Origin of the sequence: uncultured Dokdonia sp. (assembly GCF_947492815.1) — a bacterium.
GTDB lineage: Bacteria > Bacteroidota > Bacteroidia > Flavobacteriales > Flavobacteriaceae > Dokdonia.
In genome coordinates this window covers 57,672-115,342 of record NZ_CANLOB010000011.1, presented here as the reverse complement: position 1 = coordinate 115,342, position 57,671 = coordinate 57,672, and the positions used below count along the sequence as shown (strand labels likewise).

General features: G+C 34.9%; 48 protein-coding genes (2 of these 48 cut by a window edge). 34 read left to right on the top strand and 14 right to left on the bottom strand.

What is annotated here, in order from left to right:
- The 4 genes from uvrB to Q1A01_RS12205 all read left to right on the top strand — a co-directional run.
- A protein-coding gene (uvrB, locus tag Q1A01_RS12220) for an excinuclease ABC subunit UvrB (protein WP_299681001.1) crosses the window boundary here: on the top strand, positions 1-1,814 show its 3' portion. The gene continues 187 nt to the left of window position 1, outside the view; only the last 1,814 of its 2,001 coding nucleotides appear in the window; its start codon lies off the left edge, out of view; the stop codon is at positions 1,812-1,814.
- Positions 1,815-1,907: 93 nt separating this feature from the next.
- On the top strand, positions 1,908-3,218 hold the full coding sequence (locus Q1A01_RS12215; protein WP_299680998.1) for a short-chain dehydrogenase: 1,311 nt from the start codon (positions 1,908-1,910) through the stop codon (positions 3,216-3,218).
- A gap of 202 nt (positions 3,219-3,420) precedes the next feature.
- Positions 3,421-3,573, top strand: a complete 153-nt coding sequence (locus tag Q1A01_RS12210) for a hypothetical protein (protein ID WP_299680995.1) — start codon at positions 3,421-3,423, stop codon at positions 3,571-3,573.
- A 103-nt stretch (positions 3,574-3,676) separates the two neighbouring features.
- The gene (locus tag Q1A01_RS12205; protein WP_299680992.1) at positions 3,677-6,310 is read left to right on the top strand and encodes a CHAT domain-containing tetratricopeptide repeat protein; all 2,634 of its coding nucleotides are present in this window, start codon (positions 3,677-3,679) and stop codon (positions 6,308-6,310) included.
- On the opposite strand, the gene Q1A01_RS12200 is transcribed toward Q1A01_RS12205, so the two are convergent.
- Both Q1A01_RS12200 and Q1A01_RS12195 read right to left on the bottom strand, forming a co-directional pair.
- Positions 6,290-7,000 (bottom strand): tetratricopeptide repeat protein, encoded by a 711-nt coding sequence (locus tag Q1A01_RS12200; protein WP_299680989.1) that lies wholly within the window; start codon positions 6,998-7,000, stop codon positions 6,290-6,292. The two genes, Q1A01_RS12205 and Q1A01_RS12200, sit on opposite strands and share 21 nt — an antisense overlap.
- The gene (locus Q1A01_RS12195; protein ID WP_299680986.1) at positions 6,993-7,553 is read right to left on the bottom strand and encodes a sigma-70 family RNA polymerase sigma factor; all 561 of its coding nucleotides are present in this window, start codon (positions 7,551-7,553) and stop codon (positions 6,993-6,995) included. Before Q1A01_RS12195 ends, Q1A01_RS12200 begins: the two co-directional genes overlap by 8 nt.
- A 214-nt stretch (positions 7,554-7,767) precedes the next feature.
- Between Q1A01_RS12195 and Q1A01_RS12190 the strand changes: the two genes are divergently transcribed.
- From Q1A01_RS12190 to Q1A01_RS12145, 10 genes are all read left to right on the top strand, one after another.
- The gene (locus Q1A01_RS12190) at positions 7,768-9,978 is read left to right on the top strand and encodes a tail fiber domain-containing protein (RefSeq protein ID WP_299680983.1); all 2,211 of its coding nucleotides are present in this window, start codon (positions 7,768-7,770) and stop codon (positions 9,976-9,978) included.
- The gene (locus tag Q1A01_RS12185) at positions 9,968-11,995 is read left to right on the top strand and encodes a tail fiber domain-containing protein (protein WP_299680980.1); all 2,028 of its coding nucleotides are present in this window, start codon (positions 9,968-9,970) and stop codon (positions 11,993-11,995) included. Before Q1A01_RS12190 ends, Q1A01_RS12185 begins: the two co-directional genes overlap by 11 nt.
- Entirely contained in the window at positions 11,992-12,867 is an 876-nt protein-coding gene (locus tag Q1A01_RS12180) for a hemagglutinin protein (protein ID WP_299680977.1), read from the top strand. The genes Q1A01_RS12185 and Q1A01_RS12180 overlap by 4 nt, the downstream gene beginning before the upstream one ends.
- Positions 12,868-12,889: 22 nt before the next feature.
- A complete protein-coding gene (locus tag Q1A01_RS12175; protein WP_299680974.1) occupies positions 12,890-15,283 on the top strand; it encodes a T9SS type A sorting domain-containing protein in 2,394 nt (797 codons plus the stop codon).
- Between the two features lie 250 nt (positions 15,284-15,533).
- Positions 15,534-19,520, top strand: a complete 3,987-nt coding sequence (locus tag Q1A01_RS12170) for a T9SS type A sorting domain-containing protein (protein WP_299680971.1) — start codon at positions 15,534-15,536, stop codon at positions 19,518-19,520.
- A 207-nt stretch (positions 19,521-19,727) separates the two neighbouring features.
- Entirely contained in the window at positions 19,728-20,216 is a 489-nt protein-coding gene (locus tag Q1A01_RS12165; protein WP_299680968.1) for an EF-hand domain-containing protein, read from the top strand.
- 11 nt (positions 20,217-20,227) lie between these two features.
- Positions 20,228-21,001, top strand: coding sequence for a YHYH protein (locus Q1A01_RS12160; RefSeq protein WP_299680966.1), 774 nt, complete (start codon positions 20,228-20,230; stop codon positions 20,999-21,001).
- Entirely contained in the window at positions 20,937-21,602 is a 666-nt protein-coding gene (locus tag Q1A01_RS12155) for a toxin-antitoxin system YwqK family antitoxin (RefSeq protein WP_299680963.1), read from the top strand. Before Q1A01_RS12160 ends, Q1A01_RS12155 begins: the two co-directional genes overlap by 65 nt.
- 7 nt (positions 21,603-21,609) lie before the next feature.
- The gene (locus Q1A01_RS12150; protein ID WP_299680960.1) at positions 21,610-22,239 is read left to right on the top strand and encodes an SCO family protein; all 630 of its coding nucleotides are present in this window, start codon (positions 21,610-21,612) and stop codon (positions 22,237-22,239) included.
- 590 nt (positions 22,240-22,829) lie between these two features.
- The gene (locus tag Q1A01_RS12145; protein WP_299680957.1) at positions 22,830-25,376 is read left to right on the top strand and encodes a TonB-dependent receptor; all 2,547 of its coding nucleotides are present in this window, start codon (positions 22,830-22,832) and stop codon (positions 25,374-25,376) included.
- 342 nt (positions 25,377-25,718) lie between these two features.
- Here the strand turns inward: Q1A01_RS12145 and Q1A01_RS12140 are convergent, their stop codons facing one another.
- Complete coding sequence (locus tag Q1A01_RS12140; RefSeq protein WP_299680954.1) at positions 25,719-27,398, bottom strand: T9SS type A sorting domain-containing protein; 1,680 nt, start codon at positions 27,396-27,398, stop codon at positions 25,719-25,721.
- Positions 27,399-27,681: 283 nt separating this feature from the next.
- Here Q1A01_RS12140 and Q1A01_RS12135 point away from each other — a divergent pair, with 283 nt between their 5' ends.
- Positions 27,682-32,355 carry a M14 family zinc carboxypeptidase gene (locus Q1A01_RS12135; RefSeq protein ID WP_299680951.1) on the top strand — a complete coding sequence of 1,558 codons (4,674 nt, stop codon included), beginning with the start codon at positions 27,682-27,684 and terminating at the stop codon, positions 32,353-32,355.
- Between the two features lies 1 nt (position 32,356).
- Here the strand turns inward: Q1A01_RS12135 and Q1A01_RS12130 are convergent, their stop codons facing one another.
- Complete coding sequence (locus Q1A01_RS12130; protein ID WP_299680950.1) at positions 32,357-32,752, bottom strand: TerB family tellurite resistance protein; 396 nt, start codon at positions 32,750-32,752, stop codon at positions 32,357-32,359.
- A 114-nt stretch (positions 32,753-32,866) separates the two neighbouring features.
- On the bottom strand, positions 32,867-33,061 hold the full coding sequence (locus tag Q1A01_RS12125; RefSeq protein WP_299680948.1) for a hypothetical protein: 195 nt from the start codon (positions 33,059-33,061) through the stop codon (positions 32,867-32,869).
- A gap of 266 nt (positions 33,062-33,327) precedes the next feature.
- Between Q1A01_RS12125 and Q1A01_RS12120 the strand changes: the two genes are divergently transcribed.
- Positions 33,328-33,900, top strand: coding sequence for a sulfotransferase family 2 domain-containing protein (locus Q1A01_RS12120; RefSeq protein WP_299680945.1), 573 nt, complete (start codon positions 33,328-33,330; stop codon positions 33,898-33,900).
- Between the two features lie 241 nt (positions 33,901-34,141).
- Here the strand turns inward: Q1A01_RS12120 and Q1A01_RS12115 are convergent, their stop codons facing one another.
- Entirely contained in the window at positions 34,142-35,377 is a 1,236-nt protein-coding gene (locus tag Q1A01_RS12115; protein ID WP_299681067.1) for an FtsX-like permease family protein, read from the bottom strand.
- A 46-nt stretch (positions 35,378-35,423) separates the two neighbouring features.
- Between Q1A01_RS12115 and Q1A01_RS12110 the strand changes: the two genes are divergently transcribed.
- The 7 genes from Q1A01_RS12110 to Q1A01_RS12080 all read left to right on the top strand — a co-directional run bounded on the left by Q1A01_RS12110 (position 35,424) and on the right by Q1A01_RS12080 (position 41,095).
- The gene (locus tag Q1A01_RS12110; RefSeq protein ID WP_299680942.1) at positions 35,424-36,719 is read left to right on the top strand and encodes a DUF1343 domain-containing protein; all 1,296 of its coding nucleotides are present in this window, start codon (positions 35,424-35,426) and stop codon (positions 36,717-36,719) included.
- Between the two features lie 17 nt (positions 36,720-36,736).
- Entirely contained in the window at positions 36,737-37,756 is a 1,020-nt protein-coding gene (locus Q1A01_RS12105) for a tetratricopeptide repeat protein (protein ID WP_299680939.1), read from the top strand.
- A 58-nt stretch (positions 37,757-37,814) separates the two neighbouring features.
- Complete coding sequence (locus Q1A01_RS12100; protein ID WP_299680936.1) at positions 37,815-39,230, top strand: S41 family peptidase; 1,416 nt, start codon at positions 37,815-37,817, stop codon at positions 39,228-39,230.
- Between the two features lie 115 nt (positions 39,231-39,345).
- Complete coding sequence (locus Q1A01_RS12095; RefSeq protein WP_299680933.1) at positions 39,346-39,681, top strand: hypothetical protein; 336 nt, start codon at positions 39,346-39,348, stop codon at positions 39,679-39,681.
- A gap of 27 nt (positions 39,682-39,708) precedes the next feature.
- Positions 39,709-40,041, top strand: coding sequence for a hypothetical protein (locus tag Q1A01_RS12090; RefSeq protein WP_299680930.1), 333 nt, complete (start codon positions 39,709-39,711; stop codon positions 40,039-40,041).
- A 36-nt stretch (positions 40,042-40,077) separates the two neighbouring features.
- The gene (locus Q1A01_RS12085) at positions 40,078-40,410 is read left to right on the top strand and encodes a hypothetical protein (protein ID WP_299680927.1); all 333 of its coding nucleotides are present in this window, start codon (positions 40,078-40,080) and stop codon (positions 40,408-40,410) included.
- A complete protein-coding gene (locus Q1A01_RS12080) occupies positions 40,400-41,095 on the top strand; it encodes a TauD/TfdA family dioxygenase (protein WP_299680923.1) in 696 nt (231 codons plus the stop codon). Before Q1A01_RS12085 ends, Q1A01_RS12080 begins: the two co-directional genes overlap by 11 nt.
- Before the next feature lie 137 nt (positions 41,096-41,232).
- Here Q1A01_RS12080 and Q1A01_RS12075 read toward each other — a convergent pair whose 3' ends face one another.
- Positions 41,233-42,327, bottom strand: coding sequence for a DUF5074 domain-containing protein (locus Q1A01_RS12075; protein WP_299680920.1), 1,095 nt, complete (start codon positions 42,325-42,327; stop codon positions 41,233-41,235).
- A gap of 304 nt (positions 42,328-42,631) precedes the next feature.
- On the opposite strand from Q1A01_RS12075, the gene Q1A01_RS12070 reads away from it, so the two are divergent.
- The 8 genes from Q1A01_RS12070 (at position 42,632) to Q1A01_RS12035 (ending at position 49,230) form a co-directional block, all read left to right on the top strand.
- The gene (locus Q1A01_RS12070; RefSeq protein WP_299680917.1) at positions 42,632-43,828 is read left to right on the top strand and encodes an ABC transporter substrate-binding protein; all 1,197 of its coding nucleotides are present in this window, start codon (positions 42,632-42,634) and stop codon (positions 43,826-43,828) included.
- Entirely contained in the window at positions 43,818-44,846 is a 1,029-nt protein-coding gene (locus Q1A01_RS12065; RefSeq protein WP_299680914.1) for an iron ABC transporter permease, read from the top strand. Before Q1A01_RS12070 ends, Q1A01_RS12065 begins: the two co-directional genes overlap by 11 nt.
- A gap of 98 nt (positions 44,847-44,944) precedes the next feature.
- Positions 44,945-45,499 carry a hypothetical protein gene (locus tag Q1A01_RS12060; protein ID WP_299680911.1) on the top strand — a complete coding sequence of 185 codons (555 nt, stop codon included), beginning with the start codon at positions 44,945-44,947 and terminating at the stop codon, positions 45,497-45,499.
- 11 nt (positions 45,500-45,510) lie between these two features.
- A complete protein-coding gene (locus Q1A01_RS12055; RefSeq protein WP_299680908.1) occupies positions 45,511-46,299 on the top strand; it encodes an ABC transporter ATP-binding protein in 789 nt (262 codons plus the stop codon).
- A 425-nt stretch (positions 46,300-46,724) separates the two neighbouring features.
- Positions 46,725-47,285: a hypothetical protein gene (locus Q1A01_RS12050; RefSeq protein WP_299680904.1), complete on the top strand. Its 561-nt coding sequence runs from the start codon at positions 46,725-46,727 to the stop codon at positions 47,283-47,285.
- A 201-nt stretch (positions 47,286-47,486) separates the two neighbouring features.
- Entirely contained in the window at positions 47,487-48,047 is a 561-nt protein-coding gene (locus Q1A01_RS12045) for a hypothetical protein (protein WP_299680901.1), read from the top strand.
- A gap of 41 nt (positions 48,048-48,088) precedes the next feature.
- Positions 48,089-48,580 (top strand): hypothetical protein, encoded by a 492-nt coding sequence (locus Q1A01_RS12040; protein ID WP_299680898.1) that lies wholly within the window; start codon positions 48,089-48,091, stop codon positions 48,578-48,580.
- A 65-nt stretch (positions 48,581-48,645) separates the two neighbouring features.
- Positions 48,646-49,230 (top strand): class I SAM-dependent methyltransferase, encoded by a 585-nt coding sequence (locus tag Q1A01_RS12035; protein ID WP_299680895.1) that lies wholly within the window; start codon positions 48,646-48,648, stop codon positions 49,228-49,230.
- A gap of 312 nt (positions 49,231-49,542) precedes the next feature.
- Here the strand turns inward: Q1A01_RS12035 and Q1A01_RS23905 are convergent, their stop codons facing one another.
- From Q1A01_RS23905 to Q1A01_RS12010, 6 genes are all read right to left on the bottom strand, one after another.
- A complete protein-coding gene (locus Q1A01_RS23905) occupies positions 49,543-49,749 on the bottom strand; it encodes a DCC1-like thiol-disulfide oxidoreductase family protein (RefSeq protein ID WP_366520096.1) in 207 nt (68 codons plus the stop codon).
- Between the two features lie 10 nt (positions 49,750-49,759).
- Complete coding sequence (locus tag Q1A01_RS12030) at positions 49,760-50,734, bottom strand: serine hydrolase (protein WP_299680890.1); 975 nt, start codon at positions 50,732-50,734, stop codon at positions 49,760-49,762.
- Between the two features lie 3 nt (positions 50,735-50,737).
- The gene (locus Q1A01_RS12025; RefSeq protein ID WP_299680887.1) at positions 50,738-51,571 is read right to left on the bottom strand and encodes a hypothetical protein; all 834 of its coding nucleotides are present in this window, start codon (positions 51,569-51,571) and stop codon (positions 50,738-50,740) included.
- 5 nt (positions 51,572-51,576) lie between these two features.
- Positions 51,577-52,098: a hypothetical protein gene (locus tag Q1A01_RS12020; RefSeq protein ID WP_299680884.1), complete on the bottom strand. Its 522-nt coding sequence runs from the start codon at positions 52,096-52,098 to the stop codon at positions 51,577-51,579.
- Between the two features lie 6 nt (positions 52,099-52,104).
- Entirely contained in the window at positions 52,105-52,455 is a 351-nt protein-coding gene (locus Q1A01_RS12015) for a hypothetical protein (RefSeq protein ID WP_299680881.1), read from the bottom strand.
- Between the two features lie 210 nt (positions 52,456-52,665).
- A complete protein-coding gene (locus Q1A01_RS12010; protein ID WP_299680878.1) occupies positions 52,666-53,061 on the bottom strand; it encodes a hypothetical protein in 396 nt (131 codons plus the stop codon).
- A gap of 179 nt (positions 53,062-53,240) precedes the next feature.
- Here Q1A01_RS12010 and Q1A01_RS12005 point away from each other — a divergent pair, with 179 nt between their 5' ends.
- Positions 53,241-53,984 (top strand): phosphodiester glycosidase family protein, encoded by a 744-nt coding sequence (locus Q1A01_RS12005; protein WP_299680875.1) that lies wholly within the window; start codon positions 53,241-53,243, stop codon positions 53,982-53,984.
- A 1,048-nt stretch (positions 53,985-55,032) separates the two neighbouring features.
- On the opposite strand, the gene Q1A01_RS12000 is transcribed toward Q1A01_RS12005, so the two are convergent.
- A complete protein-coding gene (locus Q1A01_RS12000) occupies positions 55,033-55,830 on the bottom strand; it encodes a carboxypeptidase-like regulatory domain-containing protein (RefSeq protein WP_299680872.1) in 798 nt (265 codons plus the stop codon).
- A 174-nt stretch (positions 55,831-56,004) separates the two neighbouring features.
- Between Q1A01_RS12000 and rmuC the strand changes: the two genes are divergently transcribed.
- Both rmuC and Q1A01_RS11990 read left to right on the top strand, forming a co-directional pair.
- Entirely contained in the window at positions 56,005-57,387 is a 1,383-nt protein-coding gene (gene rmuC, locus Q1A01_RS11995; protein WP_299680869.1) for a DNA recombination protein RmuC, read from the top strand.
- 27 nt (positions 57,388-57,414) lie between these two features.
- A protein-coding gene (locus Q1A01_RS11990) for a 6-phosphogluconate dehydrogenase (RefSeq protein WP_299680867.1) crosses the window boundary here: on the top strand, positions 57,415-57,671 show its 5' portion. The gene runs 112 nt beyond the window's last position; only the first 257 of its 369 coding nucleotides appear in the window; its start codon is at positions 57,415-57,417; its stop codon lies beyond the right edge, outside the window.

Below are 57,671 nucleotides of genomic sequence, written 5' to 3'. Positions count from 1 at the left end.
ATAACAAAACACTTGCTGCGCAGTTATATAGTGAGTTTAAAGCTTTTTTTCCAGAGAATGCAGTAGAGTATTTTGTCTCGTATTATGATTATTATCAGCCAGAAGCATTCATCCCGTCGTCTGGAGTGTACATAGAAAAAGACCTTTCTATTAACGAAGAAATTGAAAAAATGCGATTAAGCACCACCTCTTCCCTACTTTCTGGAAGACGCGATGTACTAGTCGTTGCCTCGGTTTCTTGTTTATACGGTATTGGAAATCCAGCCGAGTTTCAGAAAAATGTTATTGAGATCAAACGCGACCAGATTATTGCACGTACGATGTTATTAAAACAACTCGTACAAGGACTTTATAGTCGTACAGAAATGGAGTTTGGGCGTGGTAATTTTAGAATCAAAGGAGATATTGTCGAGATCTTTCCTGGTTATGCAGATATTGCATTTAGAGTACATTTTTTTGGAGATGAAATTGAAGAAATAGAAGCTTTTGATCCTAAGACTAGTGAGGTGATAGAAAAATACGAACAGCTTCGTATTTATCCTGCAAATATGTTTGTTACGTCTCCTGATGTTCTACAGGGAGCTATTAATCAAATAGGAGAAGATCTTGTCAAACAGGTTGATTATTTTAAAGATATAGGAAGACATCTAGAAGCCAAACGACTGGATGAACGAACCAACTTTGATTTGGAAATGATCAGAGAGTTAGGGTATTGCTCAGGAATTGAGAACTACTCTCGTTATCTAGATGGACGAGAACCCGGTACGCGTCCGTTCTGTTTATTGGATTATTTTCCTGAAGACTACCTGATGGTTGTGGATGAGAGTCACGTAACGGTTTCGCAAGTAAGCGCGATGTATGGTGGAGATAGAAGTCGTAAAGAAAACTTAGTAGAATATGGGTTTAGACTCCCTGCGGCTATGGATAATAGACCGTTAAAGTTTGAAGAATGGGAACTACTTCAAAATCAAGTAATTTATGTTTCTGCAACTCCTGCAGATTATGAATTGCAGAAATCGGAAGGTACGTATGTAGAACAAATCATTCGACCAACAGGGCTTTTAGATCCTATAGTAGAAGTACGTCCAAGTTTAAATCAAATAGATGATCTCATCGAAGAAATTAATAAAGTCATAGAACGAGATGAGCGTATATTAGTAACTACACTTACGAAACGTATGGCAGAGGAATTAACGAAGTACCTTGCCCGTATTGATATCCGTACTAGATATATTCACTCAGATGTAGATACCTTAGAACGTGTTGAGATTATGCAAGATCTTCGTAAAGGACTCTATGATGTACTAGTTGGTGTGAATTTATTACGTGAAGGATTAGATCTTCCTGAAGTTTCATTGGTGGCGATACTTGATGCAGATAAAGAAGGATTCTTACGTAGCAAGCGGTCGCTTACACAAACCATAGGACGTGCTGCGCGTAACGTAAATGGGAAAGCCATCATGTATGCAGATAAGATCACCAGAAGTATGCAAGAAACTATAGATGGTAGTGATTATCGCAGAACCAAGCAAATTGCATATAACGATGCTCACGGACTGAAACCGCAAGCAATTAAAAAGAGTTTGGATAATGCGCTTACGCGAAAAGCAACCTATACTGTAGAAGCACAAAACCTTATTGACCTCGCTGCCGAAGATGCCGCTACCTACCAAACCAAGCCAGAAATAGAAAAAAGCATCAGAGATACTCGAAAAGCTATGGAAGCTGCTGCCAAAGAACTGGACTTTATGCAAGCGGCTAAATTACGCGACCAGTTTAAAATGCTGCAAGAGAAATTGAAGGATTTAGCATAAGAAATTTTTAGTTGTATCCGCTTTCGCGAAAGCGCATAATTAAGTACTATCAAAAAAGCACCTTATATTATTATTTTAAAATCTGTCATCTTTATGAGAACCTGCCTTCTCTTTTTCTTTACTTTTATTCTTTCTATAAGCTGTTCTAACAAAGAAGAAACGGATATACAATTATTAGAAAAAGATAAAAAACAACTTGTAGAAAGTCTAGATGCATACAAAGTCTCTTCCTATAAATTTGGTAAAATTTTGATAAGAGCATCTATAGCAGAAGATACCATTTCTAAAGATTTTCAAGATTTTAAAACTAATTTTCAAGAGATTTTTGATATTCTCATGAAACATGATCATCTAGAAGAGAGCTCATTATCTATTTTAGATTACATAAAACTATATCGTGATTATAAAAAAGTAGAAGGCTTTATCATAGAAACTGATGAAGATATATTTCCTACTCTTACTGAAGTTTTTATGTATACTCACGGAGGCTCCACAACTCAACAACCTATCTATTTTGAAGAAGAAAAAAAGATCAATATCCAAAATACAGAACACGCTATTTTAAGTGCAATTGTTCTCTTAAGCAAAGATTTAGGAAAAGAAATTTCGTTATACGAATGCTCAAAAACAAACCCAGAATCATTGCCCGATTCTGAAATCAAAACGTTATTACAATACTATAGAGGGTTCTTATTTTTTGATAAAGAGTTGTATTACTTATCAGAAAATGAGATTACAAGAAACATACATTGGTTAAATAAAAACAAAGAGATAAACCTTCCATATACAAGAGCATTATTTCAATGGGGAAATCTAGATAATCAAAAAACACATACAGGACTTCATGCGTTAAATCATGTTTTTAGAGGTTTTGATAGGCTTCGAATGGATAGAGAAATTGATGAGAAACGGGCATTAGAAGATTTTGCAATATTTCTAGAAGATGCAAATCAAATAGGTTTAAATAACGAGATCACATGGTCTATAGAAACCTATCTGTATCTAAAAAATGAAGAGCATGAGAAAGCTATCTCTTCTCTAACAAAATTGAAAGCTAGTACTTTACTTTCATCTAAAGACAAAAATAATATAGATCAATCTATAGAATATCTTAAAAATAGAGAGTCAGGAAAAGTTTTGAACGGAGTATATGACAAGTATTTCCTAGGTAAAATTGCAACAAAATATATGTTCTCTATACTTTCACAAGTGGATTGGAAAAAATTTCTAGAAGAACAAGAAGTCCCGCATACTAATGAAATGTTTGAGACTATTGACCGTTTAAAAAAATTCCTTGAAGATTTTGACACCTATACTAGTGCTGAGCAATTAAAAGAAAGTGGTGAAAAATTAAGAAACAAAGGAGAAAACTTATGGGATAAGGCAAAAGGACTTGTTGAGTAATAAACTTAAATAATTACCTCAAGTATCCCAAGAGAAATTGAAGGATTTAGCATAAGAAATTTTTAGTTGTATCCGCTTTCGCGAAAGCGTGTATAACATATAAAAATCAAACCCAAAGTAAATCTTCTGAACATTTTAACATTCTATTAAGCTAAAAAAAATCTAATAATTACTTTCATATCATAACTTTAAAATAAAAAATATGATTTTTGAAAATTTAAAAAAGCATCAAATTATTAATCCTATAAAAGTGATGGGCGGAAATACTTCTACTGAAAACACGACTAACGAAGAACTTTTCACAAATGGTTCTAGACAATTTCCTACTCCAAGAACGTATACTTTAGGCGGATAAAATATATCTATTAAAGTTAAAGGAGTTAGTATAGTCTATCTAAGTTCTCTAGTAGTTTGTATATTAGTAACTAACTAGTAGAAACTAACCTCCTATCTTAAAAATGTATCTATCGTCCTTAAAGAGACGCATACTTTTTTCTTTTGTCTGTATACTAGGTTGTATCTGGAATGCAAACCTACTCGTTGCTCAGACAACACCTTCATCCCAAAATCGTGTAGATCGTGAAGCTGCTGACACGTATTTTGCGCAAGCAAAAACAGCATTACAAAATAGAGATACAGAAACAGCTTTACCGCTTATCCATAAAGCAGATTCTTTATATCAAAAATTAGCACTTCCTCAAGAAGTAATCGAGACAAAAATGCTGGAGTATCGATGCTTTAATTTCTCAAAACCAATATCTGAATGGAGTACACCTCTATATCAAGCATTATCTTTTGAAAAGAAGCTCGAAAAACCTAGTATGACCAAGGTAAAACTGTTTGCTGCATTAAGTACCAACGCAAATATTAATAACCAACCTACAGTTTCCTCCTATTATGGTTCAAAAGCATTAAGCTTACTTCAAGGAGAACATCTCATCAAAGCCCCAGAATATCAAGCTTTCTATATGTCCATTTTATATAGAATGGGAAAAGTAGAAGAGTTTCAGTACAATTATAAAAAGGCTGAAAACTTCTATAACCAATCATTAGAAAAAGCTAGAAAACATGAATTACCCTTTTATTTAAGTTATGGAGGTCTTTTTAAAACATATACGCTTACCAATCAGCATGAGAAGATTATTGAAATGGTAGAAGAGTTTGAAGCTGAGAACTATGCGCAGTCACAGCCCTCTTTCTTTGTTTATGATTTTTATTCCTATCATATAGATTATTTAATAAAAAATAGCCTCTATGATAAAGCCATGAAACAATCTTTGGCATTAAAAAAACTACGAAATACGGACAAATTCAAGGCACATTTTTCTGAATGGTTTTTAAGTGAGCGCATTGCCGATATTTATAGCTACCAAGGCAATCATCAGGAAGCCATAAATGAATTACTCAGCACAAAAGCATTACAAGAATCTCTAGAAATCAGAAATATAGAAAGAGCAGCACTCCTTATTAAATTAGCAAAATACTACCTGGATCTTAACGATTATAAAAATGCGCAATATTACAGTGAAGAGGCACTTACTGTAAATACTGGAATACAACGTAACACGACGACATTTCACATGCCTCTAGATCTAGAAAATATTGAAAAAGCACATAAAAATATATTACTAGACAATCTCTTATTTAAAGCACAACTCGCTCAAGAATTATATACAGAAACAAAAAATAACAACTATTTAAAAACGAAAAAACAATCCTATATAACTGCGCATGAATTAATTAAACGAATGGGTAAATTAAGCGATGAAGATGCATTTCTAAATGAAACGCAATTCAAAAATGTATATGGTAATTTGATGCAGTTATATCAACAAGAATGGCAAGCTAATAAAGACCAAAAAACTTTTGATAGCGCTTTACAATTACGTCTACAAAGTCAATATGTTACCATATTAAATGAACTTAAAGATGCGCAACAACATAAAGATATTGACTCCATTCCATTTATTAAAAATAGTAGAACTACATATGAAGGATACAATAAAGTATACTATTTCTGGGGACAAAAAGCAATCTATGTGTTACACGAAAATAACACGACACAACACTTTGATAACATTCTGCTCACTCCAGAATTAAAGGAAGCCATTGACATCGTAAGTGCTGAAGTCCGGAAAAAAGATACACCTAGAAATAACAAGGCGCATCAACTTATATATGAAAAACTCTTAAAGAAATACATACAATCTGATCCAAAAACAGCTGTATTATTAGATGATAAATTACATCTTATACCTATGTCTTCTCTATGGATAGCTGCAGAGAAACAGTATCTATTAGATAAAACTAGCATGATACATATCACCACAGCATTGCCCATAAAAGAGACATCACGATCTGAGAAGGCATTACTTATGGCTCCCTTTGCTACACAAGATGGTATTTTCAATAACCGTCTTGCTAAAAGTTTTGATGAGATAAATGCAATAGCGCCCTATTTTGATCATACAACCTATGTAGATCAACAAGCAACTAAAAATGTATTTCTAGATCAGCTTACTAATTCATCTATAATCCATTTGGCAACACACGCGATAGCAAATGCAGAAGATCCATTGCTAAGTACGATTCAATTTTATGAAGAAGAAGCTTTAGATCCTGCAAAAATAAGCTTGACATTACCCGAAATTTATGATTTAAATCTCAATGCAGATTTAGTAACGTTAAGTGCATGTGAAACGGGTATTGGGAAAGAAATTAAAGGAAAAGGAGTACAAAGTATGGCCAATGCTTTTACACATGCAGGTGCATCAAGTACCGTCATGAGTTTATGGAAAGTACCCGATACAGAAACTACCATGATTATGACTAGTTTTTATACGTACCTTCATGAAGGCATGTCTAAAGATGAAGCATTACGTAAAGCAAAACTAGCGTATCTAGATGCACAGAGATATTATCCAACTTTACAACATCCCTATTACTGGTCTGGGTTTATTATTTCTGGAAACCCTACAGCTATCAAACAACAAGATCAACCCTGGAAAAAATGGATATTCATTGCAATAGGCATCTTTTTACTTCTATTCTTATTGCTGTTCAGAAAACCTTTATTCCAACAATTTCAATAATTCTTGAGCTTCTTTATTTTTAAAAGGAGTCTCTGATTGAAGTAAGCTATTCAAATATCCTTTAGCTTTCTTTTTATCATTCAATTTTAAATAACTTAAAGCTAAATACCACTGAACTTCCCCATACATCGTATCTGTTTTTTTAATACGAGATTCTAAGATCAAAATAGCTGTTTCTGTGTCCCCTATTTGTAGTTGAGCATTTGCTTTGTAAAATTCAATCATAGGTTCTGGAGTGTCCTTTAATAAGTCGTCAAAGTACGCAATAGCCTCCTTATAATTTTGTTCATCATACGCTTTAAAGGCTCGTTCTTTTGTTGTCTTTACCGCTTCTCCCCTAACGATAGGTTGCACTATATTTTTATACGGTTCAAAGTACTGCGCATAAAGTGATTCTGTAGAGGAAATACTGTTTATATACCATACACTACTTAGCCCTATAAGAATCAAAAATGTAGCTGCTATAGACCATTTTCTCCATGAGGAGCGTTTTTCTTCTTTATAAAAAGAGTGTAATTGTGCTTTTGTCTGATTGTAGTCCGCTTTCGCGAAAGCGTAATTAAGCTCTTCATAAAAGAGTATAGCATCTGCAAAAGAAGCATCTTTCTCAAGATACTCCTGAAACAACGCCTCTTCTTCTTGGCGGAGCGTTCCTTGCAAATATTTCTGAATTAATAGTTCTTTATCCATAACTGGGGGATTTTACGAGTGCCTTTAAACTTTTAATACATCTCGATTTTTGACTTTTGGCTACATCCTTACTACTATATCCTAGGGTCTCTACAATTTCATCTAAACTGAAGCCACGATAATAAAACAAGTACAAGATTTCTCGGCACTTTCCTCCTAGCTGTTCTAATGCTAATTGCATTTGATGTTTTCGCTCTCCATCAGGAATCGTAGCTTCCACAATTTCTGACATAACTGTTTGCTCATTATACATTTCTGAGAAATCTTCTACTAGATGTACTTTTTTCTGTTTACGCAAATGCGCATAAATCAAATACTTCCCAATACTAAAAAGATAGGTTCTTAATTCGCTTTTTAAATTGTCGAGTTTCCCTTGACGGGCATTATCTCTTAAGATAATAATCGCATCTTGATACACATCTTCAGCCATCGATGCTGTGATAGGGTATTTTTTTGAATAACGCAAAAAAGCCTTGCGATGGGCAAGGTATATGTCGCGTAATGCTTCCGGTCGATCTTCTTTTAATCCAGTAATAAGGCGTTGCTTTTTCATATTAGTGTATTAAAACTATCGAGGTAAACATTTTATGTTATTAAAAATATAAAAAAGAAATGATGCCTGTAAAATGAGTACGATCACCTCAAGACCAGTCGCTTTCTAATCACTAATAAACAGGTAGTTATAAATAAAAGTTGAAAAATAGTACATCTTGATGTTTACTTTTTAAAAGCAATAACACCAATGAGTAAACTAATTACTATCATTTATGAAGGCTTTTCAAAAATTATTGCTTGTATGTTGTTGCATGCTTCCTTTCTATATAGGAATAGCACAATCACAGTCTATTAACTATAAAGCCATTATTAGAGATGATACAGGTACTATTTTAGCCAATGATCTTGTTATTATTCAGTTTACGATTCTAGAAGGCGCTACAAATGTATACTCTGAAAATCACACCCCTACTACAGATGCCAACGGACTTGTTATTCTAAACATTGGCGAAGGGGCAGTATTAAGTGGAGATTATACAACGATTGATTGGGCTACAACCGATCACTTTTTAAATGTACAAATCAATACTGGAGGCGGGCTTGTAGATATGGGCACCACTCAGTTTCTATCTGTCCCGTATGCATTACATGCACAAACCGCAGAAAACACCATGGGCTTGGAAGATATAGATGAAGGTAATGGTATTGGATGGCGATTAAAGGATCGTGATCCTGATAATTATGGAAATATTGGTGAAAATGCTATTGATTTAAGTATCACAACTTCTCCAAATACCAACCGAGGTGCTACAGGTAATAGAGCATTTGCAGTAGGAGTTTCAACCATAGCGTCTGGAGACACTTCTTTTGCTACAGGTTCTGCTACAGAGGCTTCTGGAGCTTTCTCCTTTGCTGCAGGAGGAGCAACTACAGCTTCAGGAACGGGTTCTGTTGTTTTTGGCAGTACCAGCGACGCTATAGGAGATGTATCCTTTGCTCAAGGAATAGGACTTCGTGCAGATGCTCTTCTTTCGGCAACTTTTGGTCGTAATAATATTGGAGGAGGAAGTGTAGGTTTATGGACTCCTAGTGATCCGCTTTTTGAAATAGGAAATGGTAGTAATAATTCAAGTGGAAGGAATAACGCTTTAACCATCTATAAAAATGGAAATATTACTATGGATAACTCTGTGGTGAGTGCTAATGGTACTACAGGAGAATTGGCCGTCGCTTTAGGGAATGAAACTACTTCTAATGGTGTATATAGTTTGTCTGCAGGAAGCGGCACTATTGCTAGTGGTCAAACTTCTGTTGCCTTTGGGTCTACGACAACAGCATCTGGCGCAGCTTCTTTTACTACTGGTCTAAGCACAACAGCAACACAAGCAGGAGCAGTAGCTATGGGCGCTTTTACGGAAGCTTCAGGAAGCTCATCTTTTGCTGCAGGAGCGAGTACCTCAGCTACTAGTACTAATGCTACTGCTTTTGGTAGTGGTACGACAGCTTCAGGATTTGCATCGTTTGCTACAGGTTCTTTGACAAGTGCTGGTGGTGCAAGATCTTTTTCCTTTGGATTGCAGAGTAATGCTGCTGGAAATCATGCAATGGCGGGTGGAGATAACAATCTTGCAAATGCAGAGAATTCGGTTGCTTTAGGTACTAATTCTCAATCTTTCGGAGATCATTCTTTTTCCATGGGGACTAGTGCCATTGCATTTTCAAATTCTGAATTTGTAATTGGACGTTATAATGACCTATACGCATCTTCTGCCTCTGGTATAGCAGGTACAGATCGACTATTTGTAGTGGGAAATGGCACAAGTGTTTCTGATCGAGATAACGCAATCACGGTCCTTAAAAATGGAAATACAGGTATAGGCACCTCCAATCCTCTGGAACGATTGCATGTTGCCAATGGTCGTTTGCGTATCGGCACCGAAACTGTTGAAGATACAGGGACTAATCGCTTAGAATGGAATTGCGGTCTCTTTCCAGATACCGATGATAGTTTTCAATTAGGCGGCTCTGCCTTACGATGGGAAGCGGTTTGGGCAACCGATGGAACCATAAATACCTCAGATCGTAGAGAGAAAAAAGATATTAAAGGATTAAACTATGGCTTACGCGAAATTTTAGACCTCAACCCGGTACGCTTTCGCTGGAAAGCAAAACCTGAACAAGGAGAGAAACTCGGACTGATTGCTCAAGATATATTAAAGATTATACCTGAAGTAGTCAAAACACATGAATATGTAACCACTGATGAAGGCGAACATACAACCCTCGAAAAAAAGGAGTTGGACAGACTAGGCGTATACTACACCGATTTGATTCCTGTACTCATCAAAGCTATCCAAGAACAACAAGAAATCATCCAATCTTATAAAAGCGAACAACAGCAAAACAAAGCTGCCATCGCAGATTTACAATCACAAATGAATCAGCTTACAGCGCTATTACAAAACAAAACTTATGAAAAATAATACACTCTTAGTATTCGTTATTTTTTTTGTTTGTCTGATAAGTCAAGCACAAAATAACATCAACTATAAAGCAGTCATTAATGACAATCAAGGGACGCCATTATCTAATCAACTAATTGTCATTCAATTCAGTATTCTAGAAGGAGATGATCAAACAGTGGTATATTCAGAAAACCATACTCCTACTACAGATACCAATGGATTGATCATACTCAATATTGGAGAAGGGACCATATTAAGTGGTGATTATACAGCTATTAATTGGGCTTCAGATACTCATTTCCTAAATGTCCAGGTGAATTCTGGTGGTGGATTAACGGATCTAGGGACCACTCAATTTCTAACAGTTCCCTACGCTATCAATGCACAAACTGCTCAAAACGTAAATGGCTTGGAATCTATTACTGAGGGTGGTTCAACAGGATGGCGCTTGGTAGGAAGGAATCCTGATTTTTATGGAGATATTGGCTCTGGCGCTGTTGACTTAAGTCAGTCGGATAGTAATGCAGCCGAATATGGAGCGATAGGCTTTAATGCTGTCGCTTTAGGTTTTAGAACACGGGCAGAGAGCTTTGCTATTGCTGGTGGTTTTGATACTACAGCTTCTGGGCTTGCTTCTGTCGCTTTTGGTAATGAATCAACAGCCAGCGGATTAAGTGCTGTAGCTATAGGTAGTAGTGCTACGGCAGAGGGAGAAGGTGCTGTGTCTTTAGGTTTACAAACATTTGCCAGTGGAGAACGATCTATGGCTATGGGTAATGTATCATCAGCAACAGGAAATCAATCAATCACATTAGGTTCTAATGTCAATGCACGTTCCTTTGCAGAAATTGCTCTAGGTAACTATAACTCAACAGCTGGATACACTCCTGCGTCTACCACCAACTTTAACGCTAGTGATCGTTTACTCGTAATTGGAAATGGTACCGCTTCCAATACTAGATCAAATGCACTCATTCTATATAAAAATGGCGCATTACAAGTAGGTCAAGGAAGTGAAGCATCAGGAGCGCAATCTTTTGCATCAGGAAGGTTTACACTAGCTTCTGGTAATTCGACAACCGCTATGGGTAATTTTTCACAAGCATTAGGGGACCTTTCTACTGCATTAGGATTTGAAACACAAGCTTCAGGGGTACAATCTACCGCTATTGGGACTTCATCTGTAGCAAGTGGCGAAAGAGCGATTACAATAGCCACTGTTTCAAATGCTTCTGGAGATAATTCAATGGCTTTTGGTTCAGGAACAGTAGCAGCTTCCTTTAGAGAAACTACTATGGGTTCGTACAATACAGAATACATCCCATTATCTACTTCAAATGCTGTCAGTCTTGATCGCCTTTTTGTTATTGGAAATGGAACAGGTTCGTTAAGCCGAAGTGATGCTTTCACCATTCTTAAAAACGGAAATACCGGTATAGGCACTTCAAATCCTCAAGAGCGCCTTCATATTGCTAATGGTCGTTTACGAATCGGTACTGAAACCGTAGAAGATACCGGATCTAATCGGTTGGAATGGAACTGTGGACTCTTCCCTGATACCGATGACAGTTTTCAATTAGGTGGCTCTGCATTGCGATGGGAAGCAGTTTGGGCAACAGATGGAACCATAAACACCTCAGATCGTAGAGAAAAAAGAGATATTCAACAATTACATTATGGCTTACGCGAAATTTTAGACCTCAATCCAGTTCGCTTTCGCTGGAAAGCAAAACCCGAACAAGGAGAAAAACTCGGGTTGATTGCTCAAGATGTATTAGAAATTATTCCTGAAGTAGTAAAAACACACGAATATATAACTACTGGCGATGACGAAGATGCAACCCGCAAAAAAAAGGAATTGGACAGATTAGGCGTCTATTATAGCGATTTAATTCCTGTACTCATCAAAGCTATTCAAGAGCAGCAACAACTCATTGATCAGCAAAACAAAAAAATAGATCTGCTATCACAACAAACGATGGCTATCGCACAATTACAAGAACGTATTGTACAACTTGAACAAAATAACCAATGAAAAAAGCATTCATTTTTATCTCATTAGTATTCATGAGCAATGTATTTGCTCAGACCATTGACCGTTTTAGTATTGATAATGGCGGTGCTAGCACCACTGTTGGAAATATCAGTATTTTATATACTATTGGAGAAGTACAAGTAGCAGAACGTAGTACTGCCATACTTTCTGTTTCTGAAGGTTTTATTGTGCCTCAACGTATACGTATACGTATACATCCTATTGTATTCTTACAAGGAGCCTATACAAATCCGAATACAGGAGAAGAATTATTGATGCGAGATGACTTACGTATTGCTAGTTCCATACTTATTCCAACAACAAGTCCGTATGACAGTACTACTTGTGATCCTTCCGTTTTTACTACGACAGGAGCAAATGCCATTGTAGATTGGATAGTCATTGAACTTAGAGATGAAAATGATGCTTCTAATGTTTTGGTATCGCAATCAGCTTTATTGCAACGTGATGGAGATATTGTTGCTACCGATGGCACTTCTCCAGTGGCAATAAATAGAGCATCAGGGAATTATTATGTAGCAGTTAGGCATCGTAATCATCTGGGTATTCTTACAGCAAGCACTGTTTCACTTTCAGAAACTGTAACAAATCTAGACCTCAGTACAGATATGAACGCTGTGACTGGAGGAGCGTTGGCCCTTAGAGATATGGGTAATGGCATTTTTGCGATGTATGCAGGTGATGTTAATGCAGATGGAAGCATCTTAAATACAGATATCGCTAATGCACTTTCTGTATCTGGAGGTATTAATGTGTACTCAGGTGCAGATGGAAATATGGATGGAAATATTCTCAACACAGATATCGCACTCATCATTCAACCCAATGCCGGACGTATTCAGCAATTTTAAAAATCTACTTAATCAATTATCAATGAAACAAATCACTCTACATATAGTTATGCTTCTAGGAGGTCTGACTATCAATGCTCAAAACATCGAGCTCTCTTTTGAAAATCCTCAAATCACTAATGATGGCATGAACGACTTCTATGAAATAGATGTCATGATCACAAGTGATATCACCTATTCGCAAGGATCAGGACAATTCTTCTTAGATTATAATACAACTGCCTTTGGAGAGCTCGTCAATGGCGCTGGAGCCATCACCTTTGAGCGACCAGAAACAACTATCTTAGGAGGTGTAACAACCGTAGAAGCTGCTCCTGGAGTCATCATCCCAATTGGCGCTCATTACAATTCTTTCTTTATCAATGATGCTACGAATTCTAAAGTATCCTTCATCTGGCAACAAAACGGAAGTGGTGGAATGATAGGTGATAATATCGTAGCAAATACGCCTACGGCATTAGTACACGTAAGAATGCAATTCTTAGATGATGCATCAGCCGTATCTCCTGATCTTTGTTTTGATGCTACCAATCCGTTTGATGATCAATTCTTCACTGCTTGTGGTCCTTTTGATCCATTGGTTGGCTTTACCTTCGTTAATGCCGATTGTATCAATGAAGCAGGAAGTCAAATCTTAAATTACACACCCGATTGTACTATTCCTGACTCTCCCCTATGTGCCGGATTACCTGTGACTACCTATAATGCTATGGGATGGGATAATGGAACGCCTGATGGATCTATGAATGCTGTCATCGATGCTGATTACGATACATCAGTTGTCATGGAAGATATTACAGCTTGTTCTTGTACTATTAACTCTGGTGCTACTGTAACGGTAACTGCTGGAAGATACTTACAAACTACAGGTGATCTTACCATTGATGGAACGCTAGATGTGGCTCACGAAGCAAGTGTGGTACAAACTGATGAAAGTGCCGTGACTATTAACAACGGATCGATTTCTGTAGCTAAGACCACTCCGACACTGGATGATCGTAATTTTGTGGCCATGAGTAGTCCTGTGACTGCTGAGGCTAGAGATAGAGCTTATGGAAATTCTAGAGCCGTATTTAGTATCATCTCAAGTAACTTTGTGCCTTTTGATATTGACTTTGGGACTTTCCCAGAGTTTGAATTTGCTGAAAACTTCCTTGATGACAATAATGATTATTTACTCCCTGTCACAGGAAGTACAGCTTTACCCGATGCAGGAATAGGACAACTCATATTCCCTCAACCAGCTCCTAATGTAGGTGATGGTGCCTATACCATTACCTATACACAAAATGCTATGAATCCAGGAACCTTAAACTCTGGAACCATTACCGTACCTATTAACTACAATGGCCCTGCAACAATTAATAACTATAACCTTCTTGGAAATCCATATGCTTCGGCGATTGATGTGGAAGCTTTTATCAATGCCAATGATGCCGTAAATGAAGTATACTATTGGGATCACTTAACCATCCCTACAGCTGACTTACCAGGATTTGGATCCAGTAACTTCTCTATGAATGATATCTCTGTTCGTAATGCGCTTCTTGGAATAGCTGCCGTGAATGGAGGTGCAGCACCTGAACAATTCATGGCTTCTGGACAAGGATTTGGAATCAAAGCTGATCAATTACAAGCAGGTGCTAATACCCCTGTGGTATTTACCAACAGTATTCGTGTCACTGGAAACAATGATGGGTTTAGAAATGCTGAAAATAGTGACATCGATAGACTTTGGTTAAACCTTACTACAGAAGCGTATGAAGAAGCAATTTCACAAACAGGAATTGGATTCACACCTAATGCAACACCAGGATTTGATCCTGGATATGATAGTCCGCGTTTAGGAACATTTATCTCTTTATTTACAACGCTAGAAACAGGAGAGCAACTATCCATTCAAGGAAGAGAAGCGTTTGATGCTGAAATAGAAATTAGCTTAGGATTTGCAACTTCGGTAGAAACTCAAGAAAGTTATGCGATTAGTATCGATCATTTGGAAGGAGTGGGTATTGAAAATGCAACGGTATATTTAATTGACAACCTTACCAATACCACAACCAATCTAAATGAAGGTAGATATTCATTTACAGCAACTAGCGGCATTCAGCCAGAACGTTTTACGGTGATATTCCAAAAACGTGATGTATTGAATACAGACGAATTTAGCTTTCGCGAAAGCGTAACCCTCTACCCTAACCCAGCGACTAATCAGGTAACGCTAAGATATGCAGGAGAAGCTCAGTTACAAAAACTAACCATTACAGACTTAAATGGAAAGCTTATAAAAACAGTGGCTTTAAGAAACTTTAATAATGTACAAACAATTCAAACAAGTGATTTGGCCAAAGGAATGTATTTCTTAAACATCCAATCTAACAAAGACACTATAGTACAAAAATTGATCATTGAATAGAAGTTTTAGTGAGATTCTATCCATGAAAAAAAGGAGGCCTAAAAGCCTCCTTTTTTAATGCGCTATTTTTAAAATAGTCGTATTGACTTGCATATGACTTTGTGTGAAAAACTATATGAATTCATAGATTTTTACTTGTATACAGAATTCATAGATAACATATAAAACATACTAGAATATATTGCAGTGTTATAACCTACTCCCCTTAAAACCATCAAACTAATAAAACCAATCGACAACTTATAACATTATGAAACAAATAGTACTCTTTTTAACATTGATTTTATGGGGATTTACAATCAATGCACAAGCACCTAATGATGAGTGTATAGATAGAGAAATCATCACAGTAACCACCAGCGATTTTTCAGAATATACGATAGACACTTCAACGGCTACAGAAAGTATCGATACTTCATGTGAATTTGTAGGTACTGACAATCTAGATGTGTGGTATGAATTTACTATGCCTGTAAATGGAAATGTACGTGTCACCAATATTCCATCATCTGTAAGTATTACATTATTTGATAGTTGTGGAGGAAGTGAACTTGGCTGTTTTTTTAATGATGGATTTCTTTATGATTTAGATGAAACAACCACATATATATTAAGAGTAAGTGAAATAGGAACTTCTGCTGGCATTGTGAATTTCAGAATACAAGCCTTTGAAACCGTTACCAATAATGAATGTATAGATAGAGAAACAATCACTGTAAATACAGCAGAAGCATTGGAATACACGACAAATACAGCTGCTGCAACAGAAAGCATCGATGCATCTTGCGAATTTACTACTACAGATAATCTAGATGTCTGGTATGAGTTTACTATGCCTGTAAACGGAAATGTACGTGTCACTAATATTCCATCATCCGTAGGGATGAGTATTTTTGATGCGTGTGGAGGTAATGAGTTAGGGTGTTTTTTTAATGATGGATTCTTTTATGACTTAAATGAGATGACAACCTACGTTCTTAGACTAAGTGAAGGCGCCTTTTCTTCTGGAGATGTGAGTTTCAATATACAAGCCTTTGAAAGAGCAGCAAATGATGCATGTTCAAGTAGAGAAACAATCACCGTAACTACAACAGAAGCATTAGAATATACAACTAACACAGCTGCTGCAACAGAAAGTCTTAATGCTTCTTGTGAATTTACTACTACAGATAATCTAGATGTTTGGTATGAATTTACCATGCCTGTAAATGGAAATGTACGTGTCACCAATATTCCATCATCCGTAGGGATGAGTATTTTTGATACGTGTGGAGGTAATGAGTTAGGGTGTTTCTTTAATGATGGGTTCTTTTATGACTTAAATGAGATGACAACCTACGTTCTTAGACTAAGTGAAGGTGCCTTTTCTTCTGGAGATGTGAGTTTCAATATACAAGCCTTTGAAAGAGCAACAAATGATGCATGTTCAAGCAGAGAAACAATTACCGTAACTACAACAGAGGCATTGGAATACACTAGCAATACGGCTACTGCAACAGAAAGCATTGATGCTTCTTGCGAATTTGCTACTACAGATAATTTAGATGTCTGGTATGAATTTACTATGCCTGTAAACGGAAATGTACGTGTCACTAATATTCCATCATCCGTAGGGATGAGTATTTTTGATACGTGTGGAGGTAATGAGTTGGGCTGTTTCTTTAACGATGGATTCTTTTATGACTTAAATGAGATGACAACCTACGTTCTTAGACTAAGTGAAGGCGCCTTTTCTTCTGGAGATGTGAGTTTCAATATACAAGCCTTTGAAAGAGCAGCAAATGATGCATGTTCAGACAGAGAAACAATTACCGTCAGTACAACAGAAGCTTTAGAATATACTACAAATACAGCTGCTGCAACAGAAAGTATTAATGCATCTTGTGAATTTACCACCACAGATAATTTAGATGTCTGGTATGAATTTACCATGCCTGTAAATGGAAATGTACGTATCACTAATATTGCATCATCAGTAGGAATGAGTATTTTTGATGCTTGCGGAGGAACAGAATTGGGTTGTTTTTTCAATGACGGGTATTTTTATAGCTTAAGCGAAATGACCACCTACATTTTAAGAGTAAGCGAAGGAGCTTTCTCCTCTGGAGATGTTAGTTTTACTATCCAAGCTTTTGAAGCTGCTACAAATGACGAATGTGACACACCTCAACCCATAGAAGTACTCCAAGAAACTACTACTGTTATTCCAGTAGATAATCGCGGTGCTACTGAAAGTATAGATGCATCTTGCGACACTGCAAGTGTAGATAATTTAGATTTATGGTATGCCTTCACAATGCCTGTAAATGGAACTGTTGAAATTTCTGCTGTAGCAAATTCTGAAGGGTTTACATTATATGAAGAATGTTCTGGAGAAGAAATAGATTGCTTTTATAATGATGGAAGCTTTTTTGAACTCATTAATGGGAATTCCTATCTCTTACGAGTAAATAAGAGCTCTTTTAATTCTAATGCATTTGACTTTACCATACAAGCTGTAGAGACAGCCCCACAACCTTGTTCTGACAGCACCATATGGGATGGAAATAGCTGGTCTAATGGTGTTCCAAACAACACAAAATCGGCATTATTTAATGGGAATTACAATACCACTTTTGATCCTGAAAGTATCAATGCCTGTAGCTGTACCATAGCTTCTGGCAGAACGGTAACAATAGGAGATGGTTTCTATTTACGATCTGTTTTTGATATTACTGTAGAAGGTATACTGAACGTTGCCAATGAAGGAAGTGTAATACAAGTTGCAGAAGATGCGGTTACTATTAATAATGGATCTATAAACGTCACAAAAACAACCCCTTCTATTCAGGCGCGTAATTTCATCGCATTGAGTAGTCCTATGAGTGATGAAAGTAGAGATCAAGTATATGGAAGTTCGCGTGCTGTTTTTGGGATCATTCCCGAAAATTTTGTTCCCTTCGCTATTGATTTTATGGAGTTCCCAGAATTTGAGTTTGCCGAAAACTTCTTAGATGACAACCTTGATTATTTAGATGAATACACAGGAACTAGAAATATACCAGATCCAGGTATTGGGCTACTCGTATTTCCATCTCCTGAAATAGATTCTCCTGAAGACACATACGATCTAACCTATAATGAAGGGACACTTCATTCAGGGACAATTACCGTTCCTATTAACTATAATGGTCCAGAAACAACCAATAATTATAACCTTCTAGGAAACCCATATGCATCTGCCATTGATGTAAATGCATTTATTACAACAAATGATGCCGTAAATGAAGTCTTTTATTGGGAGCATATCACAAACCCATCAGGAGATTTACCAGGATTTGGATCTAGTAACTTCTCTATGAATGATATTTCTGTACGTAATGCATTGGTAGGGATTTCAGCAGTAAATGGAGGAACAGCGCCAGGACAGTTTATGTCTTCAGGTCAAGGGTTTGCAATTAAAGCAGATCAATCACAGGCGATGAGTAATACGCCAGTGACATTTACAAATAGTATTCGCGTCATTGGCAACAACGATGATTTACGTACATCAGAAAATAACAGTACAGACCTACTATGGTTAAATTTAACAACCACTGCCTATGAAGATGCTACATCGCAAACAGCCGTTGGTTTTACCCCACAAGCTACACCTGGCTTTGACCCTGGGTATGATACCATTCGTTTAGGAACATTTATTTCTCTATTCACCACATTAGAAACAGGAGAACAACTGGCTATTCAAGGAAGGGAATCTTTCGATACGGCTATCGAACTTACCTTAGGATTTGCTACTTCGGTAGAAACAGAAGAAACCTATACCATTAGCATTGATAATTTTGAAGGAGTCAATATTACAAATGCGCCTGTGTTTTTAGTAGATCAAGTACTGAATGAAATCATCAATTTAAAAGAAAACGAGTATCAATTTACCGCACAAAGAGGCATTCAGCCAGAACGATTCCTGATTGTATTCCAAGAACGTGATGTATTGAATACTGAAGATATACGCTTTCGCGAAAGCGTACTCATCTACCCCAACCCTGCATCAAATCAGGTAACACTCACCTACGTAGGGCAAGCACCATTACAAGAACTGACCATCATAGACATGAATGGAAAAATACTTCGTAATCTCTCACTGGAGAATTTTGAAAATTCACAAACAATTGACACCAGTAACTTATCGAAAGGTATTTATTTCTTAAACATTCAATCTACAGAAAACACAAGTATACAAAAACTGATCATTAAATAAATCTTCTGGGGGAGAAGATTGAAGATCATGATCAAGGGAGGCCTAACGGCCTCCTTTTTTATGCATTATTCTCATTTTCTAAAAATGAGTTAGCCGTTAATAATACATACTCACTTAAAAAAGACAAGCATTCACTGAATACTCAACTATCGTGTCAAACCTTTTACTTCCTTTATAATCAAAGAAGCGAACAAAACAGTATTCAAAATGAAAAAAAATAGCAAAAAATATACAATCCTTATAGTAGTAGTTATAGGTATGATAAGTATGTCTTACGCACAACAAAGAGGTGGTCAAAGACAAGAAAGAGAACAAAGACCTGAACCGCCTTCTTTTGAAGAACTTCTAGAAAAAATGGATACAAATAACGATGGGAAATTAGCTAAAGATGAAGTAGCAGGTCCATTAGCTAGAGATTTTAAACGTATAGATACGAATGAAGATGGATTTATTTCTGAAGATGAACTTCCAAAAGGAAAACCTGATCGAAAAAGGAGAAAAACCAAAAATAAAGGTGGGCTAACACTCACAACTGTATTTAAAGATATGGATAATGATAAAGACAAAAAGATTGCAAAAACTGAAGCAAAAGGCGCTATTGCCAACCATTTTGATGAATTTGATCTTGATAATGATGGCTATATCTCAAAAATTGAAATGGGTAAAGCATTAAAAAAAATCAATAGTAACAACTAAAATTAAATGTTATGAAACAACTAATCACCAAGAATATCTTCTTTACTTCTCTTTTTTCAGGGCTTTTGGTCTTTGCTTTTATAGCGTGCGGAAACGATGATGGAGGGACAATTACAACAGACGATGATATCAATGTTACTGCCCAACTTCATGCTGCCTTTGCAGAATTTGACACAGATGAAACTGACATTTACCTAGATGGGGCTGAAGTAGTGATAGAAACCACAGGACTTCCTAACCATACTACAGTATACTGGGGAGAAGGAAATGATTTATACATTGAAGAAACAAACGTTGCATTAACCCCTTCTATCATTCCAAATTTTGACGCATCTACAACATTACGTGTCTCGGCTAGTCCAACTTTGGCAAGTTCATCTACCTCAACACAGTTAGGAGCTATTGGAATTGCAGTGAGCGGCGCAGCTATCTATAATGACCAAGAAGGCAATGGCCCCCTAGATCAAGCTGTTGCAAGTTTAGATTATACAGGTGGTCACATTGGTCCCTCGGTATATCACTACCATATAGAACCTAAAGCATTTTCAGATGACGATGACGCATTGGTAGGTGTAATGGCAGATGGTTTCTTTATTTATGGGAGAAAGTGCAACGCAACTGGCACTTACCCAACAGACCTTGATAGTTCTGGAGGGCATGTAGGAACAACGCAACATACCGACGAAGCAGAATATCATTATCATATCATCAATGAAGTATATGCAAATCAATATTATATCATCTTTGCAGGCGATTACCAAGGAAGTCCAAGCACCTTTAATTAAAAGAGGTTTACTCTTTCTGATTCTTTTACAGCTATACGCTTGCGCGAAAACAAACGAAGAAGCTATCGCAGTTTCTCAACAACAGATCGTATATAAAGAGATCAAAGAAGTAGAAATAGCTAAAGATGTGCTTACACTCCATCCTGAAAAAGGAATGTGGTATTATCAAGATAGCCCGTATAATGGATATGCAGTACGCTATTACATAAATGGAAACCTAGCAGAACGCATAGGATATTTTGAAGGTAAGAAAGAAGGTATTGCCCAAAAATGGTTTGAAAATGGACAACTTCAAAAAACTTCTCCCTACAGCGCAAATAGATTACACGGAGAAGAAAATATCTGGTGGTCTAATGGAACCATCGCTGCACAGTTAAACTATAGCAACGGTTATAAAAATGGCACACAACAAAGGTGGTATGCAAATGGTCAAATCTCTAGAAAGACCCATTATACCTTAGGAAAAGAAGAAGGAATACAACAAGCCTGGCTTGAAAACGGAAAAATATATGTCAATTATGAAGCTAAAAATGGACGCTCTTTTGGATTACGAAAAGCAAAATTATGTTATGCTTTGGAAGATGAAGTGGTACAGCGTTAATTACATCATGTTTGTAACACTTATACTTTTAACTTCATGTCAAAACAAAGAAAATACTAGTAGAGTCGCACAACTCCCCTACTACCAAGATGCGCTTTTCACCCCAGTTTGGCTCAAAAAAAATAGCCGAGAATTACAAGAATTTCATAAGATTCCTAATTTCAATCTAGTCAATCAAAATGGAGAGACTATCACTCAAAATACTTTTGCAGACAAATTCTATGTAGCCGATTTTATATTTACAAGTTGCCCAGGTATTTGCCCAAAGATGACAGAAAATATGACAGTCCTTCAAGAGGCATTTAAAACCGATACAGAGGTTATGTTATTATCACACTCGGTAACACCCAAAATAGACTCTGTCTCTGTTTTAAAATCCTATGCAACAACTAAAGGAGTCATAGATTCAAAATGGCATATTGTGACAGGTGATCGAAAACAAATCTATAACCTTGGAAGGAACTATTATTTTGCAGAACAAGACGTGGGATTAACTAAAGATGAAGATGATTTTTTACATACAGAAAACTTTGTCTTGATTGATAAAAACAGACACATACGTGGTATTTATAATGGATTAAACACACAAGCCATAGAACAACTTATAGTAGATATACATACACTTAAACTAGAATAAACTAGGGTTTACAAGCATATTTTAGCACCACAAAAGTATGTATACATTATGAGGCTATCTGAAAAGTAACTTTATACGTCATTCTGAATTCATTTCAGAATCTCATCAAAATAGTTAGCAATCTAATGAGAAACTGAAACAAGTTCAGTTTGACAAAATTACATCTTTTTAGACAGCCTCATTTATAAAAAATGATGAGATGATGAGTTAGCAGATTTGTTTTTTAGAAGAGAACTATTGATGATTGATGGTACATAGATAGTTCTTAAAGCCGAAGTAGATGTACTTCGGCTTTTTTATTTCCGTAATATCATACAATAAAAACACTCAACCAATGATGCCTTTTCATTTTTATAAAATCATACATAACAAATAGTTATTACATAGTTACAAACAACAACTATAAATTACTCCAATGCCTTAACTCTTAAAAAAAATAAAATTAAATGTTAAAGTCACAATTCTTCGTAACATTTAGGATACACTAGGCGTCTTGTTATCATAATTGTGACGTTGTGCGCAGTTATAGTATGTTATACAAAGTATTATGTTTAACATATAACATTCATCAATCAAAACTCAATCAAAAAATGAAACAACTCTTTTTAGCACTTGTGCTATTATTGGGTAGTATAAGCTACGCCAATGCAACCAATCCAGTAGACAAAATAGGAACCGTAAAAGGAAAAGTACTGGACAAACAATTACAAGAACCACTTCCTTTTGTTACAGTATCGATACTAAATACAACAGGTGAAATTATAACAGGAGGAATCACAGACGATAATGGTCTGTTTGAAATTAAAGGAATTCCAGAAGGAGAAAGCAAAGTAACTGTTCAATTTATAGGATATAAAACATACAGTGCTCCTATTAGCGTAAGTAGAAAAAATAGATCTATAGATTTAGGAACCATATCTCTTGAAGAAGAAGCTACTGGACTAGACGAAGTAACGGTAGTTGCAGAGCGTACTACCATTCAACAAAAGATAGATCGTAAGGTCATTACCGTAGGAAAAGATTTAACAACGTCTGGTCCTACTGCTGGAGATATCATGAACAATCTTCCTTCTGTAACCGTAGATCAACAATCTGGGAATTTATCGTTACGTGGAAATCAAAATGTACAGGTAATGATAGACGGAAAACTATCAAATGTTCCTGTAGCACAATTATTACGACAAATTCCTTCTACCTCTATTAAACAAATAGAATTAATTACAAATCCTTCTGCCAAATATAATCCCGAAGGAATGAGCGGACTCATCAACATCATTCTTCACAAGAATGCCAACCTAGGAACCAATGTAAATATCAATACAGGATTTACCTACCAAGATAATCCTAAATGGAATACGGGTATTGATGTGAACTACCGAAATGGGAAAGTCAATGTATTTGGAAGCTGGGGAGGTAACTATAATGAAAACGGCAACTTTGGTTTTGTAGATCGTGAGCAAGAACAAATTTTTCAAGATTTTGATTTTCTTGAAGACAGCAATTCTAATCTATTTAAAGTAGGATTAGATTATTATATCAATGATAAAAACACGATATCGGTTTTTACCAATCAGAATTTATTTAATGGTTTTGTCACCGGAACGACTATCGTAGATTTCCCTACAGATGCAAATGATGTAAGTCAAATATTTGACAACCGTAATGACAATACATCACAACAATATAATATTGATTACAAATTAGATCTTGCCAAAGAAGGAAGCTCTATAGAATTAGAAATAGATCATAATATTTTTGATGCAGACGAAAACGGACTCTTCCTTTTTGATGGTCAAAATGTAGCGCAAGATTTTGTAGACTTTATAGATACAGAGCGTAATAGAACAACAATTAATTTAGATTATGTAAACCCTATTTCGGAAACATTAAAATTAGAAGCTGGTGCACAGGCTCGTTTATTTGAATCTGAAATAGGTCGATCTACAGATCAATTTGTAATCAACCCATTTAACTTATCTACAGATCCAAATACGTTTATAAACGCACCTACTACTAACTTTGATTATGCGAGAGATATATACTCCTTATATGCATCGGTAAATAAGAAATGGGAAAAATGGTCGGCTCAATTTGGACTTCGTTTTGAGTCTGTAGATGTAACAGCAGATACAAGAGAAACGTTCCAAGAAGGTGTTGTTACAGATGATTTATCAAATTTTGATACAGATCCTTCTGTAAATGTATCTCGTGATGGAAATAGTGTATTACGTAATTTCGGAAATGATTACACACAGTTATACCCATCGGCATTTATTACGTATAATCCATCTGAAAAGAATCAGTATCAATTTAGTTATAGCCGTCGTGTAGACCGTCCAGGAATTGGACAAGTAAATCCAATTAGAGAGTTTAGCACACCGCTTATTTCTGCTTTTGGAAATCCGTCATTGATTCCTCAGTTTACAAATTCATTAGAAGTAAACTACACACGTAATCTTGAGAAAGGGTCTATTACTACTGGCGTATTTTATCGTTCTGTATCAGATTTAATTAACCAAGCATTACTATACAATCGTACAGATCCTAACTTAAACAGTTTGATTTTCACTAATGATAACTTTGATGACACCTCATCATATGGTTTGGAGATATCCGCAAACTATAAGCCCTTAAGCTGGTGGAGTTTTAATGCGAGTTTTGATGTGTTTTCTCAAACACAACAATCCTTTGCAGAAACAGTAGATCCTACCATAGAAAACCCTACAGTAACAGATATTGTAAGTAACAATTTTGAAATAGACAATGTAGTATGGAACTTTAGAGTATTCAACAACTTTAAGGCAACTAAAAAACTGACTTTCTCTGCCTTCATTTTATACCGTGGTGCTAATGAAAACATTCAGTTTGAAGTAGACCCAATGTTTATGACCAATATCGGGGCACGTTACAACTTCTGGAAAGGAAAGGCAACAGCTAGTTTAAACTACAATGATATCTTCAATACGATGAAGTTTCAAGGTACAGGAACACGTCCTTTTAATCAGAACATACAGTTTAACTGGGAAAGCAATACTATTAATGCCGCTTTATCACTTCGTTTAGGAAGTAATAAATACCGTGCAAAATCTAGAAAACGTCGTGATAACGATGAGAAAGAAGGAGGAGGAATCTTCTAGAATTTCATTCAACATATATAGTTCAGATAATGCGACGACCTAACTTCCAATGATTCCTTAGCATTATCTACTTGAAAACCGGAGTTTGATTACTTCGGTTTTCTTGTTATATACGCTTTCGCGAAATCGAACTTGTGAGATTCACGACCGAAGGGAGAGCAAAGCGTTAAAGCATATACAGTAACAATCTTCATATAGAAAAAGCTCCATAACCCATAAGCTATGGAACTTTATAATTTCCTTCAATCTGAATTTACCAGTGCTATTCTTGTTTTAGTATTTCAGAATCCTATTATATCTTTACATGAGAACTCTGAAACGAGTTCAGGTTGACCTATACTATTACTGTTTGATCACACGTATCACTTCACGTTGGTTTTCAGTAGTGATGGTAACAAAATAAATACCGTCAGTTACTTTTGTATCTTGCTCAGAAGTTCCATTCCATATGATTGATTGTTCTTCTATTGTTTCTTGATCAAAAAGTGTAGTTACTTGCCTACCCAATATATCATAGACTACAACAGACGTTTTTCCTTGATTTACAGCGTTAAATGATAAGGTAATAGCTTCTGTAAATGGATTTGGAAATCCAGAAATGGCTGTTGCAGTTGTCACTTCATCGACACGCAATACACTATCTGGTGTGATACGCGTATAGTACACATCCTGCCCTCCATTAATGGTATTTGCCCATGCAAGGTGTACTCCTTCATTATCTGAAACCATATCAAAATAGTCTCCCATTTTATTTTGTTGTGGATATCCTATCGTTGGATCAAAAGCATCTGACAATACTTCATTTTCAGACCAAGTTACTCCTTGATCGTCAGAAAAAGAATAATAGAGTTCAGAAAATAACGTACCTTCAGGAGCATTACGAGTATCTAACCAAGCCACATCAATACGACCATTAGGCGCTACTGCCATCGTACCTAACCATTGTACATTGGTTGTGCTATCATCTGTATTAATACGAACAGGATCTTCAAAGGTAATACCACCATCAATACTTCTTGAAAACATCACATCTCCTGGGTCACTATTTGAATTTCTTGTCACAGAAGCAGCCACATATACATTCCCTTCTCCAGGACCATTAGAGATATCGACATCAATCCATGTTTGCCCTAATAACCCTTGAGGATTTACAGCGACTCCCGCATTGAGTTGTCCATCTAAGTCTACCAGAGCTACATCTTCCCATTCAATGGTACTTCCAGTATCTTGTGCATTTAAGGAACGAAATACAACAAAATCAGTTCCATTAGTTCCTGCTAAATAAAGTATACTTTCTTTGTTAACAGCTAATGTTCCCCAAAAAGGATCTTGTGGTACATCTATACAGGTTTCAAAACTCTCACTTCCATCTGTTGATCTGATAAAAGAACCTTCACAAGAAGTAAACGATAGATTCCAATGTGCATAATTATTAGTTACCCCTGCATTATGATCTACACGCATCCATTGTTTATCACCTCCTCCTGCTGGGACAGGTGCTTCCCATTCTACACCGCCATCTCGTATCGCAAAGACATCACATTCAAAATTAGATGGCGAACCCAAAAGACTATTATAGAAAAAATTTCCCTCAGCATCAAAATCCAATACAGGGTCAGATCTAAACACTCCTGGATCTAATACGCCGGGAAAGGTCCATGAATTTCCTCCATCTAGTGAATATCCATATCCCGCCTGGCGAAAGTTATTTTCTACGGTATCAAATTGCCTCCACCCGATCACAATACGATCAGGATTGGTAGGGTCTACGGCAATAGAAGGTTCATTGGCAGCATCACCAACGATATTCATTCCGTTCTCATCTATGTTTACTTGAGCTGTAAAAAAGTTGCTACTTTGCACATTATAGGCTGGGCTTTTAGGCATACTAGCTCTGGAAACTGGTGCATAAGCATCTTCTTGAATTTCAACATGTTTTTCTCGTAATGGAACAGATGAATCTTGGGCTATTGCAGCAATAGAAATACATATACTTACGACAAAAAGGTAGTATTTTTTCATGATTGGTAGGATTTTAGAATGAATACGTATTCTCTTTAAAGATAAAAAATACTAGCGCACAATAAGATAATCCTTATAAAAATTTACTCCTGATTATCAGAAAGATATAAGAAGTTTACTAAGAATATCTAATGATATATCTTGTTTTATACGCTTTCGCGAAAGCGAACTTACGAGATTTACAACTGAAGAGAGCATGAAGCCATAAAGCGCACTCTGCCTAAAAAAACGTATTTTAACATAACCAATAGCCATTCCATTAACCAACCAAAACACATTTGTGATGAGAAAAGATATCCTAGTATCTAGCATCGTATGGGTATGTATTACCCTATTGATAATCGCCCCATCAAGTGCACAATCTAACCTACATTCTAAACGCATATTAATTAATGCGCCCACTAATGGACAGTTACAAAGCATTCAACAATCTGGTATAGATTTACATTGCGGAGCTCGATTTAAAGGAACAGATCTGGAGCTTGATTTAAGTGCAAACGAAATCACTCAATTAGAACAAATAGGCATATCCTACACGATAGTGATAGATGATTTAACCTCTTTTCTTGTTAATCGTGCTATGGAGATGAAACCACAAGCTGAAGCTGAATTACGCGCTATGAAAGAAGCTTCACTACAGCGTACAAATACGAGGACTTCTATAAGTAGCGGAGATGCTACAATACCTAGTTTTATACAAAGGGAAGCTTGTGATGAAATTGATTGGGTCTCTCAAAACTTTAGATTAGGTGGATTTAATGATCCTAATGCTATTCCTTTTGGTAGTTGCCTCACACTAGATGAAGTGATCATAGAATTGGATAGAATGCAATCCTTATATCCTAATCTTATTTCTATTCGTATGGATGCTTCTCCTTCTGGACAACAAACTTGGGGAAATACGACGGGTACTACTGATGATGAATTTGATCCACAAACTATTTGGTATGTGCGTATCTCTGACAATCCAAATACAGACGAGCTTAACGAACCTGAATCTCTTATCACTGGGATGACACATGCGAGAGAACCTAATAGTTTAATGAACATTATATATTATATGTGGTGGCTTTTAGAAAATTATGAATCTGAACCTGCGATACAACATCTTATTGAACATCAAGAAATGTATTTTCTACCTGTAATGAATCCTGATGGCTTAAAATGGAATGAGATCATTGCTCCAAATGGAGCTGGTGATCAACGTAAAAATTTAAGTCCTGGTGTGAATGATCTAGGCACAACAAATTTTAATAACAACCGTAGAGGAGTTGATTTAAATAGAAATTTCGATTATTTCTGGGGATTTGATAATGCAGGTTCTACGAATGATGTTACACAAGATACATATAGAGGTACTGGTCCTGCTTCAGAACCTGAAACTCAAATCATAAAAGATTTTATTCAATCAAGAGATTTTAAATACGCTATCAATCATCATTCAGGGCTCAATGCAATTATCACCTCTTCTTATAATGGTGATCCAAATGCGACTCCTTCTGGTCGTGAAGATGAGTATCAAAAACTACTACATGACATCACCCGTTTTAATCGATATATACATGGATCTGCACCTACTATATTAACTCAAGCAAATGGAGACACCAATGATTGGATGTTAGGCGGTGATCCAGTAACCTACACTGCTACAAATGGAGTCATCTATACCAATGCAGGTTCTGGCAAAAATATCATTGCATTTTCTCCTGAAAATGGAGATGAATTCTGGCCAGCCCCAACCGATTTTGTTCCAATTGCACAACGCGCCGTTCGCATGAATTTATTGACTTCTTTCTTTGCTGGAAAATATGCTCGTTTTCATGATCTAACACCCATTCAAATTGAAACAACAACAGCAACTATGGATTTTGCTATAGAGTATTTAGGGCAAACTTCTAGTGATATTATCATAGAGATGACACCTGTATCTACTAATATCTCAGCCATTACTCCTACCATTACTCTACAAGGAATGGGAATATTGGAACAACGTACGATACAACCATCTATAACACTAGCGCCTTCTATTCAAGCGGGTGATGCTATTGAATTTCAGGTACGCGTTAGCAATGACCTATATACCATTTATGAAACGACAATCACTAAATACTATCAACCCACAGTATTACTTGATGCAGATGATATTACAAATTGGTCGCTTAGTGGTACTTGGTCACAAACTTCTAATGGATATCTTGGAAGTACCAATGCTATTACGACCACACCTTCTCCGCCTTATGGAAATAATCAATTAAGTTATGCAACACTTACAACTCCTATTGATTTATCTTTAGGTACTACAGCTGTCATACACTTTAATGCCTTATGGGACCTTGAACGTAATTTTGATTTTGTACAACTAGAAGCAAGTATAGATGGAGGAAATGAGTGGATAGGTCTCTGTGGAAAATATACCAAAGTACCTGCGAATCCTCTAACAAATGAACATTGGTTAAAATCCATTTCTGATGAACAGCATCAATTTAACAATAGTGATTTTATCTATGATGGAGATTTAATCGTAGCAGGTGCTGATAAATGGATTATGGAAGAGTTTGTTATAAATCCCGATACAAATCAGGGAATTATTGGGGCCTCTAATGTTTTATTTCGCTTTAAGTTTGATACAGATAGCACCAATCTTTCTGATGGATATGACACAAATTTTGAAGGGTTTACTTTTGACAATTTTAAGATTATTGGAATGAATCAAACGTGTGATAGGCATCTTATTTCTTCATTTCCTTATGAAGAAACTTTTGAAGATGGTATCGGGTTTTGGACTCAAAATGGGAATGATGATGGGAATTGGACAGCAAATGTAGGCGAGACAAACAGTCCTATGACTGGACCTAACCAAGGGAATGATGCCATAGCCCCAGATGGAGGCACTTATTTATATTTAGAAGCTTCAGATCCTGCAGTTTTACAAATTCCTGATCCAAATGCTATTGGATTTAATGCTACGGCTATAATAACAAGTTCTTGCATTGATCTCTCTACTCAGGTAATGCCTACATTCCATTTTGACTACCATATGTTTGGTAATATGACAGGTTCATTAACGGTAGAAGTAAGTACAGATACTGGAATACAATGGACTCCCATTTGGTCTCAATCAGGACAAGACCCAAATCAAGCAGCTAGCGATGCCCCTTGGATTACCCAAACTATTGATCTTTCTTCCTATACAGGTCAAGTAATACGAATACGAATCGTTGGAGTAACAGGAAATAATTTTAGAAGTGATATTGCTATAGATAACCTCAAGATTACAGTCCCTACAACTTGTCCTATGACCACTACCTTTACTAATGGAGTATGGAGTAATGGGGTGCCTGATTTAAATACTACCGCCATTATAGATGGTTTTTATTCAACAGACCGTGGGAACATCACAGCATGTAATCTTATTATAAACTCAGGAGCTTCTGTTTTTATTAAAACAAATAAATACATTCACATTGATAATGACATCATTGTCAATGGAACTATTGTTTCTCAAAATGCTGGAAGTATTATTCAGATTCAAGATGATGCAACTACCATAAATAATGGTACAATACGTATCTTTAAACGTACGCCTAGTTTAGCTCCTAGAGATTTTATACTACTCTCCAGTCCTATGACTGCAGAAACACGGCAGAGTGCCTATGGAAATGCAGATCGTGTATTTGGGATCATTCCTGAAAATTTCATTCCTTTCCAAGGTATTCCTAATGCTATCAATTTTATAGATGATAATGGCGATTATTTAGAAAATGCTATTACCAATCTTCAACCTAGTGAAGGTTATATTTTATTTCCGCAACCAAATAATGCTAATAACCCTGCTATCTATATCCATGAGTATACATTAGGAACTTTAAATAATGGAGTCATTACTGCACCTATACATTATAATGGTCCAGCCACAGAAAATAATTTTAATTTATTAGGAAATCCCTACGCTTCTGCTATTGATACAGATGCACTTATTATTCAAAATGATGCGCTTACCGCAGTATATTATTGGGGCCATCTCACAGATCCAAGTACAGCTCTTCCTGGACCAGGCAATCGTAATTATGACATGGATGATGTTTCCATACGTACTATTGGCATGGGTATCCCTGCCGTAAATGGAGGAACAGCACCGGGACAGTTTATGGCATCAGGTCAAGGGTTTATTGTATTTGCAGAGCAGTCACAAGTCGGTTCTGATATCATTTTCAATAATGCCATGCGAGTACTTTCTGGTAATGCAAGACCACGTCAAACAATCACAGATAATAAACTGTGGTTAGGGCTTTCTTCAAAAGGTAGAAAATCACATAGTACAACAGGTATTACATTTATGCCTGAGACAACTCCTGAAATAGATCAAGGATATGATAGCAAACGTTTACAGACTAGTATTTCTTTGTTTTCTATAACTAAAAATAAAGAGCAACTGGCCATACAAGCTCGTGAGTCTTTTGATACAAGTATAGAAATTGATTTAGGATTTTCTACAGAATTACATCAAGAACAAGAATACACACTCACTTTAGACAAATATGAAGGGATTGATTTAGAGCAGACAGCTATATTTTTAGTAGATTATAAAGAAGGTTCTATTATAAATCTGAAAAAAGAAGCATATACTTTTTGGTCAAATAAAGAGGTTTCTACAGACAGATTTCAACTTGTTTTTAAAGAAAAAGAAATACAGAAACCTGAAGCAACAAACAGTAGTGATTCTTTTATACTATATCCAAATCCTACAAAAAACCAAATACAATTGACATCCTATGGAAAAGAGGAGCTATTATCAGTATCAATTACAGACCTACAAGGGAAGCAACTTCAGTATCAAAAACTTGACACATTAAAAAACACACATACGATACAACTAGTTACCTTACCAAAAGGCATGTATTTTGTGCATATCACAAATGCTCAAAATGTGATGATAAAAAAGCTATTGATTAACTAGACTAGTTATAGAAACGTTTAAAAATTTGAACCAAACGATCTGAAGGAATCATATTGTTTTCATGATCTTCCATTTCGTTTAAAACTTGCTCTATAGCTTCTGGACGAATTCCTAGTTTTAAACCATAATTACGTAACGCATCCATCTCAGCAAAATGAGTTTCTTGGTCTACATTCATGAGTAAGAGCAGTCTATGAAACTGTGTAATACGCTGTAACTCGGTCGTAAGTACATTCACTTTTAAAGGATTGGCATGTATTTCATCTACCTCTCCTTTAGAAAGACCTAAACGTTCTGCAACGGCAAGGATAAAATCGTATTCTCGTTCATGCAAAACATTATCTGCTTTTGCTAATGCAATCATATCGGAAATGATCTGTTTTTTTTCTGTACTCAAAGCTCCTAATTTTTGCGGTACAATATAGGGGTTATTCTGTTTTTATGAAAGTGAGTACAGTATCAAAAAAACAATAGCAAAAAAGGATATACTTTTTTGCTATTGTAAATAGATTTAACAAGTATGTGCCATACTACAATCAATTTCCATTCCGTCGCAGTAACAAGTTACACCCTCTCCTGGTCGTCCCCAGTTACCACTAACCTCAATCATAATTTCATCATCTTCATAGACAACATAACCCCCTTGAATTGACTTTTGCTCTTTAGCACTTAGTACTATTCCTAAATCTGAAATGTTTCTTAACATAATTATATGGTTTAAATCTTTCCTACTCTATTATTAATAGGCTTTTCGGATATCGCCTTCACTACGTAGTTTATCTTATCTCTAAGAGTTACATTTTATATTTTGTTACCCTATTCATCAAAAAAACAACACATTATGATTAAGCAACAATCTATATCTTTACGTATATAAACTTGTATCGACTGTTGATTTTATCATTTCTCTTTGTATGCTACTTCTTCTAAGAGAAGGAGTTTCTTTGAGGTAAAACAAGGATTCATCATACCATGATTATTATAAAAAAGAAAAAAACCATTTTTATTCATATACACAGAACAGGTGGTTCTAGTATGATTTCGCTTTTAAAAAAGGCACTACCCAACCAAGTAGACATTATTGCACAACACGGTAATGCATCTACCATGGAAGGCAAATTACTCCAAAAGTATCCAGACTATTTTATATTCAGCATGGTGCGTAATCCCTGGGATAGAATCCTTTCTTGGTATTCATTAGTGCATAAATTTGATGTGCAAGATATCGCAACAGAACGTTTACGGTTTGAAGAATATATGATAAGTATTGCACAAGACGATGGTAATGATTCCTTTCTCTTTAACCAATTAGATTATTTTGAAAATGCCATACATACTATTCAAGATATTACTATTTATAGATACGAACATTATGAAAACGAAGTTCAAAAAATAGCAAAACAACTTGATATTCATATACAAGAGATTCCAAGAGTGAATAACACAAAGGCAAAAAAATATAGCGATTACTACACAGAAAAAAGCAAAGCATTAGTCGCTGAAAAATGTGCTAGAGACATTGACTATTTTGGATATTCATTTTAAAAGTCCTCATTATTTAAACAAACTCGCCGCAACGCCATTCAAGGAAGGAATATTCATACGGGAAACACAAAAAATATAACAATTTCCTCTCTAGAAAATAAGGGAGTAAGGGATGTGTACTGCTGATGTATAAATTATCTTTAATCAACTATTTTTCTACTTCTTACTTCAACAAGTTCAGGATAATATTTCGCAAATCTGCATACTGGTAGACAGAAACGAAGCATAAACATCAAAGTCCCTACTCAAATCGAATAGACTTCACCGGACTAATTTTTGTAATGATAATTGAAGGTATCAAGAGCATTAAAAGACATAATACAAACACGCTCAAATTCAATAAAAGGATATGTCCAAAATTAATATACACAGGAGCAACGCGTACATAATACGTCTCTGGATCTAGTTGTATAATCCCAAAATATTTCTGTGCATAAATGAGACCAAGACCAATAAGATTCCCCCAAAAGAGTCCCATTCCTATCAAGTACATTGCATTATAAATGAATACTTTGCGTACGCTATAATCAGAACTCCCTAAAGCTTTTAAAATCCCTACCATACGCGTGCGTTCTAGAATTAATACTAGTAGCGCTACAATCATATTAATACCTGCTACAATGATCATAATAGAAATGATAAGCGCAATATTAAAATCAAATAACTTTACCCACTCAAAGATGTTTCGGTTACGTTCTATCACAGTCATAGAGCGTAAAAAAGATCCTGTATTGCGATATACTTCATTATTGATATCCTGCACATCATCAAAATCATCCACAAAAACCTCAAAAGCTCCTACCTCATCTCCTTTCCATTTATTAATACGTTGAATATGTCGTATATCAGTCATGAGATATACTTTATCAAACTCTTGATAAGCGCTTTCATAAATCCCTACAATATCCAATCGCAAGGGTTTAGGTCTTTCTGAGTTATTATCTACAAAATAAATAATCACTTTATCACCCAGTTTAAAACCAAGCCTATTAGCAAGATATTTACTAATGAGCATTTCGGTATTGAGTTTCTCTTCCGTAAATACTGGAAAGCGTCCTTCTATCAGATAATCATCAATACGACTCCAATCATAATCACCGCCTAATCCTTTTACAAGTACGCCTTCAAAATCGGTAGCAGTACGTATAATTCCTGCGCGTGTTGCCACCACTTGTATATGTGTGACTTCTGGTACCGCATTAAAATTTGGATAAAAATCTTGTTGTATAGATACAGGATTTACCGTTTCTTGACTATTATTACCATCAAAATTGGACACCAAAATATCTCCATTAAAAGCAGATACCTTATCTCGGATCTTTTTTTGTAATCCTAATCCGGTAGCAATCGCAATAAGCATCGTGATCATTCCGATCACAATTGCAATGATGGCAATTTTTATAATCGTAGTAGAAGCACTACTTTTATACGATGTTGCCCCATTTAATCGTTTTGCTATAAAATACTCCAGATTCAAAATGCAGATTCTTTTGCTCAAAAATACCTTTTTTTTAACGCTCTTTATGTTATTTTCTTGTGGAAATACGCAAAATACAACGTCAGAAACACGAAATACGAATCATAATGACGCTTCTTCTATTTCTAAAGATGCTAATTACGCTTTCGCGAAAGCGGACTCAGCCACACTACATACAACAAACGAAATAGAAAAAACAAACGAGACTATCTCTCAAGAGCAGCCTATAATTGTTGGTGCCAATAGAACGAAGGAATATCTCCCATTACTACAAAATAAAAAAGTAGGAGTCGTGACCAATCAAAGCGGTCTCATCTTTAAAACACCAAATCACAATAAAGAACAAAGTACGCATCTAGTAGATTCTTTATTACAACATGGTATCACCATTAAGCGTGTGTACTCTCCAGAACACGGATTTAGAGGAACCGCAGATGCTGGTGAAAATGTAAAAGATGGAAAAGATGCTAATACAGGGTTACCTATTATTTCACTGCACGGAAAAAATAAAAAACCTACGCAAGAACAATTGGAAGGGATTGATGTAATGTTATTTGACATTCAGGATGTAGGAGTTCGTTTTTACACCTATATTTCTACACTTACATATGTAATGGAGGCTGCAGCTGAAAAAGGAATTCCTGTCATAATTTTAGACAGACCTAATCCAAATGCACATTACATAGATGGGCCTACACTAGAACCTGCGCATAGTAGTTTTTTAGGAATGCATCCTATTCCATTAGTATACGGAATGACCATTGGAGAGTATGCCAAAATGGTGAATGGAGAGCGCTGGCTCAAAGATGGTATACAGTGCGATATAACGATCATTCCTTTACAAAATTGGGATTATCAAACACCGTATTCTTTACCAACGCGTCCTTCGCCTAATTTACCAAATGATCAGAGTATTAACCTTTATCCAAGTCTCGGCTTTTTTGAAGGAACAACAATTAATGCAGGTCGCGGTACAGAAATGCAATTTCAAATCTTTGGTTCTCCTAAGTTTCCTTCCGAGTACTTTCCGTTTACGTATACTCCACAATCTAATTTTGGTGCTAAAAACCCCAAAGAAAAAGGAAATCTATGCCACGGAATGGATTTACGTGACCAAGAATATCTCGCTCGTGTCAATTTAGAATGGCTCGTCGAAGCATATACAGCGCATAGTGATAAAGAAAACTTCTTTAAAACAAAGAGTTTTACCTTGCATGCTGGTTCTGAAAAATTACAAGCTCAAATTATACGTGGATATACATTTAAAGAAATTAAAAAAGGATGGTATGCAGATTTAGATCGTTTTAAAGAAACTCGAAAAAAATATCTCATTTATCAATAATACTAGAAACAAAAACTATGAAAATATACATCCCTATATTCTTTATCATACTTTTTTCTACTTCAAGTATCGCTCAGGAGTTTGAAATACCTATAGAAGTTCTGATTACACAGGGATATGAATCGTACCAAGAGGGAGATTTTGAAACGGCTATAGCTGCTTATAAAAATGTACTTAAAGTAGATCCAACGTCAACACTTGCAAATGATCAAATTGCATTATGTTATTTTAAATTGGGCGATTATGATCATGCTATTTTATATAGCGAACAGGTGATTCAAAATAACAACAATCCAAAATATGTACTTTCGTCTTATCTAACCAAAGGATCAAGTTTAGATATTATTGGAGAGACAGATGCTTCTATAGATTTGTTTAAAGAAGGTATTGAGCGGTTTCCTGAAAACAATGATTTGCACTATAATCTTGCCATTAATTATTTTAAAATTAACGATGATTTAAATGCAGAACATCATGCAATGCAAAGTGCATTATTAGATACCGGATATGAGACACCTCATTTGTTATTAGCACATATTAATAATCAACAAAAAGAGAAAATACCCACCTTATTAGCTTCTTATTATTTTTTATTAGCACAACCACATACAAAAAAATCGGTAGAAGCGTTAGATATGGTATATGCTAATTTTAGTAAGGGTACTCCTGAAGACGCTACTAAAGAAGGAAAGCATATAGGGACCTCGTTAAACTCGAATGTCGAATTTGAATCTGCTGAGTTATTACTTTCGATGGTAGAAGCTTCTAAAAATATAGCTAAAAACAAAAATAAATCTGAAGATGAATTATTTACAGAAAATACCACATCGTTCTTCACAATTTTAGGAGAAACGACCAAAGAAGAGGATGATTTATGGAAAGGTTTTTATATTCCGTTCTTCTATAAATTAGCTAAAAGTGAGCATATGGAAACTTTTTGTCATTATATCCAACAAAGTAAAAATGAAAATTCTGTTGTATGGCTTAAAGAAAATGAACAAAAAATAAATGCTATGTTTACATGGCTTAATAGTTGATACATAAAACAAGGGATAACTGCTATGAACATCCCATCTACAATAATATAATACGCGTATGAAAAAGATTAAAATTTTACTGCTAGTTGCTATTGTATCACTCACTATGGTACAGTGCTCTGATGATCTAGATGATGTAATCAGACCAGCGAGTAACTTAGAAATTTCACAATTTATTTACAGAGGGCTTAACTTCTGGTCATTGTATAAAGAAGATGTTCCTGATTTAGCAAATGATCGTTTTGCAAGTGATGCAGAGCGCGACGCATTTTTAGAACAGTTTGAATCACCAGAAGCTACTTTTGATGGTCTTCTATCGCCTAATGATCGTTTTAGTATCATTAGAGATGATTTTATCGAACTAGAAAATGCATTAAGTGGCATACGCCGTTCTACAGGAATGCGTTTTGCATTATTTAATGATCCTTCAGGCAATGGGAATGTATTTGGTCTTGTACGCTTTGTCATTAATAATAGTCCTGCACAAGATGCAGGTGTACAAAGAGGTATGATTTTTACAGGTATAGATGGGGTACAACTTACTAGCAATTCTGACTTAGGTGCCATTTTTGCACAAGATGCTTATACCATTAACCTAGCTGACTATGATGCCGATACAGAAGTATTTACGTTAAATGGTACGGATATTACATTAAATCAAGTAGAACTTACCATTAACCCAGTACATACTGCAAGAACTCTCTCTGTAGATGGGGAGCAGATAGGCTATCTACATTATACAGGGTTTACGAATGAATTTGACGATCAGCTTAATAATGCTTTTGCTCAATTTCAAGCAGATGGCATCACCGATTTAATTCTAGATTTACGTTATAATGGAGGAGGTTCTATAGAAACAGCTAATGATTTAAGTAGCATGATTACAGGTCAGTTTAATGGAGAGTTATTTATTAGACAAACCTATAATGAAGATCGTAATCCTGAGAATCAGTTTGATCGTTTGTTTAATGCTACTATTGGAAGTGGAAATGACGGCGCATCTATTAATAGTCTTAATTTAACCAGAGTCTACGTAATTACAACAGGAAATACAGCTTCTGCGAGTGAACTGATCTTAAGTGGTCTTGATCCGTATATTGAAGTGATTCAAGTAGGAACCACTACTTCAGGGAAATTTGAAGGGTCATTCTTATTATATGATTCTCCTAACTTCAGAAGAACAGATGATATCAATCCAAATCATCGTTATGTAATGTTACCTCTCGTATTACGCTCTGTAAACGCCAATGGTCTCACCGATTACTTTGATGGATTTACACCCGATATTCAGATTGCAGAAGACTTTTCTAATTTAGGTCAATTAGGCGTACAAGGAGAACCCTTATTAGATGCAGTAATTGATGAAATATTATTAGGAAGAAGACCTTCTAGCGATGTACTCACTCGAGATACACCTTCATTATTTGAAAGTGATCAGAATGACATTTTATATCAACGCATGATAAATGAATAATTTTTATAGTACGCTTTCGCGAAAGCGTACTTAGAAGTAACAACATAATTTTATAAAAGTATGTTTTATGTTGATCGTAAAGCATACTTTTATTTTTTATAACTATCTACTAAAAATGAACATACAATACTTCACAGATCGTGATGAAGAAACTAGAAAACCGATATTTAAATATATCGATGTTCAAATTCTAGAAAATGCGACTATTAAGGAGCTCTTTCTTAAGATTCATGAAATGGAAGGTATCCCTATGTATAAAAAAGTTACTTGGAATGAAAACACAGAAAAAATAGCGTGTGAATACCTTATTTTTATTGACGAAGAATCTGGACCTCATTTCGCTTATTTATTTGATGAAGACCTAGAAAAAAAGATTTCAGAATTCCCTAAAGATGGCCCTAATGGAGAATTAAGTGTATTTATTGAAACAAACGTAGTACGTGTTAATTAATAGTTATAAAACATCAAGTAATAGATCATGCATATACAGTACACTCTAGAGTACAATGATGAAAAAGAAACATTTTTATATAAAAAAATAAATGTAGAAATTTCAGAAAATGCTACTATAAAAGAACTCTTTGATAAGATTCATGAGATGGAGAACATCCCTACATATAAAGAAGTCACATGGAATGGGAATACAGAAAAAATAACATGTTCCTATCATGTATTAGTAGCATCTAATTCATTAAAGTTTCAATTTTTATACGGTGAAGATTTTCAAAAAAAGATCAGCGAATTTCCTAAATATGGACCAAATGGTGAGCTAAGTGTATATATAGAGAATGAAACAGGGATTGCTAATTGAAAAACTTAAAAAATAACGCGTCCTAAATCATTACATATGAACATCCAATATGCTATAGGAGAACCCGATAACCAAAACGGTCTTATATATAAACAAATAGCTATCGACATTTCTGATAAGAACACTATAGGTGATTTTATATCAAAACTTCATGAAATCATAGGTCTTCCAATGTATCGAGAAGTAACATGGGGAGAAAACACCACAAAAGTATCTTGTGTATATTATATCCAGAAAAAACTTGGGGAACTCTCATTTATTGTGTTAGATAAAAGTAGGATGAACACTAAAGTTAGTAAGTTTCCTAAAAGTGGTCCAAATGGAGAATTAACTATAATAATTAATAATAGTACAGGTATTGTTAACTAAATTAAAATATACAGAAGAACTCAATGTTCAAGAAGTATATCATCAATTACAACTTGGAGAACAGCCTATTCTTATCAAGAACTTTCCTTTAGATGATTTGTATCTTGAAAATTTCGTTTTACAATTAGGGGAACCAGTAATAGAAGCTAGGAATATCAGAGGAAAAAGTGTTTTTAATGTCGAAGTTTCTAAACAAAATAATTTCTTCCGATCGATTGCAAACTCAAATATAGAATTCCCATTACATACAGATTGTGCAGATTTTAAAGAAATTCCAAATTGTATTGCGTTGTTATGTGTGCAACCAGCTACGGAGACTCAAGGAACGAGTCGTTTTACTTCATTATCGGCTATTTTAGAAAAGCTTAGTCCTATTGAAATAAAACTATTAACCCAAAAACAATGGCTATTTAGAAACAAGCAACGTCCTATCTTACAACAAGAAGAGATAAGCTATAGCATTTGTTACGATAGAATTACTATGGAGACTTTCGCTGAAGTTTCCAAAGAAGACATCAACCTTTTACATAAACTTGACGCGCTCTTTAATAATGTTTCTTTTACCCTATTTTTAGAACAAAGTGATTTAATTTTATTTAGAAACGATCTCCTACTCCATGGTAGAAGTGGCTTTGATCTCGATTCTAGAAGATTACTCAAAAGAGTTCGATTGTATCTGAAATAATGTTTTATACGCTCCTGCCTACCGGCTGGCAGGTTCGCAAAAAGCCGTACAGAGAGTCTATCATAATAGTGATTAAAAGACAAAACGCGAGTATACAATAGGATGCACACTCGCGTTTTTATGTAATAAAAAATGATTTATGGATTGATATACACATGATTAGGAACAATGCCTACATTTAAAGTGGTTGTGAGTGTATTGTCTTGTAAATTATATACTTGAATTTCTCCATTAGTCATCCCATCTCCTATATCAGTTCCTAGTAAAGTAGCACCATTATTAACGACCATCATAGTAGAAAAATCAACGCCAGAAATTTCTGATGCACTTGGGATTTGAAAATTAGATGCTGATGATTTAAAGACCGCTCCATCTAAAAAGTAATAAAGCTCATCTCCTACAATATTTAAGTAATTAGGATGATCTTCCATCCCAAAAAGAAACGTCGTTATTACCTGATTACTCGCGGTGTTTATAACCGAAAGTGTTCCTGCTGTTTCATTACCTGTAGACGCAGGACTTCCACCTCCTAATACCCATAAACTTCCATTATCATCTATTTGTAATGAGTTTGGAACTTCACCTACAGGAATGGTACTTGTCACTACATCTGCAACAGGATCTATAACTGTTACTGTATTATTGACACTTATGCCTCCTTGATTTGCTACATAGATATTAAAACGATTAAACAATAGCTCTTCAGGTCCTTCACCTACAGGTATGGTTCCTGTAACTTCATTTGTTGTTAGATCAATAATCGCGATAAAATCGTCGGTTGCAACAGAGGGATCTCCCCAATTTGAGACATATCCTTTTCCATTGGCTTCTAGAAAATATCGTGGATTTTCAAGTCCCGTTTCTATACGTGCGACTTCTTCAAAGGTAAATCTATTTACCACTGTAATTCGGTTTGTTTCATTTGTAATGATATAGGCTAAGTCTCCAAAGAATCCCATAGATTGAACAGTAGGTCCTAAATTACTCCCATTTACATCCTGATAAATAGCTGATGTTACCGTTGTGAGCGTTGCATCAACAAAATCAACACTTCCAAATCCTGTGGTAGGAATCCCTTGATTGGTTATTAAAAAACCATTCTCAAAAGGAAGCATCATTTCTTCTGGATCTGGATCTGGGTCATCTGCTACTGTAGCAACATCGTCGTCACTACAGGAATAAAAAAATAGTGTGCCCGCAAATGCTATTAATAAAAACTTGTAGAATTTCATAGGTAATTAAAATTTAGAGTCTATATATATGATACGTTTATACCTCCTATATGGACTTGTTGTTTTGTAGTTTTAATCGTTTTTTTACTTTATATGATATAAAACGTTTGTGATAGTTCAAAAGTATATTTTCTTTTGGTATATAGATACTCTTTTTATAATCTTATGTCATTATAGATCTACAACAGTATACCATTTCGCGAAAGCGTATATCTCAATATCATAAAACACACAAGATATGGTTTTATCTACCTTCCCTTTCTTTATGCTTCCCTCTTTCTTTTTTAAATAGTACTTTTGAATTATGAGAATATACCGTTCATCTCTTTTTCTAAGTATACTGTTATGTATTTGTCTTATTTCTTGTAAAGAAGAAATCAAAGAAACTAACGAAGTCCATACGAAAGTAGCTACGGAATCATCCTTTACAGTAGACTATGCTAAAGGATTCACACTTACAGAATTTCCAGAATACACCCTATTAGAGGTCTCTGGTGCATTTCCAGAAAGTAAAGACACCTATAGATATGCACTTGTAAAGGAAACTCCAAACATATCTAAAAGAGGCGGTATACAATCCCTTACACAAGCGTTAGAAAACAATACCATAAACGCTATCATTAAAGTACCACTAGCATCGGTTGTGGTTACTTCTACAACTCATATTCCTTCGTTAGAAATGCTAGGGGTAGATCATACATTAACTGGGTTTCCTAATCTAGATTATATCTCTAGTGCGCAAACACGTAAACGCATTGAGGAAGGAGCGATTAAAGAATTAGGTCAAAACGAATCCCTAAATACCGAAGTCGCCATCGACTTAAATCCTGATGCCGTGATTGGTTTTGGAGTAGATGGTCAAAACAATTCCTTAAACTCTCTAGAAAGAGCAGGTATCCCTGTATTATACAATGGAGATTGGGTAGAAAAAAGTCCGCTAGGAAAAGCAGAATGGATTAAATTTTTCGGAGCACTTTATGGCAAATCACAAGAAGCTGACAGCATTTTTTCGGCTATAGAAACGGCATATTTAGACACTAAAAAACTAACGCAAAACGTAACAAATCGTCCTACAGTATTAAGTGGTGCGATGTATAAAGACATTTGGTATTTACCCCATGGGGAAAGTTGGCCGGCGCAACTTATTGAAGATGCAGGCGGGAATTACCTCTGGAAAGACACCAAAGGAACGGGAAGTATTGCTTTAAATATAGAATCTGTACTTGAAAAAGGACAGGACGCACAATTTTGGGTCGCTCCAGGGCAGTTTGGCAGCTACAGTAAACTCGCAGAAGCCAATAAAGTGTATGCACAATTTGAGGCCTTTAAAAACAAAAAGGCCTATACGTTTACGTCTAAGAAAGGAGCTACAGGAGGTTTGTTGTATTATGAGCTTGCACCTAACCGACCAGATCTAGTATTAAAAGATTTGGTGTATTACTTACATCCTGAGTTGCTACCTAACTACCAACCTTATTTTTACACACCCTTTGAAGACTAGTCGCTCGTATACTATCCCGATTATAGCGTTAGCTATAGCTCTTATTTGTTGCTTTTTTGCTAACATAAGCTTAGGGTCGGTGGCGATTCCTTTTTCTGATGTGTTTGCAAGTTTAGTAGGTGGCGAAGTCACAAAACCTACTTGGGAATTTATTATTCAAGAGTATAGACTTCCCAAAGCCTTAATGGCGATGATTACCGGAAGTGGTCTTGCCATTTCAGGACTTTTAATGCAAACCCTATTTCGAAATCCACTAGCAGGTCCATTTGTTTTAGGAATTAGTAGTGGTGCAAGTTTGGGTGTTGCCTTATTTATTTTGGGAGGCACAGCTTTTGGAATTTCTAGCACCTTCGCTTTTGGAAAATGGGGTCTTATCATTTCGGCAGCTACAGGGAGTTTTTTGGTCTTTTTAATGGTATTAGGCGTTGCTTCTAGAGTACGTGATACGATGGCTTTACTTATTATAGGTTTGATGGTTGGGAGCCTCACTAGTGCTGTTGTAAGCGTACTTTCTTATTTCAGTAAAGCCGAAGAGTTACAACAATATATCTTTTGGTCGTTTGGAAGTTTAGGGGATGTTTCTTGGCAAAGCATTCGGATTCTCTTGTATTGTTTTATTGCTGGAATGCTCTTAACGATAGCGAGTATCAAACCGTTAAATGCTTTATTATTAGGAGATACGTATGCCAAAACATTAGGTGTAAAACATTCAAAAAGTAGAATTATTATCATTATTGCGACGAGTATTTTGGCGGGAAGTATCACCGCTTTTGCAGGTCCTATTGCTTTTATCGGCCTTGCAGTACCGCATCTGATACGTCAAGTGATTTCAACATCAAATCATCGTATCTTGATTCCTGCAGTTATTCTTGGAGGTGCGATTCTGATGCTTATTTGTGATACGATTGCTCAAGTGCCCCTCAGTGAGTATACACTTCCTATTAATGCAGTCACAGCCTTGGTAGGCGCTCCAGTTGTGATTTGGTTATTGGTACGTAAAAAGAAATTATTGTTTTGAATTTTATAAAAATACATATGCAAAAACGAGGTATTATGATCTGCTATATACTATGCATAACATGTATAAGTTGTTTTATATCCCCTAAAAATTATGAGTTGATTTTTAAAGATGAATTTAAATTATCAAAAAGTGTTCCTGAAAATTATACATCAAAAACATCAAAAGTGCATCATTATAACATCGTATTTTCTCCTAAAAATTTAGACACTTATTGGGGAGAACTTACTTTTATGACATATTTTAGTCAAAATCCAGATTTAAAAAGCAATGCATCATGGATTCCTATATCGATAAAAGTATTGGGATATGCAGATCCTGACACCACTGATATTGAAATTTCATTATCATCATATGATGTAACTATAATTAATGGATACCCAACATATACAATAGAATATATATATCAATTATTGCAAGAAGGCGCTACTATCAAATCATATCAAAAAGGAGGTAATACGATAGTTACATCAAGTGGCGGCGCTTCTTCAAAAGGAAAAGCTCAATTTACATTTACAATAAAAGAGGATGCTATTATTTTTGAAGATGTTACTCCTTCTACTTCATTACATAATAATCTATCAAGCATCTATGGAGATATTTTTGAGTATGGAAGTAACTTATATGTAACAAAAACAGCATCTTTTAGATAAAAGTAACGTATATGAATCATTCTAATTTCAATATACTCACCATAGAAAACCTTAGTATTGGATATACTTCCAAAAAAGGAAATGCGGTCATAGCCTCCGATATTGACCTCACCTTACCTAAAGGTCAATTGGTTGGACTTATAGGAATTAATGGTGCTGGAAAATCAACCTTATTACGTACGCTTTCTGGTTTACAAAATCCCCTTTCGGGAAAATGTATACTGGAGCAAACTCCTATTCATAATATTACGCCTGAGTACTTAGCAAGACACCTTAGTGTGGTGCTTACTGGGCAAGCCATATCAAAAAATTTAAGCGTATTAGAGTTGGTAAGTTTAGGAAGACAGCCTTATACGAATTGGTTAGGTACACTTACAGAAGCAGACATACAGGTCATCACCGAAACATTAGAAGCCACAGACACCAATCATTTAAAAGACAAAAAGTGTTACGAACTTAGTGACGGACAGTTACAGCGGGTACTTATTGCGCGTGCATTAGCACAAGATACATCCATCATGATTTTAGATGAACCTATGACTCATCTAGATTTACATCATAAAGCAGCCGTTTTAAAACTCTTAACTGAAATCGCTCATAAGCAACAAAAACTGGTACTTTTCTCTACACATGATATTGAATTAGCGATCACACATTGTGATCAACTCATCGTATTACAAGATAAAAAAGCCATGATGAATACACCTAAACAACTCATACATGAGGGTGTATTTGATACCTTGTTTCCTTCTAAAAATGTGAAGTTTGATAGTAGTTCGGGGAGGTTTTTGATTTCGTGATTTTTCTTTTCTGGTTTGAAGTTTCAAAGTTTCAAGTTGAAAACGAATACAGTCATCTCGACAGTAGGAGAGATCACACAACTAGCTAAGATACTATGTCTAGAAACAAATATTAACACAAAAAGCAAAAGCTCCTCACCTCAACGAGGTTTGTGCTGAACTTACCGAAGTGGGAGGTGGATACATCGAAACATGAGATGTAGACGGAGGGGAGTGATACGCTCAACTAACTCTCATATACCACAAAACATAGGGTACGCACTGTTATGTGATTTCTCATCACTCCTGCCTCTTTCTATCGAAATGACGAATTTCTTTTTTTGTGGAAAACCGTAAAGAAATTTGAGCGATGTTATGTAGATTTATAATCTCATAAAAATCATTCCCTTAAAAATTCTACATTTCAAAAAAAATAATACTATTTAATGAAGTCAACTTTTTTGATCATATTGTTTTTTTTCTCTAATTTTTTATTCTCGCAAACCCTTGAAGAATTAAATAAAATTAAAGATTCATTAAATAATAAAATTAGAGAAATAGAAAAAAAAGCAAATAAAGATATTGATCAAATTCAAGTACATCTAGATTCTATTGACACTAAGATAGGATTCGTAAACCAAAAAATCAATTCGATAGAATCAATAGTCAGCAAAAAGGGGAGTGTTTATATGAACCCAAATAAGTTTAGTGCTGAAATAGCTAAAACTAAGTACAGAGATAAAATTCATATAATATCATATGATGCTACTAGTGCATATTATAGAGTAATTTATAATGATAAAATAGGATATGTTCCATACAAGTCTGTAAAACAAAATAAGACTTTATTTGAGATGAGAAAGTATTCTAAGCAATACAACAATACTTATAAAAGTAATTTTAAAAAATCGTCTAGCAAAAGATATATAAGAGGTCCCAGAGGAGGCTGCTATTATATAAACTCTAATGGAAATAAAACTTATGTTTCTAGAAGTTTATGTAATTAAAAATTATCAAGCAAACCTCAATTTAATAGTATATTTTATTGGTGAATTGTAAGAAAATAGATTTACAGAACTATCGATTACAATAAAATTCTTAAGATTGACCTATATATATCTAACTATCGTAAGTTTATAACTGGCAATTAAAAACAACTTCCATATGTATACATTACCTTTATGCGCTAAAATATACCATCAACATCCATGGAACTCATTAAAATTATCTTCTTTGCATTAGGCACTTTTTTCGGCGTAGAAAATAGCAGGATCATCTCAGAAAAAACCCATGTCAAGATTGATCCTGAAAAACATATTATTACAGTAACACATGAGCATCTATTTACTATGGTTCAAAAAGAAGAAGATAGTATAAGAGTAGCTAATGAATTGTATCGTATTGCAAATCCTGCTGCAGGAGATACGCGTTATGATTGGCGAGAAGAACTAACAACGTATGAGACTAAAACATTGGTCATCTCAACTAGTCCAGAACAAAAACAACTCAATGCGAGTATCAAATTAAAATACAATACGAAAGAGCAGCTAAAAGACTTTGCTATTGAATACGTAACTGAAGAAAACAGCTATGCATTGATTAACATTCCTGAGTGGAATATTGAAACCACAACAGGCGTTCTAAAAGATAATTTCTGGTATTTTAAAGATGAGATATCGTTTAGCCTCTCTCCTGCCGAAAATATGCCTGATGCATATAGAAAATACCAAAAAGGATTGTATGACTATTGGGAGAAAGTGAAGCCTTAATGATAGCAACGTAAGCATACATCGTCCTAGTCAATATCATAATGAAATCAGAAATAAAAAGTAATATCCCTCTAAATAAGAAAAGCTTAGTTGAAAATAATATTATTTTCACTTACAAGCATATGGATGGATTTCATAGGCGTGGGTTAAAAGTAAACCTTGAAGTTGATGCTAATTTTATTTTTCAAATGACTTTAAAATCATTTGAAAACCAACTCGCTACTGGAACAACTTTTGAATTCTTTTTGAAAGGGAATTTACCCACTCAAATTTGGAATAGTATACATTACATTTGTAGCCTTAAGAATTTAAATAAAGTTCTTAAACATGGATACGGAAAGTATATGGAAGATCTTCCTGAGGGTAGTTTCACTTTTAAGTCAAGAAATCAAATTATTCAAACCCAAATTTTAGTAATTGACACAGAAGAGTTCCAGAAAAGAGCTAATCCTGCAGAAAAAGAATTAATTAAACTCAATAAATTAATAACTCTTTGGATAGAAGACTTATATTCAACATTGATAAAAAAATAGTATCTAAAAACTCTTTCTAAATCAATATGCTTTGTCCTCTTTGCGATTCACCACTTAGTACACAAATGGATACACACTTCTATGATTGTGATACGTGTAAAGCGATCGTAAAGCACAAAAAACATCACTTAACTCCTACTGAAGAAAAAGCGCATTATGAATGTCATAACAATGACGTAGAGGATATCGGATATCAAAAGTTTACCATGCCTATTACAAAATATGTCCTTGACAATTTTTTGCCTGAACATATCGGTTTAGATTTTGGAAGTGGTACAGGACCTGTTATTTCGAGCATGTTGGAAAAGAACAACTATAACATAGTCCAATACGATCCGTTCTTTACGCCTAATGAAAAGATATTCGACACAACATATGACTACATTGTAAGCTGCGAAGTATTTGAACACTTTACGAATCCTAAACTAGAAATTGATAGACTTATAAGACTATTAAAGCCTAATGGAATATTACTCATCATGACTTTATTATATAAAAACACGATTGATTTTAAAACGTGGTATTACAAAAACGATCCTACGCATATATTTATGTATAGATCAGAAACCATTGAGTATATTGCCAAAGAAAAGAGGCTTGACATCCTCGAACTCACAGATAGATGTATCGTTTTAAAAAAGATAAGATAAGAGTTTTTTAATACTACTTAATAAGAATATAATATTTTAGTGTGCAATGATACGCTTTACCGCTTCGCTCTCCCAATGGTCGTGAATCTCACAAGTTCGATTTCGCGAAAGCGTATATAGTAAAAGCCAACGATAACACTTTATAATAAAAAATACTGTTGTTCTTCTTTTGTCATAAGTCTACAGCTATTTTTTTTGCCAAATACTAAATGTCTCCGTTTGGCAATACGATCATAACACCAATCTCCAAATGAGCGTGGAGTTATTTGTTTTAAAAAGGAAAATAACGCCAAGGACTATCTAACTCTTTGGCTATATAAAAAAGGCTGCTGCTTTTTCATACACCTTTCCCTCTGAGTAAAAATAGATCGTATCTAAATTACTAGGTAAATTATTTTTTTCTAATAACTCCTTCCCTATAATAGATTGTTGCGATGTAAAATACAAGCTACGTTTGCTGTTCTTTTTAAACAAAAAATCAACCGTGCTGTTACAAAAAGAACAATCACCATCAAACATTACTATTTTTTCAGCATATATTGACATGGGTAACTTGGTGTATTAATTGGTCGACAAAAGCGGGGTTTTTCAACAGTTTTAAATTAAAATCATTACTAGCAAGTTCAATAGCTTGTTTTTGATGTGTCGTTAAGTTATTCAAAAAATATACTAACTGATACTCATTTCCTGAAGCATCACTCATATATAACGCAGCATTAAATACTATAGGGGTATATCCTAATTTCATTCCGCCGGTATATTCTTTATATGTTTTTAATTGACCAAACCAACTCATCACATCTTGCAAGTCTTTAGTCTCTTTTTGTAATGCTTGTAATTGCTTTAGTATATCTACATAGGTATGTACAGAAGCATGTGGTAATAGATCACTCCAACGACACTGCATCTCATAATCAAAATCATTTAATAGATTAAGATCTAAGCCTTCTATACGCTTACCTTCTATCATATATTCAAAAGATTCCTGAGCTATTGTACCTAATGAAACAGGTGTATGAGACATGCCTGCATCTCTTATCGACACCAATACTGAGGTACATATAGGTATTACTGGATTATGATTTGTTATATGGTACTTCTTGAGTTGTTCATTTACAGTTGCAACACCTATAGTAGCTAACAAGTAATCTGTATTAGTATTACAACTATACTCGAGCATTCCTTTTACGACTTCTTTTAGTGCAACGCAGTCCTTCTTAATTTTCTTTTCACTTTTAAGGCGTTCGTACCATTTGAGAAAATTAGGGTCAATCCAATGAATCCAATATCTTTTTAATTGGTTAAAATGTATTTGATCATTTGGATGTATGTTCCCTTTTTTACATTGCGCTACATACGCTAGTAAAATAATAAGCTTATAAATACTTGCCAATGGACGATGGGTATGTTCATGAACACTCAATAACTGTTCATCATTCTTCACAAATAGTAGTGAACAATCCTCTGGGTGTTTTATAATGTGCTCTGCAATACAATTATCCATAAATTAAAATATCCAATATGCTGAAAGTTGCATGCAACAATAAACAATAGCTCCATATGTCGCTAAAAACGCCCATAAAAAAGAATTTAATCCCATCACTAGAGCATTCATCAAATGAAACGCTAATCCCCAGCCAAGGAATACAAGCATTCCAGGATATCCTGTCACTAGTACTAAAGGAAACATCACTTCTACGGCAACTGTAGACCATGTTAAAAATGTAATAGCCGATTGTCTATTTTGTAAATATCCAGCTATAGGTTTACTTCCATAGGTCGAGGTATTAAATATGAGATACACGGCATTAGGATTTTTGGTCCATTTATCTCCTTTTGCTTTAAAGAATCCTGCTGTAAAATAAGACAGTATCGATTGCAAGGCTATAAACCAAATTCCTGCTTGTGCTACGATAGTGTTGTCAGGATTGATATGATACAGAAAAAGAACGATCACTACAATGGTAGACATTTGATCTGAGCCATCTTGCCCGAAAGGACTCCGGTAATTGATCATTAACGATGTCAATACAAGTGCTAGAAAAAGGGGGGCTTGAGAAAATCCCCAAATACCAGGAATGACTAACAAAACAAGAACAAGTACTCTAAAAATAATGACTCCTATAAAATTGGGATATTTTAATAAGAAATGAGCAAGCTTATGGAAGATATTGTTCTCAGAAAAATAGCCCCGTGTTGAAATTACTTTCCAGCTGTACAATCGGTTGTCTTGAAAATTTCTCCAATTATATAATAGTTCTATAGTCGAAATAGAGATTCCTACCAGTACAAAGTATTTCATACATGCATAGATAAACTCCATGTTTAAAAAATTTTCCATGATTGTTATATTTTATGAAATTCGGATCTAAACAACATTTTGGGTCCTTTATCAGGATAATGACCATAGGATTCCATGATCATAAACTGCGTTGCGCGACCGTCTGTTCTTCTTGGTAAAGAAGCTATAAAATTAACCAATGCTATATAACAGATAGATGTCTTAAATTCACTAGGCTTTAATGTATTTGAAGACCTCACAATTGTTTGTACAGCATCAGACAAGGCTTTCTTAGATCTTTTTTTAGGATTCCAAACGGCTCCTAATAAGGTTCGTTTACTGGCGATAGGAAGTTCTCTCCAACGGCCACATTCATTTTCTTGGTTTTTATCTCTGTATAATAAGTGATAATCTGTCACTCCAGGATTAGGAGCAAAAAACGACCAGCGTGGAAGCAGGGAAAAATAATCCATACGCCTAAAGAAATTCTCTAGGTGCAGGATATTAAATTGACAAATAGCGCTCGCTAATAGCCAAAACCCCAGGCATCCAACAATAAGGTATGTAAAGATATCTGATAGGTTCATAGCATATTATTTTAGCATTCTATTTGCTTTGTTTAAATTGTTTCTCAAATCAATAAGTTGATTAACAGAGCATTCTTTATCAATGCTTTTTAATAGTTCAGTGTGCTCTTTTGTAAAAACACCATCTACTATAACTCCTCCTGCAGCAGCTACAGTGACTTCAGCTACTTCAGGTGTTTCTGGTGTTGCTACCTTAGCAACTTTTTCTGCAGCATGACCTATGTCTTCTGCAACATGAGCAACGTCATCTAAAAAACTACTCAACTCCATAAAGTTATGGCGTACATCTGTTTCGTGAGCTGGAGACTGCTCCATAGCAGCTTGCTCAATCGATGAAAATTCATCAAATCTTTCCATAAGGTAATTGTTTAAAAGGTTAATAAAATAAAAACACTGATCAGTGTTTTTAATGGTATTAGAATCACCATTAGAAAATAATAGGAGATTACACGGTATTTAAAAAACCGTTGAAAATACGGGGTATTTCTACGTTATATCCGTAATAAAGAATCAAACTTCTATACATGATTATAGTGTGTATAGAAGTTATTTGATTACATCAAGAGACTATTCACGAATAGATTTCACCTTCATTAAGCTACTTCTCAAATCAATAAGTTCATCTACAGAACATTCTAAGTTTACACTCTTTAAAAGTGCTGTTTGTTTTTTTGTAAAGACACGATCTATAATCACACCTCCAGCAACAGCATCCACTAGATCGGCAGCTCCTTCGGCAACTGCTGCTACATTCTCACCTATTTCTGCTACATCATTTACCGCATCTTCTACTCCAGCAACTACATGATCACCAACATTTTCAACGATACCACCAACTCCTTCTGCGATATCATCTAAAAAACTACTTAGCTTCATAAAGTTATAATGTACGTTAGTTTCGTGCGCAGGAGATTGCTCCATAGCCGCTTGTTCAATAGATGAAAATTCATCAAGGTTTTTCATAAAATAATTTGTTTAACAATTGTTAGTATATCAGTTATTCGTAAATAACTCTTTATATCAATCTAGAATTACAGGTAATAACCACTGATTTTAAAAACACGTAAGAATACAGTATCATTTTCATAGATAAAAAGAATGCTTTCAATAGTTTCTGTGCCAGAATTATGTACATTTAAAACATGAGATTTTTTAGAACTAGCGTACTCTTATTCTTTCTGATATCCTATATCAGTCTATCTCCTATTGACAACCCACCTTTTCAAGAAGGTACGTCCTCTATTTTAAGTTATGAAGTCAATCTAGCAAACCAACAACTAGATTTCTATTGGAAAGATAGTCAAGGGAATACTTATGGGAATTTTCAAAATTTAAAAAAGGTTGTAGAGAAAGAAGGTAAAGAACTCGTTTTTGCTATGAATGGAGGTATGTATCTTAAAGATAGATCGCCTCAAGGCTTATTTATTGAACAAGGAATCACAAAAGTACCTATTGATACTTTACAGGGAGGAAAGACGAATTTTTATTTACACCCTAATGGCATCTTTTATATGACCAATGATAACAAAGCTGCCATTACAACAACAACTGATTTTACATCCAGTCCAAATATTAAGTATGCTACACAATCAGGACCTATGTTACTGATATATGGCAAAATACATCCTAAATTCACAGAAGGATCTTCTAATCTACATATTAGAAACGGTGTAGGTATTTTACCTAATGGTAATCTCTTATTTGCAATGTCTAAAGAACGTATTAACTTTTATGATTTTGCCTGCTTTTTTAAAGATAAAGGCTGTAAAAATGCATTATACCTAGATGGGTTTGTATCGCGCACCTATCTCCCATCCCGATATTGGGAACAACTTGATGGAGATTTTGGAGTGATTATTGGGGAGACTAGAAGAAAAAGAAATTAATAATGATAGAACTCTTATGTACCCTATTAGGATGGTTGTATCTCTCTATTAAATATTGTAATAAAGAGAAAATCAAAAGAGTTCTTAATCAAAAATATAATGGAAGTTATAATCAGGTAGTAGCAGAAAAATCTTTGTCTGTTATTGGAATTTTATTGCTGTGTTTAATGCTCTTGTTATTACTGTCTGTAATATACTCCATCATTAAATTTGGTCCATCAAAGTATGCTTTCACTCACTTAGATTAAATGGAGGGAATTTCTCCTCAGATTATCAATCAGGTTCATAACACTCATCATCATGAACATGAAAGATTCCACCAAGGATTGCTAATTTATTTTCAATTTCAAACTCTTTAAAATTTTCTATCATAGTATATTTTTTAATGATTAATATTAATTCAAATGTAAATAGCAAAAGAATATATTTCTTACTTATCAATCAGGTTCATAACACTCATCATCATGAACATGAAGGACTCCTCCAAGGATTACTAATTGATTCTCAATTTCAAACTCTTTAAAATTTTCTATCATAGTATATTCTTTTAATGATTACTAATAACTCAAATGTAAATAACGAATGAGGTAAAATTAAACAATACAAACAAGTAAACACCTAATAAAAAAATAGTTGCCACCGTAAATCATCCAAAATACGGTGTAAAAAGTAAATAGGAAATTAATCCTGTCAGCTATTAAAACACCATCCAAGAAGAAGTAATAATATATCGCTAGTTAATTATTAATAAAATGACTTTTGAACATAGAATATTCCCACATATTCCATAACAGGTATACTATGGCAATTAATATAATGATTGTAATCACCCAAGTAAAGATTCTAAAAATAAAATCAATTGCACATTTATAATAGGGCTTCATATATAATGAGTCAATGAATCTATTGAAATGTTACAAATCTTAAAAAGAAAGGAGAATTCAGTGGGTTACAGAAACATCTAAAATCAGAAATCGAACAATTAAACCATACTAAGAAAGCTTTCGCGAAAGCGGAATCTAAATACATCTTCTCATCTACATTTATTTTACTTTTTCAAAAAAGCATCACTTTTCTTATTGAGGAGCTCAAGAAATTCTAATTCGTGACCATAATTTAACAAATCAAAGTCAAAGGAAGTATCATCTTCAACATATCGAATAAACTCTTCTACACGATGCTCAGGAATATTAAAATTAGTAGTGAGGAAATTAGAACCAAGATAATATTTGATAGACTTGGCGGGTACTTCGGGAATTCCCGCAGCTTTTTTGTCTTTTACCTCTGATCTAAACAGCGGAATTAATAATTGATCTACTATATTTATCACATTTAAACTATGGACCATGGCTTGCGCTTCTGATCGAATGGCTTCATTTTTAATTTGACTACTGTTATCGTCTGTAAAGTCATATACATCATAGTTATTTATCCCAAAATAAACAGCATCTAATTTTGGACTAAATAAGTTGACACTACTAATATCTGTTTCGAGATTTCCTGTAAGTGTTCGATTTGTGACTAATACCTCATCTAATTGATTAATTTCTTCAATCAAAAAGATATTAACTCGTTTAGATTCTAAAATGCTTTTATTAATTCTAACATCAAAATTTTGATATTCTATAGCCCTAACTTCTAACATATCATAGAGGGCAACAGCGATGGTAAACTCCCCTTTTGCATTGGTTACAGTCCCTTTATTTGAAGATGTATTATAGATGGTGATATTTTCTATATCGTTGCCCTCTACAATAATTTTTCCGTTGATATTTTCGCGTTTAACATTCTGAGAAACAGCTAAAAAACTAATAAACAATACAAGTAATGGTAATCGTTTTTTCATAGATGGTATTTTACTATTAAGATACTTCATAAGTATTTAATAGCGACATAAACGGCTGTAATTTTTTGTTAAAAAAGAGTTTTAAAAACAGAAAGTAGTCTCGTCTATAAATGCACATCACAAATACTGTCACAACATCTCCTAAATGGTGATCTATTTTTTATCTTTACACACATGAATCCAACGCTTATTTACTTTCTTATTGCCATTACTTCCATTATTATTGGTGTCCTATTAGGCATGTTTATTTCTAATCTTAAAAAGAAAGGTGAGTTCAGTGGGTTACAGGAACGTTTAAAATTAGAAGGAGAACAATTGCAGCAGGCTAAGGACGCTTTCGCGAAAGCGGAATCTCAAATAAACACTCTTAGAAAAGAAACGGCAGATCAATTAGAAGCAGCCAGAAAACAAGCCAACGAAGAAACCACTACGCTTAGAAAAGAAAAAGATTTCTTCCAAAATGAACTCACAGCTCGCAATGTAGAATTCCAAAATTTGGAAAAACGCATTGAAGAAAAAACAGAAGAACTTGCTACACTACAAGAAAAATTCACTAAAGATTTTGAACTCGTTGCTAATAAGATTCTAGAAGAAAAATCAAGTAAATTCACCTTACAGAATCAGGAAAATCTTGATAAGATCCTAAAACCGTTTCAAGAAAAAATTCAAAATTTCGAAAAGAAAGTTGAAGCTACTCAAAAAGATACTGTCGAGCGTAACGCGGCATTGCGTGAGCAAATTAAAAACCTTACCGCTCTTAACGAACAAATGTCTAAAGAGGCAAACAACTTAACAAAGGCACTAAAAGGAGATAGTAAAACACAAGGAAATTGGGGTGAATTGGTATTAGAACGTGTACTAGAAAAATCAGGTCTAGAAAAAGATAGAGAATATTTTGTACAACAAAGCTTTACCACAGAAGATGGAAGTCGTGTACTTCCTGATATTGTGATTCATTTACCTGACAATAAACGTATGATTATTGACAGTAAAGTATCTCTAAGCGCTTATGAACGTTATGTAAACCAAGAAGACGACCTATTAAAAGAACAAGCACTTAAAGAACATATTCTTTCCTTAAAACGTCATATTATTCAATTAAGTGATAAGAACTACCAAGATTTATATCAAGTAGAGAGTCCTGATTTTGTATTACTCTTTATTCCTATAGAACCTGCCTTTGCAATCGCTATAAATGCAGATAACCAACTCTACAATCAAGCTTTTGAAAAAAACATTGTGATTGTAACGCCTTCTACGCTACTAGCAACATTGCGCACGATAGACACTATGTGGAATAACGAGAAGCAACAACAAAATGCATTAGAAATTGCAATTCAAGCAGGACGTCTTTACGATCAGTTTGTTTTGCTTACAGATGATCTTATCAAGGTTGGAAATCAACTACGCACTGTTCAAGGGAGTTATGACACTACCATGAAGAAGTTAACAGGTAAAGGGAATCTTATTAAAAAAGTAGAAAGCCTTAAAAAGCTTGGAATCAAACAGAAAAAACACCTCAACGACAAACTTATTGAGCGTGCTTCTGAAGAATAAATAGTACCTCTCTGAAAACAGCTACATATGAAAAAAGTACTCATCATCTTTTTACTCGCTATTGCATTAGTGGCTACTGCATATTATAGCTTCTTATACTATGTTCCTTATAGTGAAGGTACAAGAGCAGGTGAGTTAATTAAGTTTAGTTACAAAGGAGCTGTTGTAAAAACTTGGGAAGGAGAAATTAGCCAAGGAATTAGTGGTGCACAAATTTTTAGTTTCTCTGTGATGGATAAAGAACAAGATATTATCCAAAAATTAAAAGACTATCAAGGAAAATA

Excerpts from the sequence above, each read along its gene's own strand:
- Q1A01_RS12135 (WP_299680951.1), top strand. The coding sequence starts at position 27,682 with ATGAGAAAAGATATCCTAGTATCTAGCATCGTATGGGTATGTATTACC.
- Q1A01_RS12170 (WP_299680971.1), top strand. The coding sequence starts at position 15,534 with ATGAAACAAATAGTACTCTTTTTAACATTGATTTTATGGGGATTTACA.
- Q1A01_RS12150 (WP_299680960.1), top strand. The coding sequence starts at position 21,610 with ATGTTTGTAACACTTATACTTTTAACTTCATGTCAAAACAAAGAAAAT.
- Q1A01_RS12110 (WP_299680942.1), top strand. The coding sequence starts at position 35,424 with ATGTTATTTTCTTGTGGAAATACGCAAAATACAACGTCAGAAACACGA.
- Q1A01_RS12155 (WP_299680963.1), top strand. The coding sequence starts at position 20,937 with ATGCAAATCAATATTATATCATCTTTGCAGGCGATTACCAAGGAAGTC.
- Q1A01_RS12200 (WP_299680989.1), bottom strand. The coding sequence starts at position 7,000 with ATGGATAAAGAACTATTAATTCAGAAATATTTGCAAGGAACGCTCCGC.
- rmuC (WP_299680869.1), top strand. The coding sequence starts at position 56,005 with ATGAATCCAACGCTTATTTACTTTCTTATTGCCATTACTTCCATTATT.
- Q1A01_RS12100 (WP_299680936.1), top strand. The coding sequence starts at position 37,815 with ATGAAAAAGATTAAAATTTTACTGCTAGTTGCTATTGTATCACTCACT.
- Q1A01_RS12040 (WP_299680898.1), top strand. The coding sequence starts at position 48,089 with ATGAAATCAGAAATAAAAAGTAATATCCCTCTAAATAAGAAAAGCTTA.
- Q1A01_RS12015 (WP_299680881.1), bottom strand. The coding sequence starts at position 52,455 with ATGGAAAGATTTGATGAATTTTCATCGATTGAGCAAGCTGCTATGGAG.
- Q1A01_RS12165 (WP_299680968.1), top strand. The coding sequence starts at position 19,728 with ATGAAAAAAAATAGCAAAAAATATACAATCCTTATAGTAGTAGTTATA.
- Q1A01_RS12005 (WP_299680875.1), top strand. The coding sequence starts at position 53,241 with ATGAGATTTTTTAGAACTAGCGTACTCTTATTCTTTCTGATATCCTAT.
- Q1A01_RS12020 (WP_299680884.1), bottom strand. The coding sequence starts at position 52,098 with ATGAACCTATCAGATATCTTTACATACCTTATTGTTGGATGCCTGGGG.
- Q1A01_RS12180 (WP_299680977.1), top strand. The coding sequence starts at position 11,992 with ATGAAAAAAGCATTCATTTTTATCTCATTAGTATTCATGAGCAATGTA.
- Q1A01_RS12095 (WP_299680933.1), top strand. The coding sequence starts at position 39,346 with ATGAACATACAATACTTCACAGATCGTGATGAAGAAACTAGAAAACCG.
- Q1A01_RS12190 (WP_299680983.1), top strand. The coding sequence starts at position 7,768 with ATGAAGGCTTTTCAAAAATTATTGCTTGTATGTTGTTGCATGCTTCCT.
- Q1A01_RS12090 (WP_299680930.1), top strand. The coding sequence starts at position 39,709 with ATGCATATACAGTACACTCTAGAGTACAATGATGAAAAAGAAACATTT.
- Q1A01_RS12140 (WP_299680954.1), bottom strand. The coding sequence starts at position 27,398 with ATGAAAAAATACTACCTTTTTGTCGTAAGTATATGTATTTCTATTGCT.
- Q1A01_RS12000 (WP_299680872.1), bottom strand. The coding sequence starts at position 55,830 with ATGAAAAAACGATTACCATTACTTGTATTGTTTATTAGTTTTTTAGCT.
- Q1A01_RS12145 (WP_299680957.1), top strand. The coding sequence starts at position 22,830 with ATGAAACAACTCTTTTTAGCACTTGTGCTATTATTGGGTAGTATAAGC.
- Q1A01_RS12030 (WP_299680890.1), bottom strand. The coding sequence starts at position 50,734 with ATGGATAATTGTATTGCAGAGCACATTATAAAACACCCAGAGGATTGT.
- Q1A01_RS12085 (WP_299680927.1), top strand. The coding sequence starts at position 40,078 with ATGAACATCCAATATGCTATAGGAGAACCCGATAACCAAAACGGTCTT.
- Q1A01_RS12195 (WP_299680986.1), bottom strand. The coding sequence starts at position 7,553 with ATGAAAAAGCAACGCCTTATTACTGGATTAAAAGAAGATCGACCGGAA.
- Q1A01_RS12010 (WP_299680878.1), bottom strand. The coding sequence starts at position 53,061 with ATGAAAAACCTTGATGAATTTTCATCTATTGAACAAGCGGCTATGGAG.
- Q1A01_RS12035 (WP_299680895.1), top strand. The coding sequence starts at position 48,646 with ATGGATACACACTTCTATGATTGTGATACGTGTAAAGCGATCGTAAAG.
- Q1A01_RS12055 (WP_299680908.1), top strand. The coding sequence starts at position 45,511 with ATGAATCATTCTAATTTCAATATACTCACCATAGAAAACCTTAGTATT.
- Q1A01_RS12120 (WP_299680945.1), top strand. The coding sequence starts at position 33,328 with ATGATTATTATAAAAAAGAAAAAAACCATTTTTATTCATATACACAGA.
- Q1A01_RS12215 (WP_299680998.1), top strand. The coding sequence starts at position 1,908 with ATGAGAACCTGCCTTCTCTTTTTCTTTACTTTTATTCTTTCTATAAGC.
- Q1A01_RS12185 (WP_299680980.1), top strand. The coding sequence starts at position 9,968 with ATGAAAAATAATACACTCTTAGTATTCGTTATTTTTTTTGTTTGTCTG.
- Q1A01_RS12125 (WP_299680948.1), bottom strand. The coding sequence starts at position 33,061 with ATGTTAAGAAACATTTCAGATTTAGGAATAGTACTAAGTGCTAAAGAG.
- Q1A01_RS12075 (WP_299680920.1), bottom strand. The coding sequence starts at position 42,327 with ATGAAATTCTACAAGTTTTTATTAATAGCATTTGCGGGCACACTATTT.
- Q1A01_RS12045 (WP_299680901.1), top strand. The coding sequence starts at position 47,487 with ATGGAACTCATTAAAATTATCTTCTTTGCATTAGGCACTTTTTTCGGC.
- Q1A01_RS12105 (WP_299680939.1), top strand. The coding sequence starts at position 36,737 with ATGAAAATATACATCCCTATATTCTTTATCATACTTTTTTCTACTTCA.
- Q1A01_RS12205 (WP_299680992.1), top strand. The coding sequence starts at position 3,677 with ATGTATCTATCGTCCTTAAAGAGACGCATACTTTTTTCTTTTGTCTGT.
- Q1A01_RS12175 (WP_299680974.1), top strand. The coding sequence starts at position 12,890 with ATGAAACAAATCACTCTACATATAGTTATGCTTCTAGGAGGTCTGACT.
- Q1A01_RS12160 (WP_299680966.1), top strand. The coding sequence starts at position 20,228 with ATGAAACAACTAATCACCAAGAATATCTTCTTTACTTCTCTTTTTTCA.
- Q1A01_RS12025 (WP_299680887.1), bottom strand. The coding sequence starts at position 51,571 with ATGGAAAATTTTTTAAACATGGAGTTTATCTATGCATGTATGAAATAC.
- Q1A01_RS23905 (WP_366520096.1), bottom strand. The coding sequence starts at position 49,749 with ATGTTTGATGGTGATTGTTCTTTTTGTAACAGCACGGTTGATTTTTTG.
- Q1A01_RS12210 (WP_299680995.1), top strand. The coding sequence starts at position 3,421 with ATGATTTTTGAAAATTTAAAAAAGCATCAAATTATTAATCCTATAAAA.
- Q1A01_RS12070 (WP_299680917.1), top strand. The coding sequence starts at position 42,632 with ATGAGAATATACCGTTCATCTCTTTTTCTAAGTATACTGTTATGTATT.
- Q1A01_RS12050 (WP_299680904.1), top strand. The coding sequence starts at position 46,725 with ATGAAGTCAACTTTTTTGATCATATTGTTTTTTTTCTCTAATTTTTTA.